Annotated in this window: 36 protein-coding genes (1 of these 36 running past the window's edge); 16 read left to right on the top strand and 20 right to left on the bottom strand. The window is 47.2% G+C overall.

Translation table 11 applies throughout. The features are described 5' to 3' along the window. From ACLHR0_RS15310 to ACLHR0_RS15275, 8 genes are all read left to right on the top strand, one after another. Positions 1 to 626 carry the 3' portion of an NAD(P)H-binding protein gene (locus ACLHR0_RS15310; RefSeq protein WP_436487659.1) on the top strand. It extends 262 nt beyond the left edge of the window, so the window shows 626 of its 888 coding nt (coding positions 263-888); its start codon lies beyond the left edge, outside the window; its stop codon occupies positions 624 to 626. Between the two features lie 227 nt (positions 627 to 853). Beyond that, on the top strand, positions 854 to 3982 hold the full coding sequence (locus ACLHR0_RS15305) for a SusC/RagA family TonB-linked outer membrane protein (RefSeq protein WP_436487657.1): 3129 nt from the start codon (positions 854 to 856) through the stop codon (positions 3980 to 3982). Positions 3983 to 4012: 30 nt separating this feature from the next. Beyond that, positions 4013 to 5755 (top strand): RagB/SusD family nutrient uptake outer membrane protein, encoded by a 1743-nt coding sequence (locus ACLHR0_RS15300; protein WP_436487655.1) that lies wholly within the window; start codon positions 4013 to 4015, stop codon positions 5753 to 5755. A gap of 7 nt (positions 5756 to 5762) precedes the next feature. Beyond that, positions 5763 to 7973, top strand: a complete 2211-nt coding sequence (locus tag ACLHR0_RS15295; protein ID WP_436487653.1) for a hypothetical protein — start codon at positions 5763 to 5765, stop codon at positions 7971 to 7973. A 26-nt stretch (positions 7974 to 7999) separates the two neighbouring features. Then, positions 8000 to 8890, top strand: coding sequence for an aldo/keto reductase (locus tag ACLHR0_RS15290; RefSeq protein ID WP_436487651.1), 891 nt, complete (start codon positions 8000 to 8002; stop codon positions 8888 to 8890). Between the two features lies 1 nt (position 8891). Continuing rightward, complete coding sequence (locus tag ACLHR0_RS15285; RefSeq protein ID WP_436487649.1) at positions 8892 to 10064, top strand: enolase C-terminal domain-like protein; 1173 nt, start codon at positions 8892 to 8894, stop codon at positions 10062 to 10064. 16 nt (positions 10065 to 10080) lie between these two features. Further along, positions 10081 to 11640 (top strand): sodium:solute symporter family transporter, encoded by a 1560-nt coding sequence (locus ACLHR0_RS15280; protein WP_436487648.1) that lies wholly within the window; start codon positions 10081 to 10083, stop codon positions 11638 to 11640. 6 nt (positions 11641 to 11646) lie between these two features. Beyond that, the gene (locus tag ACLHR0_RS15275; RefSeq protein ID WP_429048872.1) at positions 11647 to 12084 is read left to right on the top strand and encodes an L-rhamnose mutarotase; all 438 of its coding nucleotides are present in this window, start codon (positions 11647 to 11649) and stop codon (positions 12082 to 12084) included. On the opposite strand, the gene ACLHR0_RS15270 is transcribed toward ACLHR0_RS15275, so the two are convergent. Further along, positions 12085 to 12978: an AraC family transcriptional regulator gene (locus ACLHR0_RS15270; RefSeq protein WP_436487646.1), complete on the bottom strand. Its 894-nt coding sequence runs from the start codon at positions 12976 to 12978 to the stop codon at positions 12085 to 12087. It abuts the gene before it with no gap. A gap of 153 nt (positions 12979 to 13131) precedes the next feature. On the opposite strand from ACLHR0_RS15270, the gene ACLHR0_RS15265 reads away from it, so the two are divergent. After that, complete coding sequence (locus tag ACLHR0_RS15265; RefSeq protein ID WP_436487644.1) at positions 13132 to 15447, top strand: hypothetical protein; 2316 nt, start codon at positions 13132 to 13134, stop codon at positions 15445 to 15447. An 81-nt stretch (positions 15448 to 15528) separates the two neighbouring features. After that, positions 15529 to 16353: a DUF899 domain-containing protein gene (locus ACLHR0_RS15260; RefSeq protein ID WP_436487642.1), complete on the top strand. Its 825-nt coding sequence runs from the start codon at positions 15529 to 15531 to the stop codon at positions 16351 to 16353. Between the two features lie 10 nt (positions 16354 to 16363). On the opposite strand, the gene ACLHR0_RS15255 is transcribed toward ACLHR0_RS15260, so the two are convergent. Next, complete coding sequence (locus ACLHR0_RS15255; protein WP_436487640.1) at positions 16364 to 17365, bottom strand: carboxymuconolactone decarboxylase family protein; 1002 nt, start codon at positions 17363 to 17365, stop codon at positions 16364 to 16366. Between the two features lie 315 nt (positions 17366 to 17680). Here ACLHR0_RS15255 and ACLHR0_RS15250 point away from each other — a divergent pair, with 315 nt between their 5' ends. Further along, positions 17681 to 17842: a helix-turn-helix domain-containing protein gene (locus ACLHR0_RS15250; protein ID WP_436488238.1), complete on the top strand. Its 162-nt coding sequence runs from the start codon at positions 17681 to 17683 to the stop codon at positions 17840 to 17842. A gap of 26 nt (positions 17843 to 17868) precedes the next feature. On the opposite strand, the gene ACLHR0_RS15245 is transcribed toward ACLHR0_RS15250, so the two are convergent. The 6 genes from ACLHR0_RS15245 to ACLHR0_RS15220 all read right to left on the bottom strand — a co-directional run bounded on the left by ACLHR0_RS15245 (position 17869) and on the right by ACLHR0_RS15220 (position 27260). Beyond that, positions 17869 to 19224 (bottom strand): glycoside hydrolase family 27 protein, encoded by a 1356-nt coding sequence (locus ACLHR0_RS15245; protein WP_436487638.1) that lies wholly within the window; start codon positions 19222 to 19224, stop codon positions 17869 to 17871. A 169-nt stretch (positions 19225 to 19393) separates the two neighbouring features. After that, positions 19394 to 20353, bottom strand: a complete 960-nt coding sequence (locus tag ACLHR0_RS15240) for a Dyp-type peroxidase (protein ID WP_436487637.1) — start codon at positions 20351 to 20353, stop codon at positions 19394 to 19396. Between the two features lie 177 nt (positions 20354 to 20530). Beyond that, positions 20531 to 22084, bottom strand: coding sequence for a RagB/SusD family nutrient uptake outer membrane protein (locus ACLHR0_RS15235; protein WP_436487636.1), 1554 nt, complete (start codon positions 22082 to 22084; stop codon positions 20531 to 20533). A 23-nt stretch (positions 22085 to 22107) separates the two neighbouring features. Further along, positions 22108 to 25362, bottom strand: a complete 3255-nt coding sequence (locus ACLHR0_RS15230) for a SusC/RagA family TonB-linked outer membrane protein (RefSeq protein WP_436487634.1) — start codon at positions 25360 to 25362, stop codon at positions 22108 to 22110. A gap of 192 nt (positions 25363 to 25554) precedes the next feature. After that, positions 25555 to 26619: a FecR family protein gene (locus tag ACLHR0_RS15225; RefSeq protein WP_429048858.1), complete on the bottom strand. Its 1065-nt coding sequence runs from the start codon at positions 26617 to 26619 to the stop codon at positions 25555 to 25557. 80 nt (positions 26620 to 26699) lie between these two features. Continuing rightward, the gene (locus ACLHR0_RS15220) at positions 26700 to 27260 is read right to left on the bottom strand and encodes an RNA polymerase sigma-70 factor (protein WP_436487632.1); all 561 of its coding nucleotides are present in this window, start codon (positions 27258 to 27260) and stop codon (positions 26700 to 26702) included. Between the two features lie 271 nt (positions 27261 to 27531). On the opposite strand from ACLHR0_RS15220, the gene ACLHR0_RS15215 reads away from it, so the two are divergent. Then, positions 27532 to 29910, top strand: coding sequence for an ABC transporter permease (locus ACLHR0_RS15215; protein ID WP_436487630.1), 2379 nt, complete (start codon positions 27532 to 27534; stop codon positions 29908 to 29910). A 39-nt stretch (positions 29911 to 29949) separates the two neighbouring features. Here the strand turns inward: ACLHR0_RS15215 and ACLHR0_RS15210 are convergent, their stop codons facing one another. The 7 genes from ACLHR0_RS15210 to ACLHR0_RS15180 all read right to left on the bottom strand — a co-directional run bounded on the left by ACLHR0_RS15210 (position 29950) and on the right by ACLHR0_RS15180 (position 42940). Further along, on the bottom strand, positions 29950 to 30840 hold the full coding sequence (locus ACLHR0_RS15210) for an MBL fold metallo-hydrolase (protein ID WP_436487628.1): 891 nt from the start codon (positions 30838 to 30840) through the stop codon (positions 29950 to 29952). An 85-nt stretch (positions 30841 to 30925) separates the two neighbouring features. Beyond that, the gene (locus ACLHR0_RS15205; protein WP_436487626.1) at positions 30926 to 31507 is read right to left on the bottom strand and encodes a Crp/Fnr family transcriptional regulator; all 582 of its coding nucleotides are present in this window, start codon (positions 31505 to 31507) and stop codon (positions 30926 to 30928) included. A gap of 194 nt (positions 31508 to 31701) precedes the next feature. Further along, positions 31702 to 36312 (bottom strand): Ig-like domain-containing protein, encoded by a 4611-nt coding sequence (locus tag ACLHR0_RS15200; RefSeq protein ID WP_436487625.1) that lies wholly within the window; start codon positions 36310 to 36312, stop codon positions 31702 to 31704. A 97-nt stretch (positions 36313 to 36409) separates the two neighbouring features. Further along, positions 36410 to 38011, bottom strand: coding sequence for a RagB/SusD family nutrient uptake outer membrane protein (locus ACLHR0_RS15195; RefSeq protein ID WP_436487623.1), 1602 nt, complete (start codon positions 38009 to 38011; stop codon positions 36410 to 36412). A 17-nt stretch (positions 38012 to 38028) separates the two neighbouring features. Next, the gene (locus tag ACLHR0_RS15190; protein WP_436487621.1) at positions 38029 to 41187 is read right to left on the bottom strand and encodes a SusC/RagA family TonB-linked outer membrane protein; all 3159 of its coding nucleotides are present in this window, start codon (positions 41185 to 41187) and stop codon (positions 38029 to 38031) included. 88 nt (positions 41188 to 41275) lie between these two features. Next, complete coding sequence (locus ACLHR0_RS15185) at positions 41276 to 42313, bottom strand: FecR domain-containing protein (RefSeq protein WP_436487619.1); 1038 nt, start codon at positions 42311 to 42313, stop codon at positions 41276 to 41278. A 72-nt stretch (positions 42314 to 42385) separates the two neighbouring features. After that, positions 42386 to 42940: a sigma-70 family RNA polymerase sigma factor gene (locus ACLHR0_RS15180; RefSeq protein WP_429048843.1), complete on the bottom strand. Its 555-nt coding sequence runs from the start codon at positions 42938 to 42940 to the stop codon at positions 42386 to 42388. A 295-nt stretch (positions 42941 to 43235) separates the two neighbouring features. On the opposite strand from ACLHR0_RS15180, the gene ACLHR0_RS15175 reads away from it, so the two are divergent. Next, positions 43236 to 44558 carry a DUF3108 domain-containing protein gene (locus ACLHR0_RS15175; protein ID WP_436487616.1) on the top strand — a complete coding sequence of 441 codons (1323 nt, stop codon included), beginning with the start codon at positions 43236 to 43238 and terminating at the stop codon, positions 44556 to 44558. Here the strand turns inward: ACLHR0_RS15175 and ACLHR0_RS15170 are convergent, their stop codons facing one another. Next, a complete protein-coding gene (locus tag ACLHR0_RS15170) occupies positions 44559 to 44912 on the bottom strand; it encodes a winged helix-turn-helix transcriptional regulator (protein WP_429048840.1) in 354 nt (117 codons plus the stop codon). It lies immediately after the preceding gene. Between the two features lie 112 nt (positions 44913 to 45024). On the opposite strand from ACLHR0_RS15170, the gene ACLHR0_RS15165 reads away from it, so the two are divergent. Next, the gene (locus tag ACLHR0_RS15165) at positions 45025 to 45438 is read left to right on the top strand and encodes a carboxymuconolactone decarboxylase family protein (protein ID WP_436487614.1); all 414 of its coding nucleotides are present in this window, start codon (positions 45025 to 45027) and stop codon (positions 45436 to 45438) included. Between the two features lie 134 nt (positions 45439 to 45572). Next, positions 45573 to 47957: a TonB-dependent siderophore receptor gene (locus ACLHR0_RS15160; RefSeq protein WP_436487612.1), complete on the top strand. Its 2385-nt coding sequence runs from the start codon at positions 45573 to 45575 to the stop codon at positions 47955 to 47957. A gap of 80 nt (positions 47958 to 48037) precedes the next feature. Here the strand turns inward: ACLHR0_RS15160 and ACLHR0_RS15155 are convergent, their stop codons facing one another. Then, positions 48038 to 49792: an eCIS core domain-containing protein gene (locus ACLHR0_RS15155; protein ID WP_436487610.1), complete on the bottom strand. Its 1755-nt coding sequence runs from the start codon at positions 49790 to 49792 to the stop codon at positions 48038 to 48040. A 168-nt stretch (positions 49793 to 49960) separates the two neighbouring features. Here ACLHR0_RS15155 and ACLHR0_RS15150 point away from each other — a divergent pair, with 168 nt between their 5' ends. After that, positions 49961 to 50800: an alpha/beta fold hydrolase gene (locus ACLHR0_RS15150; protein WP_436487609.1), complete on the top strand. Its 840-nt coding sequence runs from the start codon at positions 49961 to 49963 to the stop codon at positions 50798 to 50800. A gap of 6 nt (positions 50801 to 50806) precedes the next feature. Here the strand turns inward: ACLHR0_RS15150 and ACLHR0_RS15145 are convergent, their stop codons facing one another. The 3 genes from ACLHR0_RS15145 to ACLHR0_RS15135 all read right to left on the bottom strand — a co-directional run. Continuing rightward, complete coding sequence (locus ACLHR0_RS15145; RefSeq protein WP_436487607.1) at positions 50807 to 51781, bottom strand: hypothetical protein; 975 nt, start codon at positions 51779 to 51781, stop codon at positions 50807 to 50809. Positions 51782 to 51942: 161 nt separating this feature from the next. Next, complete coding sequence (locus ACLHR0_RS15140) at positions 51943 to 52860, bottom strand: PorP/SprF family type IX secretion system membrane protein (RefSeq protein ID WP_436487605.1); 918 nt, start codon at positions 52858 to 52860, stop codon at positions 51943 to 51945. Positions 52861 to 52870: 10 nt separating this feature from the next. Next, positions 52871 to 57671 (bottom strand): MBG domain-containing protein (locus tag ACLHR0_RS15135; protein WP_436487604.1); only part of this gene is annotated, 4801 nt, incomplete at its 5' end.

Below are 57671 nucleotides of genomic sequence, written 5' to 3'. Positions count from 1 at the left end.
TACACCAGAATTATGTCCGGGCTATTGAACAGCACAATATCCGGTATGCGGTCAACCTGAGCAGCATTGGTGTTGCGGTGGCGGGCATTGCTCCGTTATCAAGGTACTACAACCTGGAACAACGGCTTAATGGCATTCCCGGGCTGAACGTTGTTCATTTACGCCCCGCCATGTTCTATACCAATTTTTATGGTGGTTTAGGGCCCGCAAAACACCAGGGCATTATCGGGCACAATGTGGGCGGAATGGTTGATCTGCTCATGACACATCCGGCAGATATTGCAGATGCAGCCTTCACGTTCTTACATTCACTTTCTTTTTCCGGTCAGCAGATCGAATATGTTATCAGCGATATAAGAAATGGCAACGGCATAGCTGAAATGTTAGGCAGCGCGATTGACAAGCCGTTAAATTGGGTGGAGTTTCCCGATGATGCCTTGTTGGCGGGCCTGCTTCAGAACGGGTTTTCACAGGATGCTGCTGAAAATCTTATCGTGAACGCGGGAAAGGCCATCAGGGAAGGATTGTTCGACGAATTTAAGAAAGATCAGTACGGAGTATCGGGAAGCCGGAAATTTCCCGGTTTTGCTAAAGAGTTTGCAATGGCGTATCAGTTTGCCGGTTAAAGTTTACAAGTGGAAAGGTCTTGATAGACCTTTCCACTTTACCGGCCAGTTGAGTTTTGTTTATTGACATAACAAGTAATTGTCCTCCTGCAAAAATAACATTTGTAATGGTCAAATTAAGCGTTGTACATGGCAAGGGATAGTAAGATCTTTAGGTAGACTAGAGATGTCATCAACCGAACAATGAATTGCTATTCCACAAATTTGTCACCTGTACAATTTTTTTTATGAACCAAACCAAGTCGTTACTATGGGCGATTGCGTTGCTGTGCCTGATACTGCAATCCACGCATATTTATTCCCAAAGCAAGATTAGCGTTAAAGGCGTTGTCACTGACTCTACGGGCACGCCGCTCCCCGGCGCAACTATCAGCCAGGAGGGGAACCTGAGGAACGGAACAGTGTCCGGTCCGGAGGGTCGCTTTGAAATAAACACACCTCCCGGCAGCCGTCTGAAAATTACGATGACGGGATTTCGTACTGCCTTTGCAGTTGCCGGTACTTCCCAGTTGAACATCATACTACAGCCCGTTGCCACGGAACTGACAGATGTAGTGGTGGTAGGGTATGGCACACAGAAACGTGCTAAAATGACTTCTGCTGTTTCCTCCATAAGCGCGAAGGATATACAGCTCATTCCTGCAACCAATTTATCAAATGTATTGGCAGGACGTATGTCGGGTACCTTTATCAGTTCACCCACGGGTACACCTGGTATTGGCTCCAATGTTAAAGTGAGGGCCCGCTCTTCCTTTAGTAACAGTGCCGTTGAACCGTTATATGTAATTGATGGTGTAGTGCGGGATAAAACCAGTTTCGATGCGCTGGATCCCAATGAAGTGGCGGATATCACCATTTTGAAAGATGCTTCTTCTGCAGCTATTTACGGTTCCCGCTCTTCTAACGGCGCTATCCTGGTAACAACAAAAACAGGAAAGAGTGGTACGGCAGTTATAAATTTCAACGCCACCTATAACACGCAACGGGTAGGTAAACTGCCGGAATATATGCCGGTTAAAGATGGATTGAATTTAAGCAAAGCCGTGAACGGAGGTTTAAGCGATGAGGAAATTAACTGGGTGCTTCAAAATAACCCTAACGGCGATAACTATTACAAAGACGCTTATACCAATCCTTCCAGCCAACGTTATGCATTAAGTGTTTCAGGCGGTAATGAAAAGCTGAGAGCCTACATTGGAGGTTCTTATATTAAAGAAGATGGATTCCTGCCACAGGTATCCTACAAGAAATACAATCTCCGTGGAAACGTGCAGGCCAACCTCGTAAAAAATCTTACACTCGGTTTAAACCTGGGAACAAGTTATGGTACCCGCAACCGTTTCAACTTTACCTATGATTATGGTTCCGATGACCTGAATAATCTTTGGGGCAAGCTGCTGTACTGGGATGTATTTGCAACGCCTTATATAGATGGTAAACCAAATAACCCCGGTTGGCTGGGAAATCCTATAGAGATGATGAGAAACGGGGGCTACTGGCGTAACAACAACCAGCAAATAGATGCGTTGGTGACTGCCGAGTACAAAATACCCACGGTAGAAGGACTGAGCATAAAAGGTACCTACAGCAAAAACTTCGACAACAGCTATATAAAAACCTTTGCCAAAAAACAAACACTGTACAATTTTAAGAAAACAGGTCCCAATGGTTTGATTTATACGAATGAATTGGTGGGTACTACTTTAAGTGGCGATCCCGGCACCCAGTATTTAGGCAATGAATATAATAAATCCAATACTTACCAGCTAAATGCACAGGTTAATTACGACCGTACATTTGGAAAACATACGATTGGCGCACTGGCTGTTTACGAGCAATACGAGGGCTACTCGAATTATTTCAGCATGTACCGGTATAATTTTCCGCTCGTTGCCACAGATCAGTTTTTATATACCAGCGCCAACAACGCCGATTGGTCAACAAGTGGTAACGAAGGTCAGATTGGAAGGCTATCCTATATCGGAAGGGTTAATTACGACTATGATGCCAAATACCTTTTCAGCGCATCTGTACGGAGAGACGGTTCTACCAACTTTGCACCGGATAAGCGCTGGGGATGGTTTCCATCGGTGTCCGGAGGTTGGGTGATTTCAAAGGAAGGATTTTTCCAGGCATCAACACTTGGCCATGCAGTTGATTTCTTAAAGTTAAGAGCATCTTACGCTACCACCGGTAATGATATCCTGGATAAGGATGATCCAAACAGCAGATGGAGATGGATGGAGCAATATATTATACAAGGAGGCACCTATTTCCTTGGCGCTTCCGGTACCCCGGCATCACGCCTGGCATATGGCGGATTACCTAACAGCAACTTAACCTGGGAAAAATCAAATTCCGCAGGCTTCGGTGTAGATGCAACGGTATTCAGAAATGTACGCTTCAGCTTCGATTACTGGAAACGTCAATCCTATGATATATTAGGCAGCCGGATCCTGGCTATTCCTTACGAGTTTGGCGCATCATTGCCTCCTGAGAATTATGGAAAAGTTAGTTCCCATGGTATTGAAGTAGAGCTTGGCTTCAGCAATAACATCGGCAAAAACTTCAGCTACAATGTAAAAGGGGTGTTCACCTATGCTACCAACAAGGCTATAAAAAGAGATGTGGCAGCCAATACGCAGGACTATGCTAACCCCATCGGGAAAACGCTGGCGTATAGCTATGGTTACAAGGCATTGGGTGTAATACGCACACAGGAGGATTTGAATAAGCTGCCAAGCGGTTATACCATTAATGGAGTAGCCCCAGCCTTGGGAGATATGCTGCTGGCCGATTTGAGTGGCCCGGATGGAAAACCGGATAATAAGGTAGATAGCTACGACCAAATGGTGCTGGGCAATTATTTTGGAGCCGACAATGCCCCCATGGCCTACGGATTGAATCTTTCACTGTCGTATAAGGGATTTACGGTAGAAGCATTATTTTCCGGCCTCACAGGATATAAAATAAGTTACAATGACGCCTGGGGCAGGAATTTCGGCGGTGGCGGAAAAGTGCCACAATACCACGCTGATTCCTGGAGCACCGAAAATCCTAATGGTTCTACTCCCAAAATGTACCCATGGGGAGATCCTCATTCTGCCGGTTATACATGGACCTCCACATTCAACGTATATAATGGCGGCTTTTTACGGATGAAATACCTGAACATCAACTATAAATTGCCTGATATCGTATTGAATAAATTAGCGATTAAAGATACCAGGATTTTCCTGGCAGGATCAAACCTGTTTAATATCAGCAAATTTAAATTGTATGATCCTGAAGTGTCTCAATTCATGAGTTATCCAACTATGAGAACTTTTACCGCAGGAATTGATATAAGGTTGTAGAAAAGCATGTTCAAATTAAAAAACAAGAAAATGAAGCATAAGTTAAATATAGCAGTACTCCTTTTTTTCGTTCCTTTTTTATTTGTGAGCTGCAATAAAGTACTTGACAAAACGAATCTCTCTGCAGTTGGTCCGGACCAGGTATGGTCGGATGTAAATATTGCCACCGCCTATTTAAATCAGATCTATTCAGCGCTGATGCCAGGCAATCCTTACGGCAGCGGCAACAACACCGACGAAGGCGTACCTTATCAGAAACAGACAAATGAATGGTTCAGGGGCACCGCTACCTTCGACTCACAAAACAGTTTTAGTACTTATAATAATATTCGAACTATCAATATTTTGTTGGGTAATATCGATAAAGCTACCTTCAGCCAGGCGGATAAGGATAAAATTAAAGGACAGGCGTTATTCTGGAGGGCCTGGGCTTATCAGAACCTCGTGAGCACCTACGGCGGCGTACCGCTGATATTGGAAGCACAGCTGCCTACTTCTGATTTAACTACACTGCAGAAACCCCGTAATAAAACTTCAGAATGTGTAACGCAGATTTTAAAAGATATAGATGACGCCCTCGCATTACTGCCCGACGCTTTTACAGATGATGACATGGGCCGGATAGACAAAGGAGTGGCCCTCGCCTTTAAAGGAAGAGTATTATTGTTTTATGCCAGCCCGTTGTTTAATGGTTTGGGAGGCGTTGCCACCTGGCAAAAAGCATTCGATGCTAATAAAGCGGCCAAAGAATTCCTGGATGCACGTGGTAAAGGGTTATATAGTCCTTACAGTAAAATATGGGATGATGAGCTAAACAAAGAAGTGGTAATGGTCCACCGGTTCAACTACCCGCAGGCCACTTATTTCCAGGGCGGTTTAATTCCCCTGGATTGGTCTAAGGATGATGTAGGTTACGACAGGCCTTCCCTGGAACTGGTGAATGCCTTTCCCATGAAGGATGGCTCGGCCTGGGAATCACAATCGAGAAGCTACGATACACTGTTTTTTAACAGGGATGACCGGTTTTATGCCAATATTTATTACAACGGAGCTCCCAATCAATATTTAAAGGGAATGCGTGACAGTAAAACCTACCTGTGGACGTATTTTACCTCAATAACGAATTATAACGGTGGTACCGGGCTGGAAGGCGTTCACAATGCAATAACACTGGATCCTTTATGGTCTAACTCCAGTTTTTACCGTATAAAAGCGGTTGATAAAACCCTTGACAAAGGCACTGTTTACAATGCAGGCGTCGACTGGGTTGAAATCCGTTATGCTGAAGTATTAATGAATTACGGAGAATGCGCTAATGAAACAGGTAATACTGCTGCAGCGCTGGACGTGTTAAAACAGATCAGGACCCGTGCAGGCGTGCTGCCAGGCATCGCCGGTAATTATGGTATTACAGCCGTGTTGCAGCCCGACATACGCAAGGCATATCAAAAAGAACGGTTTGTTGAGTTTTGTTTTGAAGGTAAACGTTTGAATGACCTGCGCCGCTGGAAGATGTTTGGTTACCTGAGAAGCCTTACTCAACGTCATGGAATCGCCGTATTGCTGAAAACAGGACAATCGGATGTAAGCCCGATGTCGGATATAAACACAGTGTGGAGTAAATTTACTTCTACTGTTATTCCAACAGATGCTGTTGATATAGCTATTAAAGATCAGTACTATATTTATGGCATTCCTAAAGCAGTGTTGGATAGAAACCCATTGTTAAAACAAAACAATAACTGGGGTGGCGACTTTGATCCCCTGCAATAGCAATTGAATGAAAGAAAATAAGCGTAACAGGAAGTATTTAACGGCCGGAATAATAATTTGTACATTATTGGGTTTTAACAGGCATGCAGGCGCACAGCACATAGCGTTTACAACCAGGTATTCGTCTGTTAGCATCAATAAAAGCGGATTTATTACCAGTATCAGGGATAAACAAACAAGCAGGGAATACAATCCCCGGGGACTAAGCTCACCTTTACTGGCGCTGGAGAAAGAAGGAAAGAATATTTATCCGGTCAGTGCAAAACTACAGGGGAAACAGTTAAAGCTGACTTATCCCAACAGTACAATTGCTACGTTAAAGATCGACCAGAAAAAAGACTACCTGCGTTTTGAACTGTTGTCGCTGTTACCACGAAATGGCGTTGACAATGTAATATGGGGACCTTATAAAACCAATATCTCCAAAACCATCGGCGAAATACTGTCAGTAGTAAGAAGTGAAAATTTTGCCATTGGCATACTGGCGCTTAACGACAATACTACCAGCGGTCCGCCCTGTAATGGCGATATGTATCAGTCCTGTTATATCATTCATTCGCCTGACCCGGTGAAGTACCCGCTGCCGGCAAATCTACAGGAAGGCCAACGGTTCCGTATCGGTGGAGATGGCATTAATGATGTGGCATTTTATTCTCACCCGGAAGAGTATTACCGGTATATGAATGGTAATGGCGCCAGCCTGGAGCCGGACTTCGGATCGTCTATCGTATTACACTCGCGCGACCGGAAGAAGCCGTACACCATTTTTTATCCGCATTTTAATGATTTCCCCGGGGTTAAATCGCCCCGGCATATGGAGCTGACGCCGGTTGATGTAGACTATATCGGTTCTGCCATCGCCTTTTATGCCTGCCCTGATTCACTGGGACTACAAACAATTGAACAGATTGTAAAAAATGAAGGCTTACCCTATATTACCCGGAATGGAAAGTGGGTAAAAGATCCGTCCAATTATCAAACGGATATCGCCTGGTGGGGGCCGCACGACAGCCTGGTTTCCTATGCCGGGCAGCTGGGGCTGAAAGCTGTTCAGGATGAGGGTTTGGGAGAATATTATACGAATCCGGCCAACCGGTGGGGTGATAAAAAAGTGACGCTCAACCAGCAAAAACGGCCCATCAGTGACTTAACCGCCTTAACCAATAAAGAAGGCGTTGCCTATGGTTTGCATACGCTCACGGAATTTATTCAGCCATTTAGCAGCGATGTGCATCCGGTGCCTAACGATGGCTTGTGTACCGTGTTAAAAACCCATATCACCAAAAGGATTAGTGCAAATGATACATTGATACAGGTGGCGGACACCAGTTATCTGAACGAATTTGGCGGTTGGGACGACAACAAGGTGAATGTGTTAAAGATCGGGAAAGAGCTGATCCGGTATAAAGGCGTTACCACCACCAAACCCTATACACTTGCCGGTGTAGAACGCGGCGCCCTCAAAACCAATGCCGCCGCGCATAACGCCGGGGATCAACTGGCCAAACTCCAGGTAAACTGTTATGGTGGATTTATCCCCGATATTACGCTGCAGGATGATTATGCGGCCTATTACGCCCGCCTGCTGCACGACGGAGGGATGAACTATATCGACTTTGACGGCTTCGAAAGTTTTACTTACCAGGGACATGGACAATACTCTTTCAAACGTTTTATGAGAGGCATGTTTGACCACCTTAAAGAAATGAATGTGCCGTACGTGAGAGTGATGGGATCCTGCGTTTTTGAAGGAAACTGGCACTACATGAGCGTATGCAATGTAGGGGGTGGTAATAATATGTTTGATCCGGTAAATAATAAATGGGGAATTGAAGGGAAAGACATACGTTATTCTTTCAACGGCAGTTATTTTCCCGCTACTTTTGGGATACAGAATCTGCAGCGTGACTGGACGATACAGGTAGTAGAGAATCTCCAGTGTAAATCCATTGCCTGGGAGGCTACCTATATGCTGGGGTTAAGCCAGGATGCTGTAGAGAAAAGAACCGACAAGCAGGCGATATTCAAAACTTTCCGGACCTGGGAAAACGCAAAGAATGCCGGTGCATTTGGAGACGCATTGAAAAAAGAAATGCAGGAAGAAAAAAATGTTTATCACCTGGAACAATTGGATGATAATACCTGGAAACTTTACAAGGTAGCGCCAGATGGTGTTTTGGGCAGCCCGGAAATATTGAAGCGCAGCAAGGCAGGTTGATAACAGTTTATTTTACTTATTTGTTTATGGTCAGCGAACGTTTGGTGCTTGGTACTGCCGGATTAGGCGGTGTTTGGGGAAAGGTTGATCCACATCAATCTGTATTAACAATTTTATCCGCACTCGAATCGGGTATAATCGCTATTGATACCGCTCCGGCTTATGGAGATGCGGAGCGCTATCTTGGTCAGGCATTACAGCAATGGGATGGGAAAACACCTGTGATCAGTTCCAAAGTGGGGCGACTCAAATCTTACGCCGCCGACGAAGCCTGTTACGATTATTCAGACAGGACAATGGCGGAAAGCCTGGAGAACAGTCTCCGTACTATCGGTATCTCTTCTCTCGATATCCTGTTTTTACATGATCCTCATGCGATTCCCGAAATGGACGCGAAGCGGATCATTAACAGGCTGATAGCGTTCAGGGAACAGGGATTGGCAAAACGGTTAGGCGTAGGAGGTAATTGGCCTTCCTGGCTGAAAGCATACCTGGATGCCGGCGTTTTTGATGTGGTGATGGAGTTTAACCGTCTTAATGCCTCAAATGTAACCTCACTCGGGGATTCACTGCCTTACTGCCTATCCCGTAACATACAATATTATGCTGCCAGTCCGCTGAACATGGGACTGCTGGGGCGATGTATAGGGTCGTTTAAGCAGATGCGCCCCGAATGGCTGCCCGAAGAGGCACTGAAGATGGCCATAGAACTGGAACAAATAGCGGAAAAACACCGTCTTTCCCTATCAGCTATGGCGCATAGGTTCCTCCTGTCTTTACCCTATGATTTTAATATTGTATTGGGACCATCCAATACAGCGGAACTGGTGGCCAGTATTGAAAATTTTAACCAGGGTAAACTACCGGACGCCATCCGGACAGAAATTTTGAATTGCAGTAACGGTAAAAGAAGTTAAGATGTGTAATATCGATCACGAGATCTTTAATATCCGGAGTATACAAATAAGGGAATTAGCCCCGGTGCAGGTGGTTACTCCATTGCAGGACGCCACTATGGGACCGTTTCATGCTTTTGGAATGTCCATGATCACCATTGAAGATGAAAATCACAATATTGGTGAAGCACCGGTGTACAGCAGTTATACCAATATCCTGGAAGCATGCCTCGTGCCTCATTTGCTGTATTCCAATAACCTTTCCTACAGCCAGTTATATTCCAGGTTATACTGGTCTATCCGCAACGAGGGCTTCAGAGGCCCTGCATCTGCGCTGTTGGGACAGGTGGATATGGCATTGCACGACCTGGCTACCCGCCGGCTCGGCGTCCCATTGCATAAATATATGGGCGCCGGCCGGAATGAGGTAAAGGTATATGGCAGCGGAGGAGGCACCAACTATAGTTATGAGCAACTGGAAAAAGAGGTTACCTATTTTACCACAGCAGGGGTAGATTGTTATAAGATGAAGGTGGGTAAGGATTTTGGCATGAACATGAAGGAAGATGTAAAGCGTGTGAAGTTTGTACGTAATCTCCTGGGAAAAAATGTCAGGCTCGCCGTGGATGCCAACCAGATCTGGAGTTGTGATCAGGCGCTCCGGTTTATAGATCAGACAGCCGGGGAAAACCTGGCCTGGTTTGAAGAACCTACGCATTCAGCATCTTTTGACCAGATTGAAGCGCTGTGTAAACAAACGCCTTTGAAAATAGCTTTTGGAGAATCGGAACGGACGGCAAGAGTTTTTCCTACGTTGGTAAGCATCGGCGTAAGCCATTTGCAGCCGGTGCCCGGTCATTTAGCCGGCGTGAAAGAATGGATGGCGGTGAGAGACCTGGCAGCCAAACATAAGATTGATTTTTCTTCCGGCGGATATTCATTGTTTACAGCTTCCCTGATGGCTACTGCGTCTGAACCATGTGAAGTGGAGTACTTGTATTCAATTATGTCGGGACTGGAAACGTATTTCGATGTAAAACCGGCATGGAGCAACGGGAAGTTTTTCCTGCCGGAGATGCCTGGTTTGCCTGTCAGGATAAATTGGGGCCACTGTGAAAGCACCGGTCAACTGACCAGGACAAGGATATGGGATAAAAAGAACGTCGGTGAATACAAGCCGATCGTATCTTTGTGATCCTTAAGCATTTTCTGTGAAGATAATATTAACTGGAATTGATTATCTCGTCCTTGTCGTCTATGTAATCGCTTTATTCGCCTTTGGTTTTTACCTTAAATCTTCCCGGTCACAATCGGGTGGAGATATTTTTTTAGGCAGGCGTTCTTTGAAATGGTGGCAGATCGGCTTTTCCATGTTCAGTGCCAACGTAGGCCCGATGATGTTGATAGGCTTATCCAGCCTGGGTTTTTCGCAGGGGGTGGTGGGAGGCAATTTTGAGTGGCTGGCATGGATATTTCTGATGTTGTTGTCTGTATTTTTTATTCCACGTTATATTTCGTCAGGGATCAGCACTATTCCGCAATTCCTGCTTTTACGTTATGGCCGCAGGTCCTATAATTTCCTGGTAGTTTACAGCCTGGTGTCTATATTGTTTGTATGGCTTGGCAGTGCACTGTATGCGGGTGGCCTGGTTATCTCTGAAATTTTCCAATGTTCCCTGCTGGAAGCAGTAGTGTTGACAACCCTCATTTCCACCAGCTATACTGCTATCGGGGGGCTAAAGGCAGTAGTAAGGACCGGCGTTTTCCAGTCGGTGATCATTATTGTTTCTTCCCTGATACTAACGGTATTGGCTATAGGGAAAATTGGTCATGTGGAAGATGCGGCCAAAGCAATCCCTGCCGACTATTGGAAGTTGTTTCATGCCAGGTCCGATCCCGAATATTCCTGGCTCGCTATTGTGGCAGGGTATCCTGTAGTAGCCGTTTACTACTGGTGTGCAGATCAGACGATCGTGCAAAAGGTGTTGGCGGCTAAGACTGTCAAAGAGGGACAACGCGGCATTCTTTTCCTGGCGGCGCTCAAAGTGATTACGCCATTTATTTTTGTATTGCCTGGTATTATTTGTTTTTTATTATACAGAGATACTACCACGCCGGATAAATCTTACATTACGCTCGTCAAAAACCTGATGCCCGCCGGGCTTCGCGGACTCTGTATAGCGGCCCTTATTGCTTCCCTGATCGATACCGTTTCTTCAGGGCTGAATTCTTTCAGTACTGTTTTTACATTGGATGTGGTTACGCAGTTTGTAACGTTGAAAGAAAAGGATAAAACAAGGGTGGGGAGATGGATGACCGCCGCAGGCGCTTTTTTGGGAGGAGGTATCGCTGTATTATTTTCTTATTCTGATAAAAGCCTGTTTGAATTAACACAGGGACTTGTGTCTATACTGGCGCCACCACTATCGGTTGTTTTTTTAGCCGGCATATTCTGGAAACGTACCCACCGGGTGGGAGCAGAAACAGTATTGTTTGGCGGCGGATTTCTTTGCCTGGTAATGGGCGTTTGTTACGTATTGAACTATCCGTATAAAGGATTCTGGCCGCATTTCCTGCTACTGTCTGTCTATATCTTTATTTTCCTGGTGATTTTAATGGGGGTGATAACGATGGTTTTTAAGTCGCCCGAAAAAAATCACGTATCATTTACCTTTCCGGATAACGCCGGCTCGGGCATGGATAAATGGCTATGGGCAGGCTGGGGAGCACTGGCTTTAATAATGATCACGATCTATATAGTATTAAACTAACGAATCATGAATAAAATATTACCCGCTGTTTTGTGCAGGATATTACTGTTGACTGCCGTAGTTATATTTACAGCCTGTAATGCATCCCCAAAAGAAGCGGAGCTGCAGGAGCATGTATTTGTGGTGAATATTGTACATGATCCGCAGAAGCTGAAAGCCTATCTCGACTATCATCAGCATATATGGCCGGAAGTGGAAGCAGGCTTTAAGAAAGCAGGCTACCGGAAAATAACGCTTTACCGGTACGACTACCTGTTGGTAATGACCATCAGTGTGCCTGCCGGAGCAGATCTTGGGCAAATGGGAAAAACGGCTGAATCTTATGATAAGCGTTGTGCGGAATGGAACCGGTTAATGGATGGTTATCAGACCGGCGTTGCCGGCGCCGGGCAGCATGAAAAATGGGTGGAGGCATTACCTTTTTACCGGTTCACAAAAGAGTGATTAAAGGCTTTTGGCGCTAATGCCATTTTTCTCTTTGTCTTCGTATTGCCTGACAAAGTCCCTGGGCGACAATCCTTTGATTTCCTTAAAGTGTTTATTAAAATTTGAGATGTTATTATAGCCACTATTATAACAGGCTTCTGCTACGTTGTGATGTCCTTCCAGTAAAAGTTTGGCGGAATGCCCGATGCGTACTTCCTTTACAAAGTCGATCAGCGTACGGTTGGTGTTGCGTTTAAAAAAGCGGCAGAAAGCTGCCGACGACATGGGAATAAGATCTGCTACGTCCTGTAGTACGATGTCGTCTTTGAAATTTTGAAAGATGTAATCGAATACTTTGTTGATTTTTTTTGCTTCTCCGGAGCTTTCAACGGTGTTGTAGTAAGGAGATGATAATACTACTGATGATTCGGATTGTGCGAGCACGTCCAGCAGGCGGATCATCAGTGCCACCCTGCTTAAGCCCGACACATAGAGCATCTGGTGCATGATCATTTTGGCATCGCGGAGGGTGTTGCCTGTAAATAGTACGCCTTTTGCCGCCTTGGCGAAAAGCAGGTTCAATTGTTTTGCTTCCGGCTTTTCAAGCAGCTCCTTTCCGAGGAAATCAGGAAAGAAATGAATAACCACCGCCTGGGTGGGGATAAGCGGATCTGCCGCCTTGTAATATTGCCAGCAATGTGGCAGGTAACTGCCCAGCAATACCAGCTCCGGCCCGTCGAAATCCTGAATATGATCGCCGATAAACCGTTTGCCACTACAGTTTTCCAGCAGCGCAATTTCAAAATTAACATGCGATTTTAAGGCAGTATACTTTTTTATTTCAAGAATCTCTGACCTTACCGTAAATGACTGGTCCGGCGGAAACGTAAAATTCTCGTATATGTATTGCATCGGATTGTAGGTCTGGTTGTGTGTTACAGGCAATCCAAAGATAATAAAATACGCGGGAAGTTAAAGGCGGCAAAAATAGTAGCCGTAATTGTCAAATTAAGGGTTGGGTTCATATAAAGGGAATCAGACCTTTAGCTGCATTAAACAGCAAGTATGTATCGCATTAAAATAAAGTATTTCCTATTGTTCCTGGTGGCCGTTGTCATATCAAACAGCACTTTTTCGCAGTTCCGGGATCCGCAGGTCAACAGGATGCTGCAACAGGTATATGGATCGGTTGCTTTTTTGCAAAGACAATATAATGGCACCAACCTGGTGGCAGAAAACGTTTTTCGTTTGAAAGAGGCGCCGGATAACTGGCAACTGGCGCTGAAAGTGAGCCCGGTGAAGGAATGCAGCGATGCAATTGATGTGGTGGCAACTTTCAGGCTGACAGCCGGACAGGTAAACGCTGCAACCGTAGCGATGAAATTTGACTTCAGCAACTGGAGCCCCGCCAATTATGTACTGGTGCCGGCTTCGCTTTATAACGGCAACCGCTATCGCGCTATAGGGAATGGTTATAATCCCGACTATCCGCGTGATATGTATTATAACCCGCAGGTGCCGCTAACGATTTCAAATAATCCCCGTTTGTCGATAGAAAATGATCAGGCTTCCCTGGTAGAATTGCAAACAGGTAGTATGGCCACCCCCGCCGTTTGTTTTTTTTCTCCGGCTGAACAAAGGGGCTTTATCCTATTAACAACGCAACAAACAAAATGGGGAAACAACGGGGTTACCATCACCGAGAGTGCTCATAAAGACCATTTTTCTTTTGACCTATCAGCACCCGCCATGCGTAAGCTGGCTGCCGGCTTCGGCGACTTTCACCTGAGCGGTGATAAGGCGCCGGACTGGAAGGCCGGCGACGAAGTATCGCTGCGTTTCCGGTTGTATGTGTTTAAGGCGCCAGATATCCCGGCTTTGCTCACTAAATTTTTAAAAGTAAGAAAAGATATCCCGGACCATGCTGCTCCCCGGAACCTGGTACCGATGAGCAAGTTACTGGAACTGGGAACAGGCATATGCAGCAGTAATTTTACGCAGCAGCAGGCCGGCAATTATTATAAACCGGAGAACAGCAACGATTTTCAGCTGGGATGGGTGAGCGGCATGATCAACACCTATCCGATGCTATCGCTGAACGACGAAAAGGAACGCAAAAGAGTCTGTGAGGAACTTGATTTTGTAGTTCACAGATTGCAGGGTAAAAGCGGCTATTTTTACGGCGGCATAAAAGCAAACGGAGAAATCACAGGAGAGAAGATGTCACGGGATTTCCCGGAAGTGCAGGCAATGGTGCGGAAGAACGGGGATGCCTTGTTTTGGTTGATGAAGCATCTGTTGTTGTTCAGGGAAAGCGGGCATGCTGCCATGATAAACAAAGATTGGGAAGAGGCAGCAAAAAGACTGGCTGGCGCATTTGTAAAAACCTGGCAGAAGCATGGTCAGTTTGGCCAGTATATAGCGCCTGAAACAGGAGAGGTGGCAGTATTTAACTCTACTGCGGGCGCCATCGTCCCGGCTGGGCTGGCCCTGGCAGCGAACTATTTTAACAGGGCCGACTGGCTGCAAACAGCAGCAGCATCTGCGGATTATTATTACCGCCGCGATGTAGCAGGGCAGGGGCTTACAGGTGGCGATTGCGGGGATATTTCGCAGGATGCCAATTCAGAATCGGCTTTTGGATTCCTGGAGTCTTTAATGGCATTATATAAATATACCGGAGATCACAAGTGGCTGTCGATGGCCGAAGTACAGGCAGCCCTCTGCTCCAGCTGGACCCTGTCTTATGCACCGGTTTTTCCTCCGTCGAGTACCATCGGGAAATTACAGGCCAATATGACGGGGGCTGTTTGGGCCAGCATTCAAAATAAACATGCCGCACCGGGCATCTGCACTTCCTCCGGCGACTATCTTTTTAAATTGTTCCGGGCCACCGGAAAATCATTGTATGCAGATTTGATCAGGGATATCCAGCACGCACACACGGAGGCGGTTAATATGCCAGGCCATATTACCAGCAATTACCTGGTGGGATCCTCCATGGAGCGCATTCAGCCAGGAGATGCAGAAGGGAAGGAGAGCACCGGGAATTTTATATACACCCGCAATTCCTGGACAGAAACCAACGGAATGCTGATGGCACTTGAACTACCGGGGATTTATGTGATCAGCGACAAATCAAAATGCTATGTTTTTGACCACGTGGAGGCGACAGTTATTAAGAAAGATAATAAAGGACTGGTGATCCTGTTACACAATCCAACGGCTTATGATGCCAGTGTGACCGTTATGTCGGAAACCAGCCTGGAAGCAAAGCAACCTATGGGTTATACGGCCTTCCTCCGTTGGCCAAAAGTACTGGTGAAGGCTGGTGGCAAAGCGAGGGTGTTTATTTCAGGAAAAGAGGTAAGATGCCTGTAAAGCATACGATACCAAATAGCTACTACCCTGAACAAAAGCCACGTGATAAGAGTTAGTATATTTTAAATAAATAAAAACGTTATGGAGCCCAATATTAAAAACCATCCCGTGGTTTCGGAAGAAGAATGGCTGAAAGCCCGGATCGAACTGCTAAAGGCCGAAAAGGAGCTTACGAGGCATAGTGATAAGGTAGCGCGGCGCCGTCAGGAGTTGCCGTGGGTGAAGGTAGACAAAGCGTATAGCTTTGATACAGATAATGGGAAAGCCTCGCTCGCTGATCTCTTTTGCGGGCGGTCACAACTGCTTATTTATCATTTCATGTTTGGGCCGGAGTATGAGGCCGGGTGCCCGTCGTGCTCGTCGATTGCAGACGATTTTAATGGTTTCGCAGTTCACCTGGCTAACCACGACGTGATGCTCACTGCTGTGTCGCGGGCTCCGCTGGCGAAGTTGCATGTGTACAAGCAGCGGATGGGCTGGCATTTTCCCTGGGCCTCGTCCCTGGAAAGTGATTTCAACTACGATTTCAAGGTGTCATTCACAGCGGAGCAGCAACGTTCGGGCGCCGTAGCGTACAACTATCGCACAGGGAACGTGACCTCCCGTGCCAATGAAATTGAAGCATTTCAGGAAGCGCCGGAAGCCGGAAAACGGATTGCTGCGACCGTAGGCACAGATTGGGCTACGTATACCCGTGAGGCGCCCGGTATGAGCGCCTTTGTGTTGAGGGATGGGGTGGTTTACCACACGTACTCAACATATGAGCGCGGACTGGACGGGCTTTGGGGCATGTACCAATGGCTGGACCGGGCGCCGCTGGGCCGCAATGAAACCGGGAATACCATGTGGTTCCGCCGTCATGATGAGTACGGAGATAAGGAGAAAGGAGGCCGCTGCTGTTCTTAAATTAATTTGCTCATTTTATTTTTCTAAAGATCTCCGGTATTGTTTCTTTATCAATGCTCTCCATATCCACCAATTTTAGTGATTTTACCATCTTAAGCGTACTGGTTTTGTAATGCTGGAAGTGGGGTGTTTGTAAATGAGACCGGTAGGCCGCTTTGTTGGCATATATCTCTATAATCCTGAGTTGTGTTGGATTTAACTGCTGGAACATGGGGAAGATAGCAATTACGCCCGGTTCTATTTTTACCGATGCCGCTGCTTCCGTTTTCAGAATGGAGGTATATTCTTCCAGGTATTCCGGCACAATTTCAATTTCTGAAATCCGCACCATCATATCCGGTTCAATTACCGGAATAGCTGGCTCCGACAAGAGCTTTCGCAACGAATTTGCCTGGTTCCTCCCCACGCTTTTTTCTATCAGGCCGGCTACTTGTGCTAATTGTCCGGTTGTGATACCGGTGTTCATTCCCATCTTTATATGCGACTGCAACTGCGGCTCCACTCCCTGCATTGCCGCCAGGGCAGCAATGGTGACCAGTTCCCTTTGCTGGTAGGTCAGCACATCACTGTCGAAAACATCCGCAAAAAGATGCTCTTTCAAAAATGCGTCGATGCGTGGCGCAAACTCACCAAACCCTGGCGCCGGCCTTGCTTGCGGCATTTGGGTCAGCGTTTCCAGCACTTTCCGGCCCTGTTCATATTTGGTGTTGCTATCGCTGGTTAAAACAATTTCCTTTCCTTGTTTGTCACTAATGCCCTTCGTTTTTCTATCTTCCAGCACAGTCATGAACGTGGATATCCCGTTCAAACTTCGTGGAAATCCGCAATAGGCGTAAAGCTGTACCAATGCCTCCTTGATTTCGTTAATCGTTAGCCCGGCATCTAATCCGGCGTTCAGCTGCTCTTTTAATCCTTTTAAATCACCAGTGGCAGTTAAAGCGGAAACAGCTACCAGGCTTTGCTGCTGAACCGTTAATTCCTGACCGGTTAAATTGCGTTGTTGCGCGTTCATGTTCGTTGTACTTAGTATGAAAACAAAAAGAATTATTATTTGTAGAAAGATGCCGGTGTTACAGCGTCTTTCTGAAATATCTATATAATTCATAATCAGTATATTAATTTCAGCTTATTGTGTTAACTGCTAAAGTCATTCATATTACAAATGTCGTTACCAGCCATTGAATTGCTTTATATAAAATACCGTTTTATTTACCAGTTTTACTGATTTACTTTTAGCGGGATGGTGGCGGGAAGAGGTTTTGTTAAATTTCAGGGGATACATGGGGTATACGCAGTTTTTCTGAAATATCAAATGCGGTGATATGAGATATGGCTGGTAATTGAAGAAGCCAATGGCCGGCTGTTTGATGCGAACAACGCAATTAATGATATATCCCTTCAGTTAGGATTTAAGTATCAGCAGCATTTTACGCGGTTATTTAAGCAAAAAACCGGTATAACACCAAACGAGTTCAGGAATCTGAATTGACAAGACAGCCGGCCGGATCTGCAACACTATTTTTTCTCCTCAATACGATACAACCCTGCACCGTGACTGGCAATAACCGGTGAAAAAGTACCGGAAAAAGTGCCTGCTTTTTTACCGGACCAAAGGTCGGTAATCTTGCAGGAGCCGGTAATTCCCAGTGTACTCAGATCAACAGTAACAGGCATGGCCTGCGTTGAAGGATGGTCCGCGGTATTAAATACGGCGAGGTATTTGGCGCCAGTTGCCGGATCTTCGGCCATCCAGGCAGCTTTATCTTCTTCCGTAAAAAGCGGACGGTTGTTAGTGCTTGTGTTTAGTACTTTCAGTACGTTTTTATTGGTGAGCAGGGACAAGGTAAAAGGATCATTGTCTGGCAGATTACCACCAAACATTAGCGGCGATTTAAAAATCGTCCACAATGTCATCAGGGTGTATTGCTCATCTTTTGTAAACCCGCTCATACGCGGATGTCCACGTTCCGCACGTATCCCAATGCGGCCTAGTGGGAGCATGTCGCCATCGGGATAAGCGCCGGGCGCTCTCCATTTATTCCAGCGCTCAAATACTTTAAAGTGTTCCTTTAATTGTTTCCAGTTGTCCCAGAAGTCGCCTACTGTGCGCCACATATTGGCGTATTGCTGAACATGCGCTGCGTGTTCAATTGGCGTTTCGCCGGGGGATGTGCTCAACACTATTTTCCGTCCGGTGCGGTCTATTGCTTTCCGGATCATTTCTATTTCACCCGCAAAATAAATAGGGGAAGACAGGTCATCTACTTTTACAAAGTCCAGTCCCCAATCAGCATACATTTCAAAAAGGGAATTGTAATACGCCTGTGCGCCTTCTTTTTCAGGGACAACGGTATACATATCGTGCAGCCAGAGGCACTGCCCCTCTTTTGAGTGGATATCAGCTGCTTTTACTGTGGTACCTTTCACGGGCGTATTTTCCATTACCGCTTTCACTGGTATTCCCCTCATAATATGAATACCAAACTTTAATCCTTTGCTGTGAATATAGTCGGCCAGCGGCTTAAATCCCTGGCCGTTTTTGGCAGATGGAAAGCGGTTTACTGCCGGAACAAATCTTCCGTATTGATCCATATTATATTCAGGATCTGTTTCATTATAGCCATGCGATTTATCGTTGCTGACATACCACCTGATGTCCACTATAATATATTCCCAACCAGATGATTTTAAGTATTTGGCCATGTAGTCGGTGTTGGCTTTTACCTCCGCCTCCGTTACCGTGGGGCCATAGCAATCCCAGCTGTTCCAGCCCATTGGCGGGCCGGGCGCCCATTTATGAAAGTCCTGGCTTTGTGCATGCTGCCCGAATAATATCGTGGCAAGGATGATAACCGCTGTTAATCGCATCATGTTAAATCTCTACGTGGTGATGACTAATGTGGAAGATGACTACCGAAGGGTGAAAATAAGAAAATTATAATTATAATTGTCAATTTAACACTTTATTTTTCAGTGCCAGGAACAACGGTCTCCGGAGGTAGATTATACACTTCAGCTGCATGCCGGTTAACAGATAAAATCACGCCGTGTCATCCGCAGTATATTGCTTTAAAATATCCATTGACGGGGCAAAGAAGAGGCTTCCGGTATGGGCAGTACTGAAATCAAGGATCCTGTCGTAGTTGCCGGCCGGCACCCCGATAAACATCCGTTCCAGCATTTTAAAGGTGGTGCTGAACGTATTTGCATAAGCAATGAAATAGGTGCCCACCTCATTTTTGCCGGGATTTCCAAAGGCCATATTATCCCTTACTATTTTCAGTTCATTACCATTGTCATCATCCAGGTTCGCTAATGCGCTATGGGAATTATCGGGTTTTATGTCGTCAGGCATCTCAATGTCACTGATCTTATAACGGCCAATTACTTTTTCCTGTTCTTCGGTAGTGAGCTTTGTCCAGCCGCCCATATTGTGCAGGTACTTCTGAACAAAAAGGTAGCTGCCTCCTTTATAAACAGGATCTTCATCACCCACCAGCGCGAAATACTGCCGGTCGTTACCCACGGGATTTTCCGTACCATCTACAAAGCCAAGAATAGAACGGCCATCCCAATACCTGAAACCATGTACTTCTTCCAAACAATCTGCCACGGGTGATAATACGGCTGTTATGGCAATGAGCATATCAAAGCAGATGGACATGTCGGTTGACCGTAAGTGAAAATGCAGATCTCCGGGGGTGGCAACAGCGGTATGTTTTGCGCCCACCAGCGGTTCAAAATTTCTTAATTCCTTCGGAACAGGTTGGGGTAAAGATAGCTTCAGCCATGCCTCGTAACCAACACCCATTACGCAGGTGGCGCGGCCACCGGGCGCCCGTATGATGAAGGTGTGATTGAGATTAGCTACCAGGGCGCAGAGCTTTTCGAAAGCAGGTTTAATTTCCGTTCCCTCCTTAAACTTCCAGACCGCGAATATGGTGTTATTGTTGGGGTAGTCGGTGACGTTCTGTGATTCATGCGGTTTTGCACTGCTCATATTAAAAATGGCTTTTCGTTAATTTAAACGGAGGCCCGCTTTACAGGGGCCGTTAATAATTTACCAGTGACTTCAAAAATAAACATTGGCAACGAGATGCGCGTGTCAAATTCAGGAGATGCTAAAAAGAAAAGCCCCGGAAATTATTCCGGGGCTTTTTCTTTTTATATAAAGACCTTAATACCCATCGTTTTGAATCAGTTCCGGCGCATTCCGGTCTATCTCCGTTTGCGGAATAGGCCAGAAGTCATAATTGGCCTTGTATTTAGTTTTGATAGTTGGTTGCAAAGGATTAGGTACAAAACCATCCAGTTTTTGCACCGCAATGCCCCAGCGTCTCAGGTCGAAATACCGGATGCCTTCCAGCGCAAATTCCACCCGTCTTTCATGACGGATCCGGTCGCGCATGGCTGCCTGGGATAACCCGGCTGGCAGGTCTGGCATATTGCTCCGGTTTCTGACTAGCTTGATAGCGGCATATACGGAGGCGTCCGGCCCGGTGGCTTCATTCTGCGCTTCTGCATACATAAGCAGGATATCGGCATAGCGGAGCAGTACAAAGTCGTTGTCGTCTATAGTGCCGTAGTCGGGGTCAGTGAGACTGGGGTCCAGCCATTTTTTTACAGCATAGTAACCGGCCGTCCAGCTGTCTTTTCCGGGCGTGGCAATTGCCAGGGCGCCGGTGAAGGGCCATCCCTGTGCTTTGGTGTCGCCGGGGAAGAAGAACGTCAGGCGCATGCGCGGATCGCGGTTTTCAAACGGTTTTCCTTTCACGTATACGGCCGAGGAGGCGGTGTCTTTACCATCTGCTGCTTCGTATTCATTGATCAGGTCCTGCGTGCCTTGTTCTCCTTTCCAGCGCTGGAGGTTTACAGAAATAGCCACATCCTGGTGGAGGATGTTAGGGCGCTGGTATTTTACGGAGAACATAATTTCTTTGCTGTTGTTCTGATCGGGCTTATAAAAGTTGCCGGCATAGCTGGCAAGGAGACTGAACTTGTTGCCCGTCATAATTTCTTTGGCCAGTGCGGCCGCTTCTGCGTAGCGCTTCTGAAAAAGAAGTACTCTTACTTTGTATCCCTGGGCGGTAGCTTTTACGGCGTGCCCATTGGTATAGCCGGCATCAGGCAGCGAAGCGATAGCCAGATCCAGGTCGGCCAATACCAATTTTAATACTTCGGCCCGGTCGGATTTAGCCCTGGTGGATTTATAGTCTTCCTTGAAAGGATCATCTGTAAAGATGATGGTGTTGCCATAGAGCTGCGCCAGCCAGAAGTAGTTAAATGCCCGCAGGAAATAGGCTTCTGCTTTATATTTTGTTAGCTGGTCGCCGCTGAGCACTTTATCTACGTTCGCCAGGAAAGAATTGGCTGCCGCTATCGCCTGGTAGCAGTTACTGTAATAAGAGTACACAAAATCGCCGGATTGAGGAGTAATGCCGGAAGTAAGGGCGTTTAAACCTCCTCCGTAATTATATTGGCCGTAGGAGTCGTCGGTGAAATTATCCCAGGCGAAAACGGTAAACTGTGAGGTAGCATAGCCTCCGCTGTTGGCGTAGAGGTAGTTGTACAGGCCGGTGAGCGCCTTGTCCGCATCCTCAGGTGTTTTCCAGAAAAAAGCTGATGCCAGTTTATCCGGAGGCGTTACATCCAGCAGATCCTTGTTACATCCGCTGCACAGTATAAAGGCCGTAGTGGTGATTGTTACTATTAATTGCTGAAACTTTTTCATAACTGAATCTTTTAACAGAGAAATTAAAACTGAACCATGGCGCCAAACGTGTATGTTTTGGTTTGCGGATAAGTAACATAGTTACCGTCTCCTACACGCTCGGGATCAAGCCCCGGAAATTTGCTGATCGTAAATACATTTTCAGCGGTGAAAAACACCCGCAGCGATTTCATGCCTATCCTGGCGATGGTGGCAGCCGGCAGGTTATAGCCCAACTGTACATTTCTGAGTCTGAGGAAAGAAGCATCCTTCAGGAAATAAGTGGAGGCATAGTTCTGAACAGGAGCATATCCGTCGGCAACATATATTTTAGGCATGGTGGTGCTGGGGTTGTCCGGCGTCCAGCGGTTCCGCCAGTCTGTTGTAGGTACGGAACCCTGCCGGAATGGTTCTATTCCCCATCCGTTGACATAAATCTTTTGTCCCTGTGAGGCATAGAATTGTGCGCTCAGATCAAAGTTTTTCCACGAAGCGCCAAGATTGAATGCATACTGGAAACCAGGATATTTCCCGTTTGTATAAGTGCGGTCTTTATCATCAATCACACCGTCGCCATTCACATCTTTAATTTTGAGGTCGCCGGGGGTGGCGTCTACAGGTTGTTTGGGCGATTTGGCAATTTCATCTGTGCTCTGGAAGATACCATCCCACTGGTAAAGGTAGTATTCATCCAAAGGATGTCCTTCTTCCCGGATGGTAGTACCACTGATCTCGCGTTTGCCAAATTCTTCCAATACATTTTTATAACGTTGGAAATTAGCGCCGATATACCAGGTAAAGTTTTTGCCGATCTTATCGTTGTATTGCACGTTGAATTCAAATCCTTTGTTTCTCACCGCTCCGTTATTGATAATAGGTGCGGCTAATCCCAGCCACAGGGGCACCTGGGAGCTGCGGAGGATATCAAAGGTGTATTTATTGAACCAGTCGCCGGTAAAGGTAAGCCGGTTATCGAACGCGGTGAGATTAAGACCAATATCCAGCACGCGGGTAGTTTCCCAGGTAAGGGTAGGATCTATAATCTGGCTGCCGGTAAACCCGGTAGAAACGCTGGAACCGAAAGCATAGGGTCTGTTATCGAGTGTGGATTGATAAGGATAGGTACCGATGTTCTGGTTGCCCAGCTGTCCCCAGGAAGCGCGTATCTTCAGATCGTTTATCCAGGAAATATTTTTCATAAAAGATTCTTCTGAAGCGCGCCATGCACCGGAAAATGAATAGAACAATCCCCAGCGGGTATCTGAAGGCAGCCGGGAAGTACCATCGTATCTTACGCTGGCGCCGAAAAGGTATTTATCTTTATAATCATAATTCGCATTGCCATAAAAAGAGCGGATCGCCCAGGTGCCGGAGGTACCGTTATTGGCCTGGCCTTCTGTGGGGCCTGCATTCAGTTCTCTCAGGAAATTGGTGGGAAACTGCGTGCGGCTGGCATTGAGGGTATCGGCTTTATTTTGCTCCTGCTGATAACCTGCCAGTGCGGAAAGGTTATGGTCGCCGAATTTATTTTTGTAGGTCAGCTGGCTGTAATAAACGGTGTAGATATTGCCGGTATTGCCCACTGTCAGCCCCGGAGTGCCATCATCAAGTAATCCGGCAGGGCTCATGTCGCTGAAATAATAGGTAGGTATAACGGGCCTGAAATCACTGTATTTGTAGTTGCCATAATTCATGCCTGCCCTGTTTTCCCATTTTAATCCGTCTACGATGTCCACATCGAGGGAGAGATTTCCCTGTGCGTAGTAATCGTTTGTCTTCACCCGGATATCTTCATCTACAATGGCTACCGGGTTTTTATTACCCAGTTCATTGGAGTAGGCTTTTTTAATCCATTTTCCATCGCTGGAGGCAGGGTAGAGGGGCGACTGTGCCAGTGCAGACAGAAACATGTCGCCTGCACCGTTTTCAGGATATTTCCTGTCGGCGTACCGCATCTGCACATTGGTACCGATGGTCACCCTTTTATTGATGCGGGAGCTGAGGCCCAGGTCCAACGTATATTTTTTGTAGTCGAAGCCGATCAGTACACCTGGCTGGGTGCTGATACCCAAACCAAGACTGTAAGTAGTACTTTCTTTCCCTCCGCTCATGTTCAGGTAATGGTTCTGGGTATATGCGGTGCGAAAGATATCATCCAGCCAGTTGTGATTAGGATATTTCACACGGTCGGTGGCCTGTTGGTATAAATCAATCTGTTGCTGGGTATAGAGCGGCGCCAGACCGGAATTAGTGCGGGCTTCGTTGGACAGTTGCATGTATTCTGCCGAGTTGGAAATCGTCTCCGGCAGTTTGGTTGCCTGCGAAACACCGAGGTTATACCCGTAAGTCAGCGAAAAACCGCTGCGTCCTTTTTTTGTTTTCACCACAATTACACCGTTGGCGCCGCGGGAGCCATAAATGGCGGCGGAGGCGGCATCTTTCAACACAGAGATAGATTCGATGTCGTTAGGATTTAAAGCGCTCAGGCTTCCCGGTAAACCATCTATCACAACGAGCGGGTCGTTACCTGCGCCGCTGAACGTGCTGATGCCGCGAATGCGTAATTGTATATTTTCATTTCCCGGTTCGCCTGAGCCCTGGGTTACCTGCAATCCGGGTAATTGTCCCTGTAACAGCGATGCCGGGTTGGTGGCTACCCGTTTGTTCAGCTCTGCGCCGGAAATGGTGGCCACCGCACTGGTGAGTTTATGTTTTTCCTGTGTGCCGTAACCTACTACCACCACTTCATTTAATCCCGATACATCTTCTTTCAGGATAATATTGAAGGAAGACTGACCGGCAACAGGTACTTCCTGCCTGAGAAAACCGATGGCAGATACCACCAGGATCGCGTTTTCCGGTACCTGGAGCGTAAATAACCCTTCCGGCGTTGTTAATGTACCGATGGTGGTTCCTTTTACCTGCACGGTCATGTTGGGCAGCGGACGGCCTTTTTCATCCACTACCTTTCCGCTGATCTTTTTGGTTTGTATCCGCTCGCCGGCGTTTTTGAATACCACCATGCTGTTATCCAGGATGGTATAATGAAGACCGGTTTTGAGCGCTACCGCATCGAGTACCTCGCGGATATCCACTTTTTCCATGGTGAGACTGAGCCTGGGTGTTTTCTCTGTTTCGTTGTTGCTGTAATAAAACGTGTAGGTCGTTTTTTTCTCGAGATAGCGGAATACTTTCTCAATATCTGCGTTAACGAAGGAAACGGATATCGTATTCTGCGAAAACCCTGCTGCAGTGGCCTGGAAAAACAGCAGGAACAATACACCGGTAAATTTGATCATTAGAAATAATTTTCGTCCATTGCAATGTAAGGCGAACGTGGTTTGTTTTATTGCTATTTTCATAACCTGGAAGTGAGCTTATAAATCAATAAATCTGGATTCTGTGGAGGTCCGTAACGGAAGTTCCGGGCATAGCGGGTCCGCTAGGGAGGTCGCTCCCCAATTATGATACTATTTTTCATAACTTCTGGTTTACTTGATTGTCACTATATCATCCTGAATGGAATAATTGAATGGTTGAATATTCTGGAGTACCTCCAGCAGCTTTTCAATAGAAATATTATCTGCCCGTCCGGAAAATCTTAATGTGGCCAGTTGTTCATTCTCGATGATAATTTTCACGCCATACCAGCGTTCCAGTCGTTGTGAAAGCGCCTGCAGCGACTCGTTACGGAATATGAGTTGATTATTCATCCAGGCAGTTTCCATCACATGAATAGTATCTGTTGATGAAAGAACAGATAGTGGCTGACGTTCAATTTTTGTTAGTTTATTATTACCTGGTCCGGTGGCGCTGCTATTTTTTTCTGCAGGATCGTTGATTGTTTTCCGGAGAATTACTTTTTGGTTGGGCGTAACCTTCAGCACTTTATTTTCATCCGCCACGGTCACTTCTACGGCCCCTGAAATCACCGATGTTTCTTCAAAATCCTCTTCTTTATAGGACCTGACGTTAAATGCGGTACCCAGTACCCTGATATCCATTTTCTGCGCGTGGATGATAAACGGGCGGTTAGGCGCCTGCTTTATATCAAAATATGCTTCCCCGCTGAGGTATACTTCCCTTTTGGCTTTATCCAGTTTTTCCGGGTACTTTAAAGTGCTGCCGGCGTTGAGCCAGATAATGCTGCCATCAGATAACCGGATCTTTGTTTTCATACCGGCATCGGTGGACACGATCTTATACCCGGGATGTTGCTGATACAGGTAAATAAAGGTGAGCATGGCGGTTATGCCCAGCATGGCTACGGCTACTGACAACTGGTATTTATAGGCCTGCAGGAACTTTTTGCGGGAGCTTTTCCCGGTTAAAGCCGGTTCGGCAGTGATAGTTCCCATCACCTTATCTATCAGCGCGTCCGTATGCGCATCCTCGTCAGTGGCCGGTATTGTTTTAAAAGACAGCTGGTCCAGCTGTCCCGCCCGGAGCCAATCTCCCGGATGCTCCAGCAGGAGCTTGTCCAGTTCCGTTTTTTCTTCCGAGGAAATCTCACCGCTCCAATGCAGTGCCAGTAATTCCCATAATCGTTTGGTCATTTACAGAAAGTATGATTTCAGTTGATTCCCTATTAAGACAACGCAAAAAAGGAAAACAATTAAACCGGGTAGAAAAAAAATCAGGAATAAGAATATTGGATGGAGGAACCCAGTGCTGCCCATATTTTTTTCAGGGCGATGGTCATCTGTACATTTACGGTAGCCTTGGAGAGATCCAGCAGGGTGGCTACCTGTTCATAGGAGAGTCCTTCTTCTTTTACGAGAATGAATATCTGGCGGCAGCGGAGGGGTAAGGAACTGATGGCGGCATTGATATGCGACAGCTGTTCTTTACTGATCATAATGTCTTCGGGATTTTTGGAGGTTACCCGGTTCACCTGGATTTCCCAGGCGGTATGGTGCGTCGTGCGGCGGTCATTGCTTTTCAGATAATTGAGCGCCGTATTTTTGACGGCCTTAAAAAGATAATACCGGATGTCGTCAGGGGCAGTTGCCAGCAGTCTTTGTTGCCATATTTTGATAAATACATCTGCCACAATTTCTTCTGCTTCTGCCTCATTACCAACAATATTACCCGCAAAATGCTTCAGGGAAGGAGTGAATGCCTTCATCATTTGTTTAAACGATGAAAGATCCCCTGTTACCCAAAAAGAAGTATAATCGTGGTTTTGACTGCTCATAATAATGACCAAACCAAGTTACCCCTTCTTTAGATAAGTACACTATGCAGGATTACCTAATTTTGATATTATATTATCATAAGTGATGATTCCGGCCTTTTAGTATTATCCGGGTGTTCAAAAGCGGACATGTTTTGTCCCAAAAATGAACAAACCGGTATTTATGACGCAGCCACATCGTTGTAAATCAAGCAAATAGGTATCCGGCATTGTCTTGGGGTAAGATTCCCGCAAATCCTGTACGTTGCAGTCCGGGAATCATCAATGCATTATGATCAGAAATTTCTTCAAAGTCGTTTGCCGGAACCTGTTGCGCAACAAAGGTTTTTCAGCCATCAATATTACGGGCCTTGCTGTGGGCATGGCTGCTGCAATCCTTATTCTCCTGTGGATACAGGATGAAAGAAGTTACGATGGGTTTCACGCTAACAAAGACAGGATATACGAAGTATGGAATCGCGTACCCATTGATGGGAAGCTCTCTTACTGGAATACGGTATCTGCATTAACAGCCCGTGCGGTGGAAAAAGATTTGCCTGAAGTAGAACGTGCGGTGAGGGTAGGTTCCAATAATGCGTATCTTCTTTCCGTAGGGGATAAAAAAATAATAAAGTCCGGCATCCTGGTGGATACCGGTTTTTTTCAGATGTTCAGCTTCCCCATGCTGAAAGGTGATCCTGCTACCGCGCTGAATGATGTGCATTCGGTGGTGCTTACGGAGAAAACGGCTAAAAGTTTATTTGGCAGTGAAGATGCCATGGGTAAGATCATTAAAATTGAGAATAAAGATAACTTCACGGTTACCGGTATTTTGAAAGATCTGCCGGGCAATACCAGATTCGATTTTGAATACCTCTTACCATGGTCATATTTAAAATACAGGGAAGGCACGGATTATGGCTGGAGCGATAACAGCACGCCTACTTATGTAATGCTGAAGCCCAATGTAAGTTATGCTGCCGCCGCCGCTAAAATAAAAGATTTAAAGCAGCATTACAGTGATGAGGCGAAAACAATGAAATGGGAGCTGTTTATTTACCCGCTTGAAAGGTGGCGGTTGTATTCAAGCTTCAGCGATGGTGGGGAAGATAACGGAGGCCGCAGCACATTCGTAAAAATATTCAGTATTATCGCGGGGTTGATATTATTAATTGCCTGTATCAATTTTATGAACCTGAGCACCGCCAGAAGTGAAAAGCGGGCGAAGGAGGTAGGCATACGAAAAGTAGTGGGAGCACAGAAGAGTTCCCTCATCAGCCAGTTTATCGGGGAATCTGTTTTTATCGCATTTCTGGCCGGAATAGTGGCGATCCTTATTGTTCAGATAAGCCTGCCCTTTTATAGCCAGCTTACGGATAAAAAACTGTTTATAGATTTCGGCAACATCTATACCTGGATAGGGTTTATTGGGTTTATTTTCTTTACGGGTTTGCTGGCCGGCAGTTATCCCGCATTCTTCCTTTCCTCTTTCCAGCCTGTTAAAGTATTAAAGGGCACGTTTAAAAAAGCGAATGCGCTGGTAACGCCACGGAAAATACTGGTGGTATTGCAGTTCACATTCGCCACCGTTCTTATCATCTGCACTATTATTGTAAAGCAGCAAATCGACTATGCCCGTGACCGGGAAACAGGTTATAATAAAGATAACCTGGTGTACCATTTCATGACGGGTGATATATCCAAAAACTATGCACTGATAAAAAATGAATTGCTGGAATCAGGTGTTGCGAAGTCGGTTACCAGAACAAATTCCCCCCTTACGGAACGGTGGAGCAATGGGTGGGGCCAGAACTGGCAAGGAAAGGATCCGAATGATAAAACATCTTTCGACCGGTATTTAGCGGATGAGGGATTGGGCGCCACAGCAGGGTTACAGTTTATTGAAGGCCGTGATTTCGACCTGAAAAAATTCCCCACCGATTCAACCGGGCTGATTGTAAATGAGTCGTCGCTGAAAGTATTGAAGTTCAAGGATCCGATTGGAAAAGTAGTAAATGATCTTGGCATCGACTGGCACATTGTAGGGGTTATTAAAGATTTTATTCTTACCAGTCCTTATGAGCCAACAAGACCGATATTGATCTGCGGCGCCAAAAGTGCTTTTATGAATTTCCAGGTGGTGCAGATGAAGTTAAACGGGGATCATTCTACTGCTCAAAATCTTAAAAAGGTGGAGGCTATTTTCAGCAAGTATAACCCCGATTATCCGTTTGAGTATAAATTTGTAGACGAAGCTTATGCGAAGAAATTTGATAATGAACAACGCCAGGGAACTTTAGCTGCTTTATTTGCGGGGCTGACCATTTTTATATCCTGCCTTGGTTTATTTGGTCTTGCTACCTATATGGCGGAAAGCAGGATCAAGGAAGTGGGTGTGCGGAAGGTACTAGGTGCTTCTGTCACCGGCATCACTACTTTATTAGCGAAAGATTTTGTAAAGCTGGTGATTATTTCATTTGTGATAGCAGCGCCATTATCCTATTGGAGCATGTATAAATGGCTGCAGTACTATGAATACCGCGTGGCTATTCACTGGTGGGTGTTCGCGCTTGCGTGTATCTTATCTGTAGCAATTGCCATAGTAACAGTCAGCTACCAGGCGATCAAAGCGGCTTTGATGAACCCGGTGATCAGCCTGAGAAAGGAATAAAGGAAAGAGCGTTTGTCAGGCTGTGGATGAACATCGCTCTTACCACTTCATTTCCCCGGTGTTTACTTTCGCGCCTATCTGCAGGGCGGTTTCAAAAGTAAGTTCAGGATATTTGGCTTTTAACGCCGCTATCAATGCCTCCGAAGTTTTATTGCTTTTCAGCGCTTCTCCGTAAAACTGTATATAGTTTTTGGTGTGCGTTACAGCAGCCATGCTGAAGGGAGTTCCTGCTTTGGCATGGGCAGGCACCACGATGGCCGGATGAAGTGCCGCTATTTCGTCTAACACTGCCAGCCATTCTTTGCGGGCATCTTCACTGGCTGAATCTGCCATCCAGAGATGAAAGCTGGTGCCAAATACATTTATTCCGCCAACAACGGCCTTAATAGATGGTATCCATACAAAAGTCCGCGATGGAAATTCCTCCAGTCCGGTAACTATTAATTTTTGTCCTTCCAGCTCAATGCTGTTACCTTCGAGCACCTGCGGAATGATAACGCTGGAAGTAATGCTGTTGCCCAATTTTTCACCCCATACTGCCAGCTTTTTTTGTGCCGTGGCTTTGATATGTGCTACCGTTGCGGGGGAAGCATAAGCATTTACAGATGGAAAGTATTTTTTGAATACTTCCAGGCCAAAGTAAAAATCAGGATCGCCATGGGAAACATAAATAGTGGTTAAATTTTTACCGGATGCCTTTATTTCCTGTGCTACTTTTTCAGCATCAGCCAATGTAAACTGTGCATCTATCAAAACAGCATCTGTTTTTCCTGATACGATAACAGATGCCACGCCAAAGCTGTTCTCGGAAGCGTTGTATACCTGCAGCTTTAAACCATTAGCTTCAATAGTAGTGAAGCTTTGCGCCTGTATGTCCATTTTGAAAAAATTTAAAGTGGTCAATAATGCTATAGAAATGATTCGTTTCATTTTTTTGCTTTTGGGATGATATGCAAATATCCGTTCCTTCTGAAACAAAAAAATTGAACAAGTTCAATAATAATGGGAACCCGTATTATTTCTGACCAGCTATCTTCCTCCTGATTTTACTCAAAAATTCATGACTTACGCCCAAATAAGCTGCAATCTGCAGGTTGGAGAGGCGTTGGTAAAGCTGGGGGTATTTTTCTATGAAGTCGATGTAACGCTGATCAGCCGTTTTACTCAGGCTGTCGATCATCCTGCGTTGTAAAGCCACATGCGTTTTTTGGGTCATTACCCGGAACAGCTTTTCTATTTTAGGCAGGTTGATATAAGCGGACTCTTTGTCGCTTTTTGAAATCAACAATACTTCACTGTCTTCCAGTGCTTCAATAAAGAGCTGAGACGGCAGGTTGTTGGTAAAGCTGTCGATGTTCGTAACCCACCAGTTTTCATGGGCAAAATAAAGTATCTGTTTGTCTCCGTTTTTATCGAGATGATACACGCTGAATATGCCTTTGGTAACAAAGCCCTCAAACCTGCAAATTTCACCTTCTCTCAAAAGGAACTGTTTTTTCTCAATCTCTTTCGCTTCGAATGAGGTGGCAAAGTGCGAAAACTCGGCATCGCTGAGATGGACATGCTGTTCGATATTGTCACGGAGCAACTGATACATAAACAACGACGGGTAACTTTATTGTTAGAGAGGTAATGGCGCAGACGCAGGTTTCTCCTGCTGCGCTGCTTACGCAAGGTAATTAATTCCCGCAGATAATAGAGTAGGGGGGCTTTTCAAGAAATTGTAATAGGTATGTAATAACGCAAAGAGCCCGGGGCATGGCCCCAGGCTCTTTATCAAACAATCAATACCTACTGCACCAATAGCTTGAAGCTGCTCACTAGTCCTTCGCCTTTCAGGGTCAGAATGTACAGTCCTTTTGCAGGCTTCTTTGCATTATGCAACCGGTAAAGCGTTGTGCCTTTCTGCGTTATAATCACCTCGTGATGTATAACCCTGCCGGCCATATCGGTCAGCGTAGCCGCGATCCGGCTGCCATTGTAATTGGTCAGGCGGATGTTGATATCACTTTGTACAGGATTGGGATAAGCGCTTACGGTAATGCCGTTTTTAGTGGCGGATGCATCATGGCCGGTTTGCATGAGATTGGTGGTGCGTAACATGCCTCCGCCGGCCGGTTTCACGGTTAGGCAGAAATCATCCAGATACAGGATGCCCGCTGCGCCGGATTTTGATGACCAGATGTTGAAGTTGGCAGTACCCGCCGGAACCACTACGCTTTGCGTATACTCCGTATAGGCGGTAGCGGTAACAGTTGATTGTGCGGTGGCCAGTTTCACATAGGAAGCATTCTGGAAATCGAGGCTGAAGCCTGCCCATGCGGGTCCGCCGGATACTTTGGCCCACGCGGTAAACACGATGGTATCGCCGGCGGCGAAACTGAATACAGGTACGCGTCCTACGCCACCCTGACCGGTAACGGCTACTGCTTTTAAACCGCTGTGGGCATCTGTAGTGATGGTAGCAGCGTTGTTGATATTACTCCATCCTACGAGGCTGCTTTCAAAGCCATTGTTGGAAATTTGTCCGCATTGTCCCTGGCTGATCACCGTTACGATGCTGCTGTCTTTGTAACTTCCTTCCTGCGTTACCCCCCTGATCACGGCGGTACCAATGGCTACTGCTTTCACCGCGCCGGTGGTGGCGTTTACGGTGGCGATGGCCGGGTTGGAGCTGGTCCATGCCATGTTCTGATTGCTGGCGTTGGCTGGAGTGGTGGTGGCCGTTAGCGTATATGAATCGGCTACGCCAATAGTAACGCTATCCGGCGTAACATTCACACCGGTAACTGCTACCGGCGGCGTTACGGTAACGGTGGTGGTAGCTGTTTTCCCGCCCTCTGTGCTGGTAGCGGTAATGGTAGCGGTGCCCAATGCCACGCCGGTAACTACGCCGGATGCGTTAACCGTTGCAATAGCCGTGTTGGAAGAGGTCCAGGTAACTGTTTTAATGGTAGCATTCGCAGGCAGTATGGTAGCGGTTAATGCTTTGGTATAACCCATGGCTACAGATGCCGGATCAGGCGTAATAGACAGGCTGGTAACATCTACCACATCAGCTACGGTCACACAAAAATCATCGAGGTAAAATTTACCGGCGCTGCTGGTTTTGTAGGTCCAGATGTTCACCCTCGCTGTGTTAGGAGGCGTAGCCCTTACTACGCTGAATTGTGTGTAAGACGTAGCATTTACGCTGAACTGGTCCGCGGTGATTTTATGATTGGAAGAATCTATATAGTCGATACCAAAACCTGCCCATGCGGGAAGATCAAGGATCTTTGCCCATGCAGAAAAGGTGACGGCCTTTCTGCCGGCTACCGGCATCAGTACGGTAGTGCTAACGCCGCCTTCTCCGGAAATCACGGCTGCTTTGGTGCCGCTATGCGCGTTGTTGGCCACGATGGCGGCCGGTTGGAGACCGTTAATAATATCGCCGACAATCATCCAGTTACTAAGACCGCCTTCAAAGCCATTGTTAGGCAGTATACCACATACGCCTGCACTCACTACGGTAATAACTTTAGTGGCGGTGATGCCTTTAGTGCCCGTAATACCACCTTTTGCTGTTGTGGCAGTAATGGTAACGGTACCAGGTGCAACGGCCGTCACCAGGCCACTGTTGTTTACTTTGGCAATAGTGGTATCGGAAGAACTCCAGGTTAGTACTTTATTACTGGTATTCAGCGGTGTGAATACCGCGCTTAGCATCACGGTATCGCCGGCGCCTACCGATGCTGTGCCGGTAATGTTGAGCGCTGTGGGCGCTACGTTATAAACAATCATGGTGGCAGTGGAGGTGTAGCCGCTATCCTGCGCTGTAGCAGTGATCACCGCAGTACCATGCGAGATGCCGGTAACCAGCGGCGTATCTATGGCCACTTTTGCAATAGTGGTATCAGAAGAAGTCCAGCGCAGTGTTTTGTTACTGGCATTGGCGGGCGTAATCACGGTTACCAGCGGCACGGTGCTACCCACGCCTATTGAATCGGGATTAGGCGTGATAACGATGCCGGAAACGGCAACAGGTGTAGTGACAGTTACACTTGCCGAAGCTGTTTTACTGCCATCCTGGGTGGTTGCGGTAACCAGTACAGGCGTTGCCGTTACAGCAACTCCTGTGAGAACGCCCGTGCTATCGTTTACTTTTACTTTAGTGGTATCTCCCGAACTCCAGGTTACTTTTTTATTACCGGCCCATGCAGGCGCCACGTAAGCGGTTAATGTAGCACGATTGCCCACTGCTACCGACACGGTGGCGGGACTCACCGTAATGCCGGTTACAGGACCGGCTACGGTTTCTCCTGTATATATGCCGTTACCGGCGCTGCCCATAAATACTCTTCCGTAAATACGGCGGTCAGCCGCTAAATTCCGTGGCACACTGATAGCCGGATTAGCTACCACTGTCCAGGTAGCGCCGTTGTTATCGGAACGGAAAATGCTGTTGGGAATGCTATCCACGGTGCCCACCACATAAATAGCCGGATCATTTACTGCGGCCTTTCCAATGGCCATCAGTTTGGCGGATTGCACTTTGGTGATCTTTGTGAAGTCGGCGCCCGAATTGGTGGAGTGATACAGGCCGTTGCCTTCTATCGACACCCATATGTCGCCTTCCTTGCCGGGAGTGGTTTCTACTTTTACAAACGCTACATTTTGCACGTTTGGAAGGTTAGCGTATTTCTGAACGAATGTTAATCCACCATCTTCACTCACCATCATCTTACCAAAAAAATACAGGTAGAATTTATTACCATTTACTTTATCAGCCGCCAGGGGATTCATATCCGGTGGTACGGTGAAAATGGAGCCGGTCACGCCAAAAGTGCCGACGGCGCTGGTAGTAATGGAATTTATTTTTGTCCAGTTATTACCCCTGTCCACCGAACGATAGGTATAACCGCCCTGCGTGGTCCAGATAATGGTTTCGCTGGTGGCCGATACGGCTACCCTGCCGCCGGTCATGCCACCGGGGCAAACCCATTGTGTATAATGCAGTCCTCCATCGGTGGAGTAGCCGCCTAAACCGGTACCTGACCAGCCCCTGCGGCCCACTCTCACAATGAAGTTGGGATTGGTTTCCTGGATGGCGGCACCAGTCATATGCACTCCCTGGGAATTAAAATATTGAAAATCGTCGGAGATAGCTTTCGCCGGGGGATTGGTGAGGGATTTGTGATCAAAGCCCGCCACATCGGCGGTAACCGTTAGCAGCAAATTGTTGCCGGAAGGCGGACAAATCAATGGCCCTGTTACCACTACTTCCTCATGTCCTGCGGCGCGTACTTTCCACACTGAAGCATCCGACCAGATGTTAGTGCCCTGGTAGGCATTTAACAGGTCGGCCATCCATACCTGTGTGGAATCAAACGGATCCCAGGCTAAATCAATGATAGTGTTTCCTATGGTATTGCCGCCATGAAAAGGCACTTCGCTGAAATCGCGCGTGCCTTTTACAGGTGTCCAGCTGGAACCGCCGTTGTTGCTTTTATACATTGCACCGGTAAATGCATCGATATTGGTGATGATCTGGTTGCTGTTATTCGGATTTACTTCCACGCTGGTAAAACTGCCGCTATAAGGTGGGGTAATCGTACTCCAGGCAGTGCCATTCCATTTGTATACTTTGCTATTGCCGGCGGCATATAAAATACCACCGCCGCGCAGCACGCCTCTCCTCAAACCAGCGGGACTGCCGGGCATCAACGAAAACGAAGCGCCGGCATCATTACTTACATATACACCATTCAGATTGGCGATGTATAATCTTTTTGTAAGTCCGCCAAGTGTTCCGCCGCTGGTATCAAATACAATAAAGCGGCCATGCAGCGTATCGATTTTTGTAAATAAGCTGCCGCCGTTCACACTCCTGTAGGTACCATTGGTGGTTTCATTGGCACTGGCCGGAAAGCGGGTAGTAACATATACCACGTTGCTGTTGTTCGGATCTACTACCAGCCGCGCCCCGTTTCTTTTTTCCTCCACGTTGTTGGGATCCAGCCAGATAGGCATATTCAGATCCGTCCAGGTAGTACCCCGGTTGGTGGACTTCATAATAGTACCGGCGCTGCCGGTACCTTTAGGCATGGAAACGTAAAGAATATTGCCCGTGGCATCATTGGGCACGAAGGCCAGGTTGCCGGCCGATGATGGCCAGTACACCGCCGGAAGGCCGTTCAACAGACCTTCCCAGCGTTGTGTGCTTTCATTCCAGCGATAAGGGTTTCCAACATCAGTGGTAATAAAACGGAGGTTGGGTACTAACGGGTGCGCCTGTACGCTGGAAACCAGTCCGCCGCCCCCAATGCGGACGGCGGACCAGTTATAGGTTTGGGCAATGGATAGTAGGTTACAGCCAAGGGTTAACAACCCTGACAGAAATAGTGGTTTGCTCCATTTCATGGTAGTAATTTTTACATAAGTGGAATTGAAGGATAGTAACGGCTAACGAGCTATAAAATATTTCCTGCCGGTGGTTGTGCCCTGCTGTTTTTATAGATTAATTCCAGCCATTGCTGATAGCTTTGGCTACATTCGGATTGTAATTTTTTTCTACATCGGGAATAGGCAGCAGGAGGTGTTTATCCTGGAAGGGCTGTGTGCCGGTGCCAGGTTCTGCGGCCTTTTCTGCGTTGATAGTTTGTTTGATAATACCCCAGCGCAACAGATCGAAATAGCGGGCTTGTTCACCGCATAATTCCAGCTGCCGTTCGCGCATCAGTATCTTCATCGCGTTTGCTTTATCGCCCAGCGTGGTATATAAAAATGCGTTCGAGCGGGAACGTACGCTGTCGATCAGCGCCAATGGTGCGCTGCCAGTATTTCCTTGCTGGATCTGCGCTTCAGCCAGCATCAGCATTACGTCTGCGAAGCGAATCACCTGCCCGTTGATAGGGCTTTTAGGATCGCCATATTTTTCCATCAGATTGTAGTACTCATATTTCTTCCAGCGATAATCGCCCTGCGGATCGTTGGTATCAAACGGATACACCTTTACACCGGTAGCGCACTGCTGGCAGTATTCGGTTTCTCCTCCGGAGGCAGCGGTGCCGTAGAAGGTGGATTTGGCACGGGGATCTGTATACGGCAGGCCGTTTGCAGGATTCGTGTAAGTAAATGCTTTTACAGCGGCGTTGCTGATGTATACATTCTTCCAATCATTCCAGCCATATTCCATGGCACGGCCTGAATGTGTTTGTTTACCTACCTGTTCAGCGCCATTGCCAAACATATAGTAAGGAGAACCAATGCCCCAGTCGGTCCACTGTTGGTTCATGATCTGGAAGATGTTTTCCGTTGAGTTCTGGTTGGTAGTGCTGAAAAGATTATCAAAAGAAGGATCGAGCTGATAGGTGTACGGTGCACCCATCAGTTTTTGAAGTTCTGTTTGTGCAGGCACCCATTTTTTCTGGTAGAGGTATACTTTGCCAAGTAAGGCGGTGACAGCGCCTTTGGTGGCCCGGCCCAATTCTGCGTTAGGATATACAGTGGGCAATTCGGCAGTGGCCTGTGCTTCTGTGAGGTCTTTTTCTATTTGTTTCCACACATCCGCAGCAGGGCTTCGGGATAAATAGTTGTTGTTAACGGTAGACTGATAGTCGACGTACAGTGGTACATCTCCCCATAATGTTACGAGGTGAAAATATGCATATGCCCGCAGGAACTTTACCTCTGCGAGGTATTGATTTAATTTTGCGCGATCGTTGGTAGCGGTGGGATTCCAGGCTGCGGCGCGGTCAATCACCAGGTTGGTTCTGAAGATCATCCGGTACAGGGAGCCCCATAAAGAGCTGAGATCTGCATTGCTGGTACCAAAGCTATAGTCGCCCAGTTCCTGTTCTGCGCCCTGCAAAAAGCTGGCGCGTTTGGCATCATGTCCCAGCAGGTCGAAAATAAAGTAGTACTCCCGCGCCCATAATCCCGGATGGAGTAATGTGGCGTAACTGGCCACGGTAGCTTGGTTAAGCGCACTGATGTTGGTAAAATAAGTATCGTATGCGTAGGCGCTTTGATCCACCAGTTCGAGACGTGACTTTTTGCATCCCTGTGCAACGGTGACCAGTGCGGCGGTTAGTAGCAAATGATATATATACTTCTTCATAAAATACTTTTTAAAAATTAAAACCCTAATTGAATACCTGCCAGGAAAGTCTTTGGTTGAGGTACCTGTCCCTGGTCAATACCACGTGCAAACAGGTAGTCGCCCGATATTTCCGGATCGTAGCCGGTGTAATTCGTGATGGTGATCAGGTTTTGCGCTGCCACATAAATGCGGAGTGATTTAACAGTGCCTTTAGTCATAGTACTTAACATGGCCAATGGTGCGTTGTAACCAATGGTAATGTTTCTCAGACGCAGGTAGCTGCCATCTTCCAGCCACCAGTCGGACGGACGGAGATTGCCATTGCCGGTAGCATTTTGTCCGATTCTTGGCAAAGCCGCTACATCACCGGGTTTACGCCATCTGTCGAGTATGTCGGTAGAAGCGTTGTGACCCGTGGCCATAATGCTGGTATTTAATTTTAAGCCGTTCAGGAGTTTTAATCCGCTGATACCGGAGAGTACCAGGTTCAGGTCGAAGTTTTTATAAGAAACGCCGGCGTTGATACCATAAATGTATTTCGGAATGGCATTGCCAAGTATTTCCTGGTCTTTCGCGTTAACGACACCATCGCCGTTGATATCTTTATAGATAAAATCTCCGGGTAACAATCCATCCTGGTACTTAGCGTTTGCCTGGCCTGTTTTTTTAGCGGCTTCCTGGTCCAGTGCGGTGATTTCCGCGGCATCCCTGGCCACATGATCCATCCGGTAGCCATAAAAGGAACCGATAGCATAACCGGCAGCAGTATACGTGGTAGCCGGCACTGGTGTAAAGGCGCCGGCCTGGATAGGTGCGGAGAACTGATCGCCCAATGACAATACTTTGTTGCTGTTGATAGACCCGTTTACGCTTACATTATAGCTGAAATTATTATTGATCTTGTCCTTATACCCGATGGTAAGTTCAAAGCCTTTATTTTGCGCATCGGCTGCATTCACCGTTTTCTTTGGCTGGGTACCGGTAGGGCTTACGCCAATACTGGCCGGCAGGAGGGTAGTAACCAGGAGGCCGGTACTTTTACGGTTGTACCAATCAGCTTCAATGGTAAGGCGGTTATTTAAAAATGCCAGGTCGATGCCGATATCTGTTTGGGCCGTTTGTTCCCATTTCAGATCGGGATTATTTAACGTGGTGAGTGTGGTGCCGGAAACAAATGTTTCGTTACTGCCGAAGGAGTATACCAGTGAGCCTCCGGGAGTACCCTGGTAAGTTTTCGACGTATTCAGGAAGTTGGGAATGCTGTTGTTACCGGTTTGTCCCCAGCTGGCGCTGAGTTTACCATCCGATAACACGGGGAATGCCTTCTTCATAAATCCTTCCTCTGAAAAGCGCCATGACACGCCCGCTGCGGCGAAGTTACCATAACGGTTGTTGGCACCAAAGTTGGAAGCGCCATCCCTGCGATAGCTGGTGGTGAGGATATACTTATCATCAAAAGTATAGTTCAACCGGCCGTAATAAGAGATCACCGAAGGGCGGGCATAATTGGAATAGGAGTTGGTAACCGATTGGGAAGAAGCTACGCCTACGTTGGTAATATTATCGTTAGGCTGACCAGTACCTCTGATAGTAGAGCCATTGGTGATTCCCGGATCGATATAACTTTGTCCTGCTATTAAAAAGAGCTGGTGTTTACCGTGTACTTTATCGTACGACAGGTAGTTTTCCAGCATATAATAAGAGTTCTCTGTAAAGCCCAGCATCGACTGGCGGGCCTGGTTCAGGAAGTTGGACGACTGGTACTGTTGCTGGTAACTGTTGTTCCGGTTGGTGTTCACTTCTGCTGCAAACTGCGAGCGGAATTTCAGTCCGTCGATGATGCGTACCTCACCGGACAGCTGCGGAAAGAAGGCCAGGGATTTGCTCGTTTGACTTTTCATGGCAATATCCTGCAGGGGGTTGCTGGCGTTGCTGTAGTCGTCGATGTTGGACAGGATAGAGTAGCCACCCTGTATATTTGGGTCCAGTATGGGTTTATAGGGCGCGTACTGGATGGCGTTGATGATGCTGGCATAATTGCCGTTGCCCACATACTGCCTGAATATCAGGTTCTGTGTAAACCGGAAACGTCCCAGTATTTCTTCCAGTCCTACGCGGGCCTGGAATCTTTTGTTGGTAGCGTTGGTGATGATAGCCTGCTGATTGATATAGGTGGCAGATACAGAGTAGTTCACTTTTTCCCCGCCGCCGCTGATATTGAGATCGTGTTCAGATACAAGTGCATTGCGGAAAGTTTCGTCCTGCCAGTCGGTGCTGTCCTGTAATACCGCTGCTGTATTGAACTTCGCCGGGAGTACCGCGTTTTTGGTAGCTGCGAGGTCTTTCAGCGCATCTACATATTGCGCGGCATTGAGGAGGTCCAGTTTTTTCCATGCTTTGGCTACACCCCATTGGGAAGTAAAGCTAACGCGGGGAGGTCCGGGCTTTCCTTTTTTGGTAGTGATGATCACTACGCCGTTGGCCGCTGCAGAACCGTAGATAGCAGTTGAAGACGCATCTTTCAGGATGGTGATGCTTTCTATATCCTGGGGATTGAGTGTATTAAACAGGTTTTTTGTTCCCTGGATGCCATCAACTACATACAGGGGATTGATGTCGGTGAAACTGCCCGTACCGCGAATGATGATCTGGGCATCTGCACCGGCGGCGCCGCTGTTTTGTACCACCTGTACGCCGGCTGCTTTACCGATGAGCAGCTGGGAAGGGTTGGTGGCATTTACTGCACCGGCTTCTTTTACGGTCACCACGTTAAAGGCGCCTACCACATCTTTTTTCCGGGCGGTACCATAGCCGATAACGATGAAATCGCTCAGGGCTGCTACCGTTTTCACGAGGCGTACCGAAAAAGTTAATGTGGCGCCTGGCTTGAGACTGACATTATTGAGTTGTTGTGTTTCAAAACCCATGTAAGAAACGCTGAGTAAATATTTGCCTTCTGGTGGTAATCCCGAGAAACGGAATACGCCGTTGCTGTCGGTGATTACGCCGGCCGAATACTTTGTTTTTTCATTCAGCGCTACAACGGAGGCATTGGGGAGGAGTTCGCCCTGATCGGTGCGCACCGTTCCGGTTACCTGCAGGCGGCCCTGGGCCTGAGAAGACATCGATACACCTCCTAACAGCATGCATAGCAGCAGGAGTAAACGCCATTTTGGTCGATAAAACATTTTCATAACTGGGACGTGTTTTTTTTGAATCCGGGGCATAGCAAGCCCCGGGCGCCTTTGCGCCTTTTGTGGAATAGAACTGTAATTTGTTGAATTATTTCTTCTTAATAATAAATCCGCTATCGTTCCGGATAAGCTTCAGATTATTGGGAAGCGTTAAATCGGTCAGTATCTTCACCAGTGAGTCCGTCTTTTCAAACTTACCATCGAAATAAATTTCCGTCACATCCGACGGATAATAATAGATGGCTACGCCGTAATAGTTGCTCAGCTGATCGAGGACCTGTGCCATTGGTTGATTATTGAATTTATACCAGTCCGGCTTTGCACTGCTCGTGCCGTTGTTTCCTGCTTTTACTAATATATCCGTGCCCGTAGTATTGAAGTCTGCTACGATGGATTTTCCTGTTTTGCGGTAATACCGGAGCTCTTTGCCGGGTGTAAGTACTACCTTTTTATTATTGGCGGTTCCCTGTATCAATACTTTACCGGTATTGAGCCTTACGGTGATTATATCTTCCGCCGGGATTGCTTTCACATGAAAAAAGGTGCCCAGAACGGTGGTATTCAGTTCGCTGCTATACACAACGAAGGGATGTAATTTATCAGCTACTACGGTAAAATCTGCTTCTCCTGAGAGATATATGTTCCTGTTTTCCCTGAACTGTTTATCGTATACTATGCTGGCCGTCGGGAACAGCTGTATCACGGATCCGTCCGGCAGTACGGTGGTGATGGTTTTGCCACTGTTGTTTTCCGCGCGTTCCTGTTGTTCCCGCGGAATAGATGGCATTGCTGCGGAAGCAATGGTTGTTTCCTTTTGATGGTCACGGTTTACCAGTAACAAGCTTGCGCCTATCAGCACGCCGGCAGTTATTGCTGCGACGGCCACTCGTTTCGCCCATTTCATACGGCTATTGGCAGATGCACTTTGGCGGTGGATATTTTTCAGCCACTGCTGGGAAACAGTTTCCGGAAAATTACCATCGTCCTGTATTTGCAGGAATTCTTCTTCCGGCAGATATTTCTCCAGTACTTCCGGATGCTCCCGGAGATACGTGGCTACCTCACGGGCTTCTGCCGGTGTGCATTGATTGCTAAAGAACCGCGCCAGTAATTCGTCATTTATCATGTTATGTACGGCTGATAGATAAGTAATACGTTCGTGAAAGGCCAACTACTTAGTCGGAATGGAAAAATATTTTCAAAACGGGAAAAAGCAGGCTACAAGGGATAGCAGCAGCCCGAGATAATGTTTTATTTGCCTGATGGCCTGGAAGATGTGTGACTCTACTGTTCTGGACGACAAGGAAAGTTCATGCGCTATTTGCTGGTAGCTCATGCCTTTAAAACGGCTCATTTCAAATACTTTACGGCGCATAGGCGGCATTTCCTCCAATGCATGGGCCAGTTTATGCTGCAGTTCCTTTTCGGCCAGCTTGCCCCAGAGCTCATCCGCCGGCAGGGTATACCGCTCAATTACATGGATCACCTTTTCCTTGTACACGGTTTCCTTCCGGAGAAAGTCGATCAGGGTAGTGCGGGCAATCCGGAACAGCTGGAGCTGCACGTCGAGGTCGTCTGCCAGGCTTTCCCGGTAGTTCCAGAATTTGATGAATGTAAGCTGTACTACCTCCTCTGCGATGAAAGAAGACTTTGTTTTCCGGAGAATAAAATAGTAGATCCTTTTGTGGCAGGAATAATATACTTCATTAAATACCAAAAGGTTACCTTGTTTCAAAGCAGCTATAGTATTCACAACGTGGCGTTTTACTACGGCAATTTAAATAAATAAAAGCGGGATTTCCTATAAAAGGATGATAATGAAGGAATCGAAGGTAATGGAGCAGCTCCCGGAAAGTCTTGCCCGATACAACGGCAGCGCGTTGAAAAATCCCTGTAAACCAGTAGCATAAAATCCCTGATTACCAGTAGTCCAACAAGCCGGAAAAGCGTTTACTTTTGACGAGGAATTACATACACAAAGTATCTTGCAGATTACAAGAAAATCACAACCGGTTACCTATATTTTGGACAAAGCACATTGAACAAGCATGATCAGTTTTAAGCATTCCCGGGTACGGGGCATTTTTTTTACGCTGCAGCTCCTCATTACAGCAGGTTTCTGTAAAGCACAAGTCGCGTTAACACCAGGGAACATTCCTTTTGATACAAAATTCCTCAAAACCGGGAAGTATGAAATGGGCTGTTTTATTGTAGATGGCGCCATGGAAAGGGAGATCAGTTCATTTATCATTGATATTAATGCGAATAAAGAGACCTTGTCTATTTATACCACATTATACCAGGCCGGTTCTGATGATCCACGGGTTGATACCATTATTTCTGACGGGAAGACCTTTACCCCTCTTTACCGTTCCTCTTTTAACAGCAACTATGAATTGCAGCTGAAGTATGGGAAGGAAGTTACAGGTTATCATTACGACAAACAAAGCCGCAAAAAGCGTGTCATTAAGGAACCGGTAACAGAAGCATTTTTTGATGGTTATTGTTATCCCTATCTACTTGGATTACTTCCGCTTACTTCCGGGTACAGTGCAAATATGCCGGTGTACGATTACCGGCCCGAGAATACGAATAATTTAAAGAAGGCGCTTATTGAGGAAGTAACCAGCGGTATGTACACCAGCAGCCTTACCGGTGCGCATAAAGTTTGGCTGGTGACCGTATTTGAGGAGGCCACCAAAGACAAGTACGTGTATCACATCGACAAAGAAACCCGCCGGTTGTGGAAGGTGGATATCCATTCCAATGCCGGTCAGCATATTCTGATGGTGGACAGGGAGACAGATTTTAATCCCTTTAAGAACACTTTTGATAAAGTGGCTACCATGAAACTGATCAAGTCGGGCAGCGCGGTAATTAGCGGGCAGGCCTTTGCAAAAGATAACGAGAATGAAGGAATGCTGAAAGGTATTGCCGTACTCAATATCAATAAAAAGCAATTCGCACCGACAGGTACCTCCATCGTTTTGATTCCCTATACCGATTTCTTTAAAGAGTGGGTGAAATTAAATGAATCATCCAGGAAAAAAGGAAGACCTGTTCCACTTCCTAAAGAGGCGGCAGAGTGTATCAAGACGGCAACGGTATATGACGACAAGGGACATTTTGAATTTGTAAACCTGATGCCAGGCGACTACCTGATCTTTGCGGAATTTGGTTACGTTCATACCTCCAGGAGAACCGAAGTAGTAGGTTATACTGATACTTATGTAAATGGCTTGTACCAGGGCACCCGAGAGAACACCACCGTCAGGAGTTATGCTGGTAATGCTGGCGCCAGTGTTAAAAAGGTAGTGACCATAGAAAAGGAAGGAGAGAATGTAGAGATAAAACTGAAGAAGACTTTATAATTACTTAGGCGGATACTCAATGCCGGCTTCCTGGATCAGCTCATATCCATACTTCATAATATGTTCAATCACCGGTATTGCTTTCAATCCTTTTGAAGTAATCGCATATTCAACTTTAGGCGGCACAACCGGGTAAACGGTCCGCCTGATCAATCCCTTTTCCTCCAGTTCCTTCAGTTGGCTTGCCAGCATTTTATGAGTGATATGCGGAATATCTTTTTTTAATTCTCCATACCGGAGCACATTGGACTGAAGACGCCAGAGTATCGGCATTTTCCAGGTGCCGCCAATATGCTTCAGTGCAAATTCCATTGGGGTATAGTAGAGCGTCTTATCATGAAAAAATTCAGGCATGAGTAAAAAGTTGAATGTCAACACACTTTCGTTTTTGTAAGTATATCACATAAAAGTGCATATCGTCTATTGAAGTGATGGTATTTTAATTTGCGCCAAAATTATAGATAATATGGATTACATAAAAATTTCAAAAGAAGCGGTTGGTTATTTATATAAATCTCATGCAACGTTGAGACAGTCGGAGATAGATGTTAAATTAATCGCCCTTGCAGAACTGCGGGTATCTCAAATAAATGGTTGTGCCTATTGCTGCAGTTTTCATGCTAATGAGCTCCGTGAGTTTGGATATGACCAGCGTTTACTGGACAAATTACCCGGATGGAAACTTTCTTCCTCATTTGATGCCAGGCAGAAATCAGTATTACAATGGGCTGAAGCCATCACACAGTTGCACGGTGATTTAACCGGCTACCAGCGGGATCTTGAAAATCATTTCTCCACAAAAGAAATAGTAGATTTGACCACCAGCATTTCGCTTATGAATGCTTTAAACCGGCTTCGTATATCATTGGGAGATCATTAAGTAATATGCACTTGATAAGATACTTCCGGCAATAACGGTCACTCAAATGGAAGTTCCCAATTGCGTAAAAACTATTCCGGATACGCGTGGGTTACCGCTGCGTATTTGTCCATTTTTGCGGACAAAAAATAACAATGATCTCCAAAATATTTGCCTTTGCTATCTTTTCACTGACATTATTTATAAATGGCATTTCAGCGCAAAGCATTAACCCTGGCGCTTTAAAAGGCACGGTGTATACATCCGACAAGAAAGCGGCTGCCTATGTAACTATTGTGATGAAAGAAGCCAGGCGCAGCGTATTAACAGATGAAACAGGGAGTTTCCAGATAAACCGGATCCTGCCCGGCAGCTATGAGTTGGTGATTTCTCTCATGGGCTATGAAACATTGCAACGGAGTATTACCATTCGCCCGGGCAGTACGGAAACTATTTCCCTGCAATTACAGGTATCAGAAAAGCAACTCGCCGAGGTAAACGTTACTTCCGGCAGGAACCGGTTTATTAAAACACAAAGCATTTTCGCGGCTAAGATGCCATTGAACAACCTCGAAAACCCACAGGTGTATACAACGGTAACACAGGCATTATTACAGGACCAGCTGAATGTTGTTTATGCAGATGCACTGAAAAACGTTCCTGGTGTAATCATGCAACTGGAGAATAACAGTGCAGGCGGTACGGTTACTTCCCGTGGCTTTGCCACACAGTCATTTCTCCGGAACGGCGTGCCGGGTATTATTGGCGGCGGTACACTGGACCCCGCCAATATTGAAAGCATTGAAGCGATAAAAGGGCCCTCCGGCGCCCTGTTTGGTTCCAGCCTGGTATCGTTTGGCGGCTTGTTTAACCGCGTCACAAAAAAACCGCTCGACACCTTTCAAACCCGTATAGGCTTCACCGGTGGAGGATTTGGGCTCAGCCGGTTTGAGGCAGATGTGAATGTACCCGTTGATAAGGCACACCGGGTATTGGCAAGAGTAAATGCCGCCCAGTATGCAGAAGGCAGTTTTCAGGATGCAGGCTTTAAAAATTATTTTTTCGTGGCCCCGGTGGTTACGTATCAGCTGTCAGAAAAAACAAAGCTGACAGTGGAAGCGGAGTACAAGAAGGAGAAGGCAAACAGCTTTTACCGGCTTTTCGCTGATGGAAGCTATAATAGCGGCGTGCGGAGTCCCGAAGCGCTGAACATGGATTTTAAAAGGCGGTTCAGCAACGACGACCTTTTTGTAACCCCCACCAATACCAACTTCTTTGCAGAGCTGCAGCACCGTTTTTCAGACGTATGGCAAGCCCGCGCCACCTATACCTATCTCACTTCGCAGGCCGGCGGGGCAACTGGCTATTTAAGTATGAAAGCAGGGAATGATTCGCTCAGCCGCAACATGACCTATACGGAATATACGAATAGCTATGCCACCGACTTTCAATATAATCTGACAGGTGATTTTAAAATAGGCCGCCTGCGAAACCGCCTGCTGGTTGGAACGGATATCTATTCGGCAACTACCAGGTCCAGTTCTCCCGGAACAGTTGTCTTTGATGTGGTAAGCGTAACCAAGCCAGGGGCAGCGTATTCCGCCCTGAACCGGCTGGCGTTACAGGACAGGATAAAGGGCCTCGCATATACCCGCACCAAAGCTGTGCAAAATATGTATAGTGTATATGTGCAGGATGTACTCAATATTACGGAGCAGCTTATAGCCATGGCCAGTGTCCGCGTGGACTATTTCGACAATCCCGGCACAAAGAATCTGACGAGGGACACCACCACGGGCAAGTATAACCAAACGGCAGTATCGCCAAAATTCGGACTTGTTTACCAGATCATAGCAGACCAGCTTTCCCTGTTTGGGAACTACAGCAATGGATTTCAAAATATAGCACCTGTGCAGCAGCCCGATGGCACCACCAGCAATTTCAAGCCGAGCCAGGCCAATCAATGGGAAGGAGGTATTAAAGCCGGGTTGGCGAATGGTAAATTAGCAGGAAGCCTGAGTTATTACTCCATCCGCGTGTCGGATGTTACCCGTCCGGATGCTCCGGAACGGCCTGCATTTACTGTTCAAAATGGTATACAGTACAGCAAAGGAATTGAGGGGGAAATTACAGCCATGCCTTTCCGCGGATTACATATCGTGGCAGGGTATGCGTATAACGACAGCAAGCTTAAGAAAAGCAGTCCGGCCCTGGAAGGCTTCCGGCCAGGCAGTGCCGGCCCCCGCAACCTGGCCAACTTCTGGCTGAGCTACCGCGTGCCCGCCGGTCAGCTAAAAGGACTGGGGATAGGCTTCGGAGGTAATTATGCCGACGATAACATTGTAGACGTAAGCACCACTTCGCTTTATACCCTGCCCGCTTTTACCACGCTGAATGCTTCCCTTAGCTATGAACAACCGCGTTACCGTGTTATTGTAAAGGCTGATAACCTGAATAATGAAAAATATTGGGTAGGATGGGCAACTACAATTCCGCAAATGCCGTTCCGTTTAAGCGCTGCCGGGTATCTCAAATTTTAAATGCTGAATGATACAATGGGAACATCTTCGAATAGCGAAAGTGTTCCCGTTGCCTGGGAATTTGTTTTTCCAAAACAGTGCTATGGATGCGGCGGCATTGGCGTATGCGTACCAATTGGCCTGATGGTCCACCAAACGGTATACAGCCGGCTGTTCATAGCCCATTTGTTAAAGGCCGTTTTTTGCATGAACAGGAATCTTTTCTTAATCCGCGCTCTGAGGCTTTCGCTGGCGGAGGCATTGTTATATCTATCCGATAACAGGTTCAATCTGCGTACGAAATCCACTTCTTCGTCGTAGATGATCATGGCTAACTGGTGGTCCGGGTTTAATGCCGCTTCATTATCACCATGACCATCATCTTCTTCTACTTCTACTTCCTTCTCTTTTCTCGTTTTCTTCTTTCTCTCGTTGCTGATCTGATTTAGCTGTTCCCGGACTGATACTGCTTTTACAAAGGGAAAGCATCTTTCCGGAATAACAATTTCCCCACCTCCGGACATGATATAATAGCATAATTCGTCGCCATATTCCTTATCGAGGATATCTACATGATTACTCTCCTCGTTAGGTGATTTTCTCGCCGCAATGCCTGACTTGATATATATAGCAACAAAGCTGTCGCCATATACGACGCCGCTCACGACGGTAGCAAGCTTCTTTTTCCCTACATGTGATACGTAAAACCCAGGTCCTTTGCCTATATGATTGGCGGAATCTATTTTTTCCACTGCGGGGCCGTTCGCCACGAGGCTCTCTACGTTTGCATGTTCAGTTTCGTGGATGCCGAGCTTTTTCAGTCCCCGGAAAGTCTCGGGGAAATTTTCCCATCCAAACTCTTCAGGCGTCTGACGGCGTTGCCGTTGCTGGGATACCTGCGGAACCTGGACAAATGAAAAGTTCTGGGCGCCCGGGAAATCTTCAGGTCCAAATCCCTCGTCCTCTTCCAATTCTTCTTCATCCCCTCCATCCTTTTTCTCTTTTTCTTCTTTTTCATCTGCTGATGATTCTGCCTCCAGGTCTTCAATTATATTACCAACCTGGATATCATCGCTGTTAAGTAACCGGATCAGTCTTACCAGTTCTGTCTTTTCATTTTCTTTCAGTGGCTTGGTTATCCCAAAATGCGGATGCCAGCCCATGGCAAGCTTCAGGTCATCCAGTTTGGACGACCCTGTAACGTCTACACCGTTGATCAGCATCAGTTGGGCGGTGGGAACAGTTAAAGCAGGCGCCTGTTTTTTGAAATCTTTATAGGGTACGGCTGCGGGATCTTTTGCAAGCTGTACGGCCTTATGGCCCATTTCGTCAGCTTCTTTTTCCAGGCCAGCATCATCATTGATGTTTACCTTGCCTTTCAACTGCGTAGTAGGACTTACTCTTCCCTGTTTTTGCTGTACAACATGCCAGACTTCATGTGGCAGATGCTTTTCCTGACCAGGCGCCAGATGTATGTCCGTTCCACGGGCAAAAGCGTGCGCCTGTAGTTGTGAAGGCTGATGGGAATTGTAATGTACGTTTACATCGTCCATTGCATAACCCGACAAATTTTCAATACCTGATTTAAGGCTATCGGGCAAACCGGTGTTATTTGATTTTAATTGAAACGGCTTTATATCTGCCTGCCTGTTTTCATCATTTCCAGTTCTCCCCCGGAATAGCTGAACGGCTGTTGAGTTCATTTGCAGAGGAACCTCTTCCTCCTCATCTTTTTTTGAAGATTTTTTTTGAAGCGGCTGAACGGCTGGCCTTGATATTCCTGAAATGCTGTGATGGTGTGCAGCGGCTGAGGGAGAGGAGTGTATCGCTCCGGTATTAAGGTTTTCATGTGACATAATGTGAGGGATTGGATTATATCATAGCTTGTAATTTACATTATTTGATTTATAAAATAATGCAAATTGGTTTGAAATCCTGACAAGGGTTTTACCGCAGCGCTGCCTGCAGTTTAGATGGGTATAGTCTTTGCGCCGGATGTAAAGGTTAACCTAAAAAAGAAGATTATGCAGCTGATGTCTCACATACCGGCGCCGGCCGAAGTATTCAAATTTCAGGATCAGGAAATACGATTTGGGGTGCTGGGAACAGGTGCACCACTTGTACTGCTTCACGGAACCCCTTTTTCTTCCGTTGTATGGAGGCGTATTGGTTCCTGGCTGGCAGAACACAGGCAGGTATTTTACTATGATCTTCCCGGTTACGGATATTCGGAAAAAAAAGAAGGGCAGGATGTATCGCTTGGTATTCAAAATAAAGTTTTCGCTGCATTGCTGCAACATTGGGGACTGGACCGGCCTGATATCGTGGCGCATGACTTTGGCGGCACCACCGCATTGCGGACGCACTTGCTCGACGGCCGGGATTACCGCTCGCTGACCCTGATTGATCCGGTGGCAATAGGACCGTCGGGCTCTCCATTTGTGCAGGCCGCAAAAAATCATCCGGAAGTTTTTACGGGGCTTCCCGCTTATATTCATGAAGCGATCCTTCGCGCATATATTAGTGGCGCTGCATTTCATCCGCTGCCTGAAGATGTAATGCAGCTGTACCTGCAACCCTGGTTGGGAGAAACAGGTCAGGCGGCTTTCTACCGGCAGATCGCACAGATGAGCGATCAATATACCGACGAAATAGAAAACCATTTTTCTGAAATCCGTTGCCCGGTAACAATTTTATGGGGTGAAGATGACCAGTGGATACCTTTGGAGCGCGGAAAGGAACTGAGCAGGCGTATCGGAAACGCCCGCCTTCATGTAGTGCCCCAGGCAAAACACCTTGTCCAGGAAGATGCGCCTGAGGCTATTATTGCAACGGTTCTCGGTTTTTTATCAACGGCCGGATGAAGATAGCTATCTGATCACTAACCCGGTTATTCCGCCGATGATGTCATTCAAACCTGCCGGCTTTTCATTTTTCCAATAGGTGGCTTTGCCATCAAGATAGCCGGCTACATAAACATCGTTTCCTGCCACCGCAATTACATTTACGCCGGCGCCGGCTTCTTCTTTTCCATCGGTCAGCCTCACTGCTTTCCCGTTCTTCCAGCATACAATGATATTTGCGCCGGCCTCATTTCTGTCGATCCCCGCCACGTATACTTCATTACCGGACACCGTAATGGCATTTGCCCTGCAGCCATCCGGAAGCATCACCGGCTCACCGTTTTTCCAATACATGGCCACTTCCTTTCCGGCTTCATCAATTTTAAAACCCGCCACGTAAATATCGTTGCCGGATATGGCAATGGCATGTGCTTCCGCGCTCGTTTTTCCGTCCGACAGTGCTACCGCATTTCCATTTTTCCAGCAGGTGGCAACATATTCACCCTGGTCATTTGCCTGGTAGCCGGCGATATACACATCGCCGCCGCCCAGCACAATGCCGTGCAGTTTTGTGTCTTTACCCAGTGAGGCGGCTACGCCGTTTTTCCAGTACACCGCATCGCTGCCATTGTTTCCAATCACATGCACATCCGGACCTGATACACTGATACCAACAGCTTTCGAATATGTTTCCCCGTTAGCGAGCGTTATAGCTTTACCATTTTTCCAATAAGTGGCAACAGGCTCCCCGGCAGTGTTATATTCATGACCGGCTACATACTCGTCATTACCTGATACCGCAATGGCGGCAGCTCCCGCCTGTGTTTTGCCATCCGTTAGCCGGATCGTTTTTCCATTGTTCCAGTAAGTGAGACCAGGGTCTTTACCGGAATAATCATCATATACCATTAACATAGCAGGGGAGGATTGGGCATTAACAGTAGAGGTAGCGGTTAACAGCAATAGCAGCGCGCCAGCCAGCGGGTTAATTTTTTTGATCATGTTTTACTTTTTGCAATGTTCCGTTTAATGTTCCTGAAGATGGGGTATCATCAGGATGCTAAATACCGGCTTAAGATACGATTTTTTATATACAAAGGAGAGGGGATTGTATCAAAATGCTTTTGATACAATCCCCTTTTTTCCAGGTAGTACTGCAAGTCTTATCTGAAAAGATGAACCACCAGGTTTACCTCAAATGTTCCATTGGTATAATTACGTAAGCCTGCCGTCTGCGAGTTGTAGATTAGCTGGAATCCGGCTATGGACCTGTAGCTTACGCCCACACCTGCACTAAAGCTTTTCGAGGAGTGGTACAGGGCGAATGCATTCAGTTGTTGTTGCAGGAAGATGAAATTAGCGCCGGCATCAATAATATTATCATATCCTTTCACGCCGCGCATACATATCTTCGGTTCTATTGAATTGAGCTGCCCGGCCATTTCAAATTTATAACCGGCTGCAGCGAAGTACAGTGCGCGGTCTATTCCATCATCCTCGGCTTTGTTTTTAACAAAGCTCACCAGGTTGGGTACAGATCCCTGCAGTGTAAGTCCTTTACGGGTATAGGCCATACCGAAGTCTCCTTCAAAATAATTATCTCTTCTGTTGAATGCATTGATATAGGTGTCGGTTACATCGCCGTTGATCCCTTTGGTATCCAGCCGGCGGTTTACAAATGCGGCCGACAAACCAAAATGCAATACACTCACACCGCTCAAACTCAGTGGCAGGTGGTATGCATAAGTGAATGCCACTTTTGTACTGTTGATTAAACCAGCTTTGTCGTTAAAGATATTCATACCAATGCCTACACGTTTTCCCAGCATATAGTCGGCCGTAAGGGCTTTGGCCACCGGTGCGCCAGGTATATCTGACGACTGGCGCTGATAAGCCATGTATACATGTAACCCGGTGTCAATCCCTGCCATCGCGGCATTGGCCATGTACTGATCCAGGAAGTATTGCGCCGCCAGTGGCTCATACATCATGGTTGGATTGCCTGCAGTTTGTGCGCCTGCATATTGACTGCCGAGAGCGAAAGCTCCCAGCAGTGCGATATATCTCACATACTTTTTCATAGTCGTTTGCTTAGTAATTTGCATTGACAATAGTGATAAACCCTTTAAACTTCGGCACGTTATTGCCGAGATCAATGATATAATAGTAGGTGCCTTCTGCCAGTCGCTGACCATTTACCGTACCATTCCAGTTGTTGGTATAGCCACGCTGATGGAATATCATGCGCCCTGAACGGTCAAATATCCTGACTTCATTTTGCGGATACATATCGATATTCTTTACCACCCACAGGTCGTTTTTGCCGTCGCCGTTCGGAGTAAGGATATTAGTCGCTTCCAGTTTATAATCTTCTTTAACGGTAATCGTAATATCCTTTGTAACGCTGCAACCACCGGTACCGGTGATGGTTACCTGGTAGTTGGTGGTAACCGCCGGACGGGCTATGGGGGATGCGATATTGGCATCATTCAGTCCTGTGGCGGGCGACCATGCGTAAGTATTGCCGCCGGAAGCAGTAAGACTGATCGTTTCTCCCTTGCTGATGGTGGTGTTGCCATTTGCGCGTACTTCACCCGCCGGCAATGGATTTACGGTTACGGATACTGCTGCGGAGAGCACACCGATGTTGTTGTCGTATATCGCTTTGACGGTGTAGCTGCCACTTTCATTTACTGTCAGCGACCGGCCCGTTGCGCCAGGTATTAAAATTCCATTGCGGTACCATTCATGGGTGGTTGTGCCGCTGGATTGTAACGTCACGGTATTGGGTGCGCAGAAAGTGGTACTGCCCTGCGCGGTGATTACCGGTGCGGTCCATGCGGTAACGATAATGGTTTGTGTGATCGTTTGGGCAGGTTCGTAGTTACTGTTGCCCGGTTGAGACGCGCGGATGTTGGCGGTGCCGGCTGTTCCCACATGCGCTGTATTACCATTGATACTAATGGCAGCGCTGTTGTCGCTGCTAAGCGTAACCGGCAGTCCGGAGCTGGCAGTAGCAGTGAGAATAAAATCAGGATCTCCCTGGTTCTTATTACCTGTTGCGAGGAAGGTAATTTGCTGCTGCGCCTTCGCAATTGTCAGCTGACCATTGGTAAAGGTGATGTTATAGTTGCTGGCCGTTAAACCTGAAGGCGTAATGATATAAGTGCCTGCATTAATGGCTCCTTGCGATGTACCTGTGTAAACCAGCGTACCGGTTAAACTGGTTGCGCCGTCGCCATTCACCAATCCCGTATAGTCTACCCCGTTACCACCTGTATAGCCGCTGCCGGTATAGGTTCGTACTTCGTCCCTGGCTTTAATGGTCAGCGCAGCTTTGGCAACGTTGAATGTTTGTGTTGCCTGCGTGGCTGGCGAGTAGTTGCCGTTGCCAGCCTGATCGGCCGCAATGGTTATACTGCCTGCGCCGGTAATGGTAACGGTGTTGCCGCTGATGGAAGCCGGACCGCTTACCACGCTGTAGCTCACCGCTAACGCACTACTGCTGTTGGCGCCGAGTGTAAAGGCGGCGTCGCCATATGTTTTGTTAGCGATAGCGGGGAAGGTGATGGTTTGCGAGGTGAGCCCAACAGTTAAGGTACCATTCACCGGTGTGAAGATGTAATTGGCCGCTGTCAGCGGAGTTACATTCACGGTAATAGGATAGGTACCCGGTGCGCTGCTGTTATTCGCACTGGTGCTGAGTCCTGGTGTGCCATTCACCACGCTGCTGTTTTCATTATTTACAAATCCGGTAATGGTGTAAGTGAGCGGCGGATTATTAGTGCCGTATGCTTTTTGCTTATCATCCGCGGTTACGGTCAGCGTGGCCGGCGCTACCCGGAACGACTGGCTCACTGCTGCTGCCGCCGTGTAATTGGCGTCACCCGCCTGTATAGCGCTTATGGTTACATTGCCCGCACCGGTGATGGTAACAGTGTTGCCGCTCACCGTAGCCGGACCGGCGGTTACGGTATAAGTTACTGTCAACCCTACATCGCTGGTAGCGTTGAGCGTAAAGGCCGCATCGCCATATGTTTTGTTAGAGATAGCCGGGAAGGTGATAGTTTGCGCCGCCTTTGTAATAGTGAGCGATCCATTGGCAAAGTTAAAGTCGTAGTTAGCGGCTGTTAACGTGCCGGCAGTCACCGTAATCGGATAAACACCAGGTGCGCTGTTGATATCAGCGGTGTGAGTAATGATAGCATCACCACTTACTACACTGCTGTTTTCACCGTTTACAAAACCGGTGATGGTATAATCTGGTGTTGGATTAGTTTGTTTGTATACCCTGTTTTTATCACTAGCCGTTACCGTTAGGGTGGCTTTGGCAACGTTGAAAGTTTGTGTAACCTGAGTCGCTGGTGAGTAGTTGCCGTTGCCTGCCTGATCGGCCGCAATGGTAACGCTGCCCGCGCCGGTAATGGTAACAGTGTTGCCGCTGATGGTAGCCGGACCGCTTACCACGCTGTAGCTCACCGCTAACATACTGCTACTGGTGGCACCGAGTGTAAACGCCGCATCACCGTATGTTTTGTTAGTGATAGTCGGGAAGGTGATAGCCTGAGAGGTCAGCCCAACGGTTAAGGTGCCATTCACCGGTGTGAAGATGTAATTGGCCGCTGTAAGCGGAGTTACATTCACGGTGATAGGGTATGCACCCGGCACACTGCTGTTATTCGCGCTGGTGCTGAGTCCCGCTATACCATTCACCACGCTGCTGTTTTCACTGTTTACAAATCCGGCGATGGTATAAGTGAGCGGCGGATTATTAGTGCCGTATGCTTTTTGCTTATCATCCGCAGTTACGGTCAGCGTGGCCGGCGCTACCTGGAACGACTGGCTCACCGCTGCTGCCGCCGTGTAATTGGCGTCACCTGCCTGTGTAGCGTTTATGGTTACATTGCCCGCACCGGTGATGATAACGGTATTACCACTCACCGTAGCCGGACCTGCAGTTACAGCGTAAGCTACAGGCAATCCTGCATCGCTGGCAGCGTTGAGCGCAAAGGCCGCATCGCCATATGTTTTGTTAGAGATAGCCGGGAAGGTGATGGTTTGAGATGCCTTTGTAATAGTGAGCGATCCACCTGCAAAGTTAAAGTCGTAGTTAGCGGCTGTTAACGTGCCGGCAGTCACCGTAATCGGATAAACACCCGGTGCGCTGTTGATATCGGCAGTATGAGTAATGGTGGCATCACCACTTACTACACTGCTGTTTTCGCCGTTTACAAAACCGGTAACAGTATAATCCGGTGTTGGATTAGTTTGTTTGTATACCCTGTTTTTATCATTAGCCGTTACCGTTAGTGTGGCTTTGGCAATGCTGAAAGTTTGTGTTGCCTGCGTGGCCGGCGAGTAGTTGCCGTTGCCTGCCTGATCTGCCGCAATGGTAACGCTGCCTACGCCGGTAATGGTAACGGTGTTGCCGCTGATGGAAGCCGGACCGCTTACCACGCTGTAGCTCACCGCTAACGTACTGCTGCTGTTGGCGCCGAGTGTAAAGGCGGCGTCACCGTATGTTTTATCAGTGATAGCGGGGAAGGTGATGGTTTGCGAGGTGAGCCCAACAGTTAAGGTACCATTCACCGGTGTGAAGATGTAATTGGCCGCTGTCAACGGAGTTACATCCACAGTAATAGGGTATGCACCCGGCACACTGCTGTTATTCGCACTGGTACTGAGTCCCGGTGTACCATTCACCACACTGCTGTTTTCATTGTTTACAAATCCGGCGATGGTGTAAGTGAGCGGCGGATTATTAGCGCCGTATGTTTTTTGCTTATCATCCGCAGTTACGGTCAGCGTGGCCGGCGCTACCTGGAACGACTGGCTCACTGCCGCTGCCGCCGTGTAATTGGCGTCACCTGTCTGTATGGCGCTTATGGTTACATTGCCCGCACCGGTGATGGTAACGGTATTACCACTCACCGTAGCCGGACCGGCGGTTACGGTGTAAGTTACTGTTAACCCTGGATCGCTGGTAGCGTTGAGCGTAAAGGCTGCATTGCCGTATGTTTTACCGGTGATAGCCGGGAAGGTGATAGTTTGCGCCGCCTTTGTAATAGTGAGCGATCCGTTGGCGAAGTTAAAGTCGTAGTTAGCGGCTGTTAATGTACCCGCAGTGACCGTAATCGGATAAACACCCGGTGCGCTGTTGATATCGGCAGTATGAGTAATGGCGGCATTTCCACTTACTACACTGCTGTTTTCGCCGTTTACAAAACCGGTAACAGTATAATCCGGTGTTGGATTAGTTTGTTTGTATACCCTGTTTTTATCATTAGCCGTTACCGTTAGTATGGCTTTGGCAACGTTGAATGTTTGTGTTGCCTGCGTGGCCGGCGAGTAGTTGCCATTACCTGCCTGATCGGCCGCAATGGTAACGCTGCCTGCGCCGGTAATGGTAATAGTATTGCCACTGATGGTAGCCGGACCGCTTACCACGCTGTAGCTCACCGCTAACGTACTACTGCTGTTGGCGCCGAGTGTAAAGGCGGCGTCACCGTATGTTTTATCAGTGATAGCGGGGAAGGTGATGGTTTGTGGCGCCAGTCCAACCGTTAAGCTGCCATTTACAGCAGAGAAGGTATAATTGGTCGCTGTCAATGGAGTTATATCCACGGTAATAGGATATGCACCCGGAGCGCTGCTGTTATCAGCACTGGTACTGAGTCCCGGTGTACCATTCACCACACTGTTGTTTTCACTGTTTACAAATCCGGCGATGGTATAAGTGAGCGGCGGATTGTTAGTGCCGTATGCTTTTTGCTTATCATCCGCAGTTACGGTCAGCGTGGCCGGCGCTACCTGGAACGACTGGCTCACCGCTGCTGCCGCCGTGTAATTGGCGTCACCTGCCTGTGTAGCGCTTATGGTTACATTGCCCACG

The sequence above is a fragment of the Chitinophaga sp. ARDCPP14 genome (assembly GCF_051362515.1).
In the GTDB taxonomy this organism is placed as follows: Bacteria; Bacteroidota; Bacteroidia; order Chitinophagales; family Chitinophagaceae; genus Chitinophaga.
This window is presented reverse-complemented; position numbering and strand designations above follow the sequence as displayed.

Coding starts and splice junctions, on each gene's coding strand:
- ACLHR0_RS15285 (WP_436487649.1), top strand. CDS start 8,892: ATGTGTAATATCGATCACGAGATCTTTAATATCCGGAGTATACAAATA.
- ACLHR0_RS15215 (WP_436487630.1), top strand. CDS start 27,532: ATGATCAGAAATTTCTTCAAAGTCGTTTGCCGGAACCTGTTGCGCAAC.
- ACLHR0_RS15140 (WP_436487605.1), bottom strand. CDS start 52,860: ATGAAAAAGTATGTGAGATATATCGCACTGCTGGGAGCTTTCGCTCTC.
- ACLHR0_RS15300 (WP_436487655.1), top strand. CDS start 4,013: ATGAAGCATAAGTTAAATATAGCAGTACTCCTTTTTTTCGTTCCTTTT.
- ACLHR0_RS15245 (WP_436487638.1), bottom strand. CDS start 19,224: ATGATGCGATTAACAGCGGTTATCATCCTTGCCACGATATTATTCGGG.
- ACLHR0_RS15190 (WP_436487621.1), bottom strand. CDS start 41,187: ATGAAAATGTTTTATCGACCAAAATGGCGTTTACTCCTGCTGCTATGC.
- ACLHR0_RS15260 (WP_436487642.1), top strand. CDS start 15,529: ATGGAGCCCAATATTAAAAACCATCCCGTGGTTTCGGAAGAAGAATGG.
- ACLHR0_RS15165 (WP_436487614.1), top strand. CDS start 45,025: ATGGATTACATAAAAATTTCAAAAGAAGCGGTTGGTTATTTATATAAA.
- ACLHR0_RS15255 (WP_436487640.1), bottom strand. CDS start 17,365: ATGAACGCGCAACAACGCAATTTAACCGGTCAGGAATTAACGGTTCAG.
- ACLHR0_RS15270 (WP_436487646.1), bottom strand. CDS start 12,978: ATGCAATACATATACGAGAATTTTACGTTTCCGCCGGACCAGTCATTT.
- ACLHR0_RS15290 (WP_436487651.1), top strand. CDS start 8,000: ATGGTCAGCGAACGTTTGGTGCTTGGTACTGCCGGATTAGGCGGTGTT.
- ACLHR0_RS15145 (WP_436487607.1), bottom strand. CDS start 51,781: ATGATCAAAAAAATTAACCCGCTGGCTGGCGCGCTGCTATTGCTGTTA.
- ACLHR0_RS15205 (WP_436487626.1), bottom strand. CDS start 31,507: ATGTATCAGTTGCTCCGTGACAATATCGAACAGCATGTCCATCTCAGC.
- ACLHR0_RS15265 (WP_436487644.1), top strand. CDS start 13,132: ATGTATCGCATTAAAATAAAGTATTTCCTATTGTTCCTGGTGGCCGTT.
- ACLHR0_RS15235 (WP_436487636.1), bottom strand. CDS start 22,084: ATGAAAAAGTTTCAGCAATTAATAGTAACAATCACCACTACGGCCTTT.
- ACLHR0_RS15200 (WP_436487625.1), bottom strand. CDS start 36,312: ATGAAATGGAGCAAACCACTATTTCTGTCAGGGTTGTTAACCCTTGGC.
- ACLHR0_RS15295 (WP_436487653.1), top strand. CDS start 5,763: ATGAAAGAAAATAAGCGTAACAGGAAGTATTTAACGGCCGGAATAATA.
- ACLHR0_RS15220 (WP_436487632.1), bottom strand. CDS start 27,260: ATGAGCAGTCAAAACCACGATTATACTTCTTTTTGGGTAACAGGGGAT.
- ACLHR0_RS15195 (WP_436487623.1), bottom strand. CDS start 38,011: ATGAAGAAGTATATATATCATTTGCTACTAACCGCCGCACTGGTCACC.
- ACLHR0_RS15240 (WP_436487637.1), bottom strand. CDS start 20,353: ATGAGCAGTGCAAAACCGCATGAATCACAGAACGTCACCGACTACCCC.
- ACLHR0_RS15150 (WP_436487609.1), top strand. CDS start 49,961: ATGCAGCTGATGTCTCACATACCGGCGCCGGCCGAAGTATTCAAATTT.
- ACLHR0_RS15175 (WP_436487616.1), top strand. CDS start 43,236: ATGATCAGTTTTAAGCATTCCCGGGTACGGGGCATTTTTTTTACGCTG.
- ACLHR0_RS15185 (WP_436487619.1), bottom strand. CDS start 42,313: ATGATAAATGACGAATTACTGGCGCGGTTCTTTAGCAATCAATGCACA.
- ACLHR0_RS15305 (WP_436487657.1), top strand. CDS start 854: ATGAACCAAACCAAGTCGTTACTATGGGCGATTGCGTTGCTGTGCCTG.
- ACLHR0_RS15210 (WP_436487628.1), bottom strand. CDS start 30,840: ATGAAACGAATCATTTCTATAGCATTATTGACCACTTTAAATTTTTTC.
- ACLHR0_RS15275 (WP_429048872.1), top strand. CDS start 11,647: ATGAATAAAATATTACCCGCTGTTTTGTGCAGGATATTACTGTTGACT.
- ACLHR0_RS15170 (WP_429048840.1), bottom strand. CDS start 44,912: ATGCCTGAATTTTTTCATGATAAGACGCTCTACTATACCCCAATGGAA.
- ACLHR0_RS15225 (WP_429048858.1), bottom strand. CDS start 26,619: ATGACCAAACGATTATGGGAATTACTGGCACTGCATTGGAGCGGTGAG.
- ACLHR0_RS15230 (WP_436487634.1), bottom strand. CDS start 25,362: ATGATCAAATTTACCGGTGTATTGTTCCTGCTGTTTTTCCAGGCCACT.
- ACLHR0_RS15160 (WP_436487612.1), top strand. CDS start 45,573: ATGATCTCCAAAATATTTGCCTTTGCTATCTTTTCACTGACATTATTT.
- ACLHR0_RS15155 (WP_436487610.1), bottom strand. CDS start 49,792: ATGTCACATGAAAACCTTAATACCGGAGCGATACACTCCTCTCCCTCA.